Below are 57044 nucleotides of genomic sequence, written 5' to 3' on the forward strand. Positions count from 1 at the left end.
CGATGGTACTGCAGGGGGGACCCTGTGGGAGAGTAGGACGCCGCCGAACTTCTTTTACGGGAAAGCCCCGTGTCTCTTGTGGACACGGGGCTTTTTTGCGTTTACGCCTATTGCCGTCACCCCTGTGCAACCGGCGACGGTGGCTGAGGGTAAGGTCAGGGGGCATCATTGGCACTTTCTTCACAGGAGGCCCCCGGGTGGAGGTTCAGGAGACTCGGGTTCAGACGGACCGGGTACTCACCATCCCCAACATCCTCAGCATGGCTCGCCTCGTCGGCGTTCCGCTCTTCCTGTGGCTGATTCTTCGCCCCGTGTTCGGCGGACCCCACAGCGATGGCTGGGCTCTGCTCGTGCTGATGTTCAGCGGAATCAGCGATTACCTCGACGGCAAGCTCGCGCGTCGATGGAACCAGATCAGCAACCTCGGCCGGCTCCTGGATCCCGCTGCGGACCGCCTCTACATCCTTTCGACCCTTGTCGGCCTCACCTGGCGCGAGATCCTCCCGCTCTGGCTCACCGCAGTGCTGGTGGCCCGGGAACTGATGCTCCTCGTGATGGTCGGAATCCTGCGACGCCACGGCTATCCGCCGCCCCAGGTGAACTTCCTCGGCAAGGCGGCCACGTTCAACCTCATGTACGCGTTCCCCTTGTTGCTGCTCAGCGACGGAAGTGGTTGGCTGGCATCGGTGGCCGCTATTTTCGGATGGGCGTTCGCAGGTTGGGGTACAACGCTCTATTGGTGGGCAGGGATCCTCTACGTCGTTCAGGTCCGCCGACTCGTCAAGGCGGACGCAGAAGCCGATTGAGCTCGTTACCGCGGTGCCGCGCAGTGTGGCCGGCCCGCCACTGATGACCAGGATGGTGCCCTGACGGGCGAAGTCGGCTAAACCGTCGTCTCTTCAAGGAGGACGTTTCCGACATGAAGGCCGTCGTGATGGCTGGCGGCGAAGGCACACGCCTTCGCCCCATGACTTCGAGCATGCCCAAGCCTCTTCTGCCCGTCGCCAATCGGCCGATCATGGAGCATGTGCTTCGGCTGCTCAAGCGGCACGGGCTGAACGAGACCGTCGTAACGGTCCAGTTCCTCGCCTCGTTGGTCAAGAATTACTTCGGGGACGGCGAAGAGCTCGGAATGGAGCTCAGCTATGCCAATGAGGAGAAGCCGCTCGGTACCGCCGGGAGCGTGAAGAATGCCGAAGAGGCACTGAAGGACGACACCTTCCTGGTCATTTCCGGGGATGCGCTCACCGACTTCGACCTGACCGATCTCATCGCCTTCCACAAGGAAAAGGGCGGCCTGGTCACGGTGTGTCTGACCCGGGTGCCGAACCCGCTGGAATTCGGCATCACGATCGTGGACGAGGGGGGCCAGGTCGAGCGCTTCCTGGAGAAGCCCACCTGGGGCCAGGTCTTCTCGGACACCGTCAACACCGGCATCTACGTCATGGAGCCCGAGGTCTTCGACTATGTCGCAGCCGATGTCTCGGTGGACTGGTCGGGTGACGTCTTCCCCCAGCTCATGAAGGAGGGCAAGCCCATCTACGGCTATATCGCCGAGGGCTACTGGGAGGACGTCGGTACACACGAGAGCTACGTGAAGGCACAGGCCGACGTGCTGGAGCGCAAGGTCGACGTCGACATCGACGGATTCGAGATCTCGCCCGGTGTGTGGGTCGCGGAAGGCGCGGAAGTGCATCCCGACGCGGTGCTTCGAGGGCCGCTCTACATCGGTGACTACGCGAAGGTCGAAGCAGGCGCCGAAGTACGTGAACACACGGTCATCGGATCGAATGTGGTGGTCAAGAGCGGTGCTTTCCTGCACAAGGCCGTGATCCACGACAACGTCTACATCGGCCAGCACAGCAATCTGCGCGGATGCGTGATCGGCAAGAACACCGACGTCATGGGAGCGGCACGCATCGAGGACGGCGCCGTCATCGGCGACGAGTGCCTGATCGGCGAGGAATCGATCATTCAGGGCAATGTCCGGGTCTACCCGTTCAAGACCATCGAGGCCGGTGCCTTCGTCAACACCTCGGTGATCTGGGAATCGCGCGGGCAGGCGCACCTCTTCGGTGCCCGTGGTGTGTCCGGAATCCTCAACGTCGAGATCACTCCCGAGCTGGCGGTCCGGCTCGCCGGAGCCTATGCCACCACCCTCAAGAAGGGGGCGACGGTCACCACCGCGCGTGATCACTCCCGCGGCGCCCGCGCACTCAAACGCGCAGTGATCTCCGCTCTCCAGGCCAGCGCCATCGACGTCCGGGACCTGGAGAACGTACCGCTGCCCGTCGCCCGCCAGCAGACCGCGCGGGGGAGCGCCGGCGGAATCATGATCCGCACCTCTCCAGGGGTCCCCGACTCGGTCGACATCATGTTCATCGACGAACGGGGCGCCGACCTGTCGCAGGCGCGCCAGCGGAAGCTGGACCGGGTCTATGCACGTCAGGAGTACCGCCGGGCCTTCCCGGGCGAGATCGGGGACCTGCACTTCCCGTCCAGCGTCTTCGACTCGTACACCGGATCGCTGCTGCGGAACGTCGACACCACGGGCATCGCCGACGCCGGACTCAAGGTCGTCGTCGACGCGTCCAACGGCAGTGCCGGGCTCGTCCTGCCGAGCCTGCTCGGGCGGCTCGGTGTCGACGCGCTCACCATCAATCCCGGCCTCGACGAATCGCGGCCCACCGAGACCGCCGAGTCACGGCGCTCCGGCATGGTGCGGCTGGGGGAGATCGTCGCCTCGGCCGGGGCCTCGTTCGGCGTACGGTTCGACCCGGTGGGGGAACGGCTCTCCCTGGTCGACGAGCGGGGACGGATCATCGAGGACGACCGGGCGCTCCTGGTGATGCTCGATCTCGTGGCGGCCGAACGGCGCAGCGGGCGGGTGGCCCTGCCCGTCACCACGACACGCGTCGCCGAGCAGGTGGCGGCTTACCACGGAACACAGGTCGAATGGACGACCACGTCACCGGACGATCTGACGCGCGTGGGGCGCGAGGAAGGCACCATCTTCGGTGGAGACGGGCTCGGCGGCTTCATCGTTCCCGAATTCAGCAGTGTCTTCGACGGATCCGCCGCCTTCGTGCGGCTCCTCGGGCTGGTGGCCAGGACGCAGCTCACGCTCAGCCAGATCGATGCGCGCATCCCCCGTGCCCATGTCCTGCGCCGTGACCTGGCCACTCCTTGGGCCGTCAAGGGGCTTGTGATGCGCCGGGTCGTGGAGGCCGCCGGGGACCGTGACGTCGACACGACGGACGGTGTACGGGTGGTCGAGGCCGACGGACGCTGGGTGATGGTCCTCCCGGACCCGGCCGAGGCGGTCACCCATCTGTGGGCCGAGGGGCCCGACGACGCCTCCGCGCAGCTGCTGCTGGACGAGTGGGCGGCCGTCGTGGAGGGTGCGGGCCGGTGACGCCGCCACCGGTGTGTCCGGCGGCGGTCGGCGACGGCCTCGGGCACACCGGTGGGGCCATTCGGCGGTAGCCTCGGCAACGTGCGACGATGTGCGGCATGTCGCAGCAGCCCCCCGATCGGAGTACCGCCTCTCCTCCCGCGCGTCCCGACGCGTCCATGTCGCTGCTGACCAACGTGATGGACCACAGCCTCGACGACGGATACGCCGAGGCGTCGGCGCGCCGCGAGGCCGACGGGACGGCGGGCATGCCCCGCACGCTCAAGTCCAGGCTCGGCCTCGCCGCCTGCCTGGTGCTCGCCGCGCTCGTGGTGACGCTCGGGGCCGCGGAGGCGCGGGTCTCCGCACCGGTCCTCGCCAAGGAGCGGCAGGAGCTGATCGGGCGCATCGACGACGAGACCGCGGCCGCCGACAGCCTTGAGGCGGAGGTGGACGAACTCCGGGACGACGTGGGCAGGCGCCAGCGCAAGGCCCTGGAGAAGCACGGCGGGGACCAGGGGGAGCGGGTGGCGCTGCTCGCCGGGGCGACCCCGGTCGAGGGGCCCGGCGTGAAGCTCGTCGTCGACGACGCCAAGGACACCGACCAGGGCGGTGGCGGTCCCAGGGAGACCAACGGGTTCGCCGACACCGGGCGGGTCCGGGACCGGGACCTCCAACGGGTCGTCAACGGACTGTGGCAGTCCGGAGCGGAGGCCATCGCGATCAACGGCCAGCGGCTCACGGCCCTGTCGGCGATCCGTGCCGCTGGCGACGCCATACTGGTCGACAACAGGCCGCTGGTACCGCCCTACACGGTGCTGGCGGTGGGGAACGGGAAGCAGCTCGCCGCCGCCTTCCAGGACACTGCCGACGGGCAGTACCTGCAGGCCCTCAAGGACACCTTCGACATCCGGACGAGCCTGTCCGCACAGCAGAAGATCAGCCTCCCGGTCGCGCCGAGCCTGATCGTACGTACAGCAGAGCCTTATCGTGCCGCAGACACCGGCAGTGGTGCGGCAGACACAGGGAAGGGCACATCGTGATCGCCGTACTGGGCCTCGTCGTGGGAGTCGTGGTCGGGCTGTTGGTCCGGCCCGAGGTGCCGGCCGTGGTCGAGCCGTATCTCCCGATCGCCGTCGTGGCCGCCCTCGACGCCGTCTTCGGCGGCCTGCGGGCCATGCTCGACGGGATCTTCGTCGACAAGGTCTTCGTCGTGTCGTTCCTCTCGAACGTCGTGGTGGCTGCCCTCATCGTGTTCCTGGGCGACAAGCTGGGCGTGGGCGCGCAGCTGTCCACCGGTGTGGTGGTCGTGCTCGGGATCCGGATCTTCTCCAACGCCGCGGCCATCCGCCGGCACGTCTTCCGGGCCTGATGGCGATGAGCGACGAAGAACTTCCCGACGGCCCCGAGAGGGCCGAGAAGCCGGTACAGGGTCCCGCGCAGGAACTCACCGGCCGCCAGCGGCTGGCCGCCGGTCTCTGGCCGCCACGGGTGACACGGGCCCAACTGACCGTCGCGGTGCTGCTGTTCGTGCTCGGGCTCGGACTGGCCATCCAGGTGCGGTCCACCAGCGACAACAGCGCACTGCGCGGTGCCCGGCAGGAGGACCTGGTCCGGATCCTCGACGAGCTGGACGACCGGACGCAGCGGCTGGAGGACGAGAAGCAACGGCTGGCCGCCCAGCGCACGGAGCTGGAGAACAGCTCCGACCAGGCCGAGGAGGCGCGCAAGCAGACGGTCGAGAAGGAGCGGCAACTCGGTATCCTCGCGGGCACCGTGGCGGCCCACGGGCCCGGGATCACCCTCACCGTCCACGACCCCGGGGACGGGGTGAAGGCGGACATGCTGCTGGACGCGCTCCAGGAGCTGCGTGCGGCGGGCGCCGAGGCGATCGAGGTCAACGGGGTGCGGGTGGTCGCCAACACCTACTTCTCCGGTGAGGGCGGCCACGTCGCCGTCGACGGCCGTAAGATCACCGAGCCGTACGTCTTCAAGGTGATCGGCAAGCCCCAGGACCTGGAGCCGGCGCTCAACATCCCGGGCGGTGTGGTGCAGACCCTGGAGAAGGAGCAGGCCACCGTGCGGGTGGCCCAGGCCGACGACATCGTCGTGGATGCCTTGCGACGGGCGGAGCAGCCTGACTACGCTCGGTCGTCGTCACCGTGACATCGCGGCGCGGAGGGGTCGAAGGACACGGGCGCGAGGTTGCGGGGGGTCGCCGCACCGTATTGGTGGTGCGTGGTGGAAACTGTCGGGTGGATACGGACGTTGTGAAGATGTCCGGGTCGGCAGGTGTGTTCATTCAGGGTTCGTCCTGCCCCACGGGCGGGTCTATTTCGGTCAAGGGGAATCGCCCGTGAAGTTGTTTGGGAAGTTGTTCGGCAAGAGCGCTCGCGACGAGGCCGCCCGCCATCGCGCACCGCGCCATGGACAGGCGGAGGAGCAGGGTTCGGAACGCCCGCTCTTCCGTGATCAGGTATCGGGTACGGGGAGTGACAATTCGGGCGCAACCGGCGCGTCGTCTGTTGACCCTGCCGGTGCCGCCCGCATAGGTTTCGGGGAATCGTCGGCCTCGAGTTCGGGTGGAGGGTTCGCCTCCAGCCAGGAGGGTTCGCCCATGCCGGTCTGTCCGAGGTGCGGCCATCGCAACACCGAGGCCGGCCGGTTCTGCTCCAACTGCGGTACGCCGCTGCGGGGCGGGATTCCGGAGCGTGCCTCCGAGACGACCTCGACCATCTCCATCTCCGGTCTCGAGGCGTACGACCCGGAGGCCACCGGCCAGACCGCGCTTCCGTCCCTCTCGCCCGAGGCGCAGGCCGCCGTCGAGGCGCTGCCGCTCGGCTCGGCGCTCCTGGTGGTGCGCCGCGGTCCGAACTCCGGCAGTCGCTTCCTGCTGGACGGCGAGCTGACCACGGCGGGCCGTCACCCGCAGAGCGACATCTTCCTCGACGACGTGACGGTGTCGCGTCGCCACGTGGAGTTCCGCAGGGGTGTCGACGGCAGCTTCACGGTCGGGGACGTGGGCAGTCTGAACGGTACGTACGTCAACCGTGAGCCGGTCGACTCCGTCGCCCTGTCCAGCGGTGACGAAGTGCAGATCGGCAAGTACCGGCTGGTCTTCTACGCGAGCCAGCGCGGTATCTGACCCGCTCCCTGACGCCGTCGGGGGGAACCCCAGGAAGGGCCATGCTGAGAACACCGACGGGCGGTGCCGGGGTCGGCACCGCCACCGGCGACGACCGCCCCATGAGCATCGGGACGGTGCTGCTGCGGCTGCGGGAAGAGTTTCCCGAGGTCACGATCTCCAAGATTCGCTTCCTGGAGGCCGAGGGGCTCGTCGAGCCGCAGCGGACCCCCTCCGGCTACCGCAAGTTCCGCGGTGCCGATGTGGAGCGGCTGGCCCAGGTGCTGCGCATGCAGCGAGACCACTACCTGCCGCTGAAGGTCATCCGCGAGCATCTGGACGCCCTCGCCCGCGGTGAACAGGCCGCCCTGCCGTCCGGGGGCGGCCCCCGGGATCCCGGCGACGGGACCCTCCCGGAGCCCGGACGGCCCACCGCGGCCCGGATCGGCCGTGCGGAGCTGCTGGCCGCCGCCGAGGTCACCGAGAGCGAGCTCGACGAGTGGGAGTCGTACGGTCTGGTCACCCCGACCGCCGAGGGCGGCTACGACGCCGAGGCGGTCACCGTCGCCAAGCTTGTGGCGGATCTGGGCAGGTTCGGACTCGAACCGCGTCACCTGCGTGCCATGCGGGCGGCCGCGGACCGTGAGGTCGGGCTCATCGAGCAGGTGGTCGCACCCCTGCGCAGACACCGGAATCCGCAGACCAGAGCCCATGCGGAGGCCACGGCGAAGGAGCTCGCGGAGCTGTCCGTACGGCTTCACTCGGCCTTCGTCCAGAGCGCCCTGCACATCCGGCTCCACTGAGTCGCGCGGGCGCCCGACTACCCAAACCTGCCGGGCACGTCCTAGGGTTGCTGTGTGAACGAGCTCGACGTTGTGGGTGTCCGGGTGGAAATGCCCTCGAACCAACCGATCGTGCTCCTGCGTGAAGTGGGAGGCGACCGGTTCCTCCCCATTTGGATCGGTCCCGGGGAGGCGACCGCGATCGCCTTCGCTCAGCAGGGCATGGCTCCGGCCAGACCGCTGACCCATGATCTCTTCAAGAACGTGCTCGAGGCCGTGGGCCAGGAGCTCACCGAGGTCCGCATCACGGACCTCCGGGAAGGGGTCTTCTACGCGGAGCTGGTCTTTGCCAGCGGGGTGGAGGTGAGCGCACGGCCGTCCGACGCCATAGCGCTCGCCCTGCGCACCGGTACGAAGATCTACGGCAGCGACGGGGTGCTCGACGACGCGGGCATCGCGATCCCGGACGAGCAGGAGGACGAGGTGGAGAAGTTCCGCGAGTTCCTCGACCAGATCTCTCCGGAGGACTTCGGCACCAACAGCCAGTGACCGTCCTCGGGCCGCCGTCAGCACATCCGGCCAGCCTTTCCCGTTTGCGGGGCAGAGGAAACCACCCTCGGGGTGATTATCACTCGGCGTGCCGAGTGTGGCGATCGTTGACGCACCCCGAGTGACTGCCTACCTTCGATAAGGCAGGTCAAGGACGGAGGTCGGCGTGAGAAGCAGCGGCGACGGTACGGCAGCGGGCGGGTCGTATTCGCAGCAGGGAAGTACAGCCGACCGCACCGTCGTGCAACCGGTTCAACCGGCGGTGGCGGGGGGCGCAGTGGCATCGGCCGACGACATCGGATACCGCGGGCCGACCGCCTGCGCGGCGGCCGGGATCACCTACCGGCAGCTCGACTACTGGGCGCGTACGGGGCTGGTGGAGCCGAGTGTGCGCCCCGCGTACGGTTCCGGCACGCAGCGGCTCTACAGCTTCCGGGACGTCGTCCTGCTGAAGATCGTGAAGCGCTTCCTGGACACCGGCGTGGCGCTCCAGAACATCCGCACCACAGTGCAGCACCTGCGGGCCCGCGGCTTCCAGGATCTTGAGCGGATGACGCTGATGAGCGACGGGGCGACGGTGTACGAGTGCTCCTCGCCCGACGAGGTCGTCAGCCTGCTCCAGGGCGGCCAGGGGATCTTCGGCATCGCCGTGGGCGTGGTGTGGCAGGACGTAGACGCCGCGCTCTCGCAGCTGCACGGCGAGCGGGTGGACACCGGCGAGACCCTCGTCCGGAACAACCCCACCGACGAACTGGCGCGGCGGCGCAACCGGGCCGGCTGACCCGGCGGACGTCCTGGTCACGGCGATTGTCAGTGCCGTAGGGCAGCATCGGTGGGTGTGAGAGCCGCGCCCACCATCCTCCATCTCGACATGGACGCCTTCTACGCCTCGGCGGAGCAGGCGGCCAAGCCGAGCCTGCGCGGCAAACCGGTCGTGGTGGGTGGGCTGGGGCCGCGCGGGGTCGTCGCCACCGCCTCGTACGAGGCGCGGCGCTTCGGGGTGCACTCCGCCATGCCGATGGCCCAGGCGCGGCGCCTCGCGCCCAACGCGGCCTACCTGGTGCCCCGCTTCCAGCTGTACCGGACGGTGAGCGAGCAGGTGATGGAGCTGCTCGCACGGCTCTCCCCGCTGGTGGAGCCGCTCAGCCTGGACGAGGCCTTCGTGGACCTGGAGGCCGGGGGCACGGCCGACGACACGGCTTCGGCCCTGGAGATCGGCGCGCGGCTGCGGGAGGCCATCAGAGCGGTCACCGGGCTCACCGGCTCGGTCGGGCTCGCCGGATCCAAGATGCTGGCCAAGATCGCCTCCGAGGAGGCCAAGCCCGACGGGCTTCGGCTGATAGCGCCGGGCACGGAGCGGGAGCTGCTCGCCCCCAAGCCCGTGCGGATCCTTCCCGGGGTGGGGCCCGCGACGGCGGACCATCTGCGCCGCGCCGGGATGACCACCGTCGACGACCTGGCCGAGGCCGGTGAGGACGAGCTCGTACGGCTGCTCGGCAAGGCGCACGGCGGCGCGCTCCACCGAATGGCTCTCGGACACGACGACCGGCCGGTGGTCGCGGAGCGGGACGCGAAATCGGTGTCGGTGGAGGACACCTTCGACGCCGATCTCCACGACCGGGTCCGGATCCGGTCGGAGGTCGAGCGCCTGGCCGACCGGTGCGTACAGCGGCTGCGGGGCGCGGGCAGGTCCGGGCGGACGGTGGTGCTGAAGGTGCGCCGCTACGACTTCTCGACGCTCACCCGGTCCGAGACGCTCCGCGGGCCCACGGACGACCCCACGGTGGTCCGTGAGGCCTCCGCGCGGCTCCTGGAGGCCGTGGACACCACCGGGGGCGTCCGGCTCCTCGGTGTGGGCGTCACGGGGCTCGCCGACTACACGCAGGAGGACCTCTTCGCCCAGGCGGCGGCAGAGGAGCGGGCGGTGGCGGGAGAGCCGCTGGAGGAGCCACCGGCGGCGGACGAGGACAGTGCCGGGGAAAGGGGCGGGCCCGGGGCGAAGGCCCCGGAGACCGTCGAGGAGCGCGCGGACCGGCGCTGGTCCGCCGGACACGACGTGGAGCATGCCGAGTACGGCCACGGCTGGGTGCAGGGCAGCGGTGTCGGCCGGGTGACGGTGCGGTTCGAGGAGCCCGAGTCGCCGCCCGGCCGGGTGCGTACGTTCCGCACGGACGATCCGGAGCTCGGACCGGCCGAGCCGCTGCCGCTGGTGAGGAATCCGCCGGACTATTCGTCCTGGCCGGCCAGCCTGCCGAAGTCCCGGTCCGGGGGGACGTCGCCGGGCGGGGAGTCGAGCCCGTAGTGGCGGTAGAGCTGGAGCTCCTGCTCGGGGGAGAGGTGGCGGCCCACGCCGAAGTCGGGCGCGTCCTTGATCAGCGCCCGGTCGAAGGGGACCCGGAGGGTGTCCGCCACGAATTCACTGGGCTCCAGTGGTACGAACGCGTCCCGGCTGAAGAGCCCGGTGCGTACGGCCGCCCATTCCGGCACCCCGGTCGCGTCGTCGAGGTACACCTCGTCCACGGTCCCGATCTTGACGCCCTTGCGGTCGAACGCCTTGCGGCCGATCAGGCTCCGCGGATCGATGTCGGTCTGCACGGTCCCTCCCATTGGTCGCAACTACTCCACAAGCACTACAAAAGGCCAGATCCGGGTGGTTGGCCACTTGAGAAATCGGCCACGAACCCCGCTGGTAGGCTGGTCATGGCCGCTGACCCCGTGCGGGAGAGTCCTTCGGAGCTGATCCGGAGGGCGCCGAAGGAGCAAATCCTCCCCGGAATCTCTCAGGCCCCCGTACCGCACGGACGAGGTCACTCTGGAAAGCAGGACGGGCTTCGTACGGCCGGGTGCCGGTACGAATCCCGACCTCACCGACGGTGAAAGCCGGTACGCCGCAAAGCGCGCCGGTGAAGCTCTCAGGTCGAGATGACAGAGGGGGAGGCCGTTCGGGCACCCGCGCCGGGGTGCCCCTCGCAGGTCGTGACAGACCAGGAGGCCTCCACCATGACCCCCCGTCGCACTCCGCTCTCCCAGCTGGAGCAGGGTATTCCGTTCGAGCAGCGCCACATCGGACCCGATGCCGAGGCGCAGTCGAAGATGCTCGCCCAGGTCGGTTACGGCTCGCTGGACGAGCTCACCGCGGCCGCGGTGCCCGATGTCATCAAGAGCACGGAGGCCCTCGGGCTGCCGGCCGCGCGCACCGAGGCGGAGGTCCTCGCCGAGCTGCGCGACCTCGCGGACCGCAACCAGGTGCTGGCCCCGATGATCGGGCTCGGCTACTACGGCACCTTCACCCCGCCGGTGATCCTGCGCAACGTCATGGAGAACCCCGCCTGGTACACGGCCTACACGCCGTACCAGCCGGAGATCTCGCAGGGCCGCCTGGAGGCCCTGCTCAACTTCCAGACGATGGTCGCCGACTTGGCCGGGCTGCCCACCTCCGGCGCCTCCCTGCTGGACGAGGGCACCGCCGCCGCCGAGGCCATGGCGCTCTCCCGGCGCGTCGGCAAGGTGAAGAACGGCGTCTTCCTGGTCGACGCCGACGCCCTGCCGCAGACCGTCGCCGTCATCGAGACCCGCGCCGAGCCCACCGGCGTCGAGGTCGTCGTCGCCGACCTGTCCGAGGGCATCCCGGCCGAGATCGCCGAGCGCGGTGTCTTCGGCGTCCTGGTGCAGTACCCCGGCGCCTCCGGCGAGGTGCGGAACATCGCCCCCCTCGTCGAGCAGGCCCACGAGCTGGGCGCGATCGTCACGGTCGCCGCCGACCTGCTGGCCCTGACCCTGCTCACCTCGCCCGGCGAGCTGGGCGCGGACATCGCCATCGGTACCACCCAGCGCTTCGGCGTCCCGATGGGCTTCGGCGGCCCGCACGCCGGCTACATGGCCGTGCGCGAGAAGTTCGCCCGCAGCCTCCCGGGCCGACTCGTCGGCGTCTCCGTCGACGCCGACGGCAACAAGGCGTACCGGCTGGCCCTGCAGACCCGTGAGCAGCACATCCGCCGCGAGAAGGCCACCAGCAACATCTGCACCGCGCAGGTGCTGCTCGCCGTCATGGCCGGGATGTACGCCGTCTACCACGGTCCGGACGGGCTGCGGACGATCGCCCGGCGCACCCACCGCTACGCCGCGATCCTGGCCGCGGGGCTGCGCGCCGCCGGTGTCGACGTCGTGACCGGCGCCCACTTCGACACGCTCACCGTCCGTGTCCCGGGCAAGGCGGCCGAGGTCGTCGCCGAGGCCCGTGCGCGCGGGGTCAACCTGCGCCCGGTCGACGCCGACCTGGTCTCCGTCGCCTGCGACGAGACCACCACGCGGACGCAGATCGCCGCCGTCTGGGCCGCCTTCGGCGCCGAGGGCGACATCGAGGAGCTGGACGCCACCGTCGCCGACGCGCTGCCCGAGGGGCTGCTGCGTACCGACGCGGTCCTCACCCACCCGGTCTTCCACCAGCACCGTTCCGAGACCGCGATGCTGCGCTACCTGCGCCGGCTCTCCGACCGGGACTACGCGCTGGACCGCGGCATGATCCCGCTCGGCTCCTGCACCATGAAGCTGAACGCGACCACCGAGATGGAGCCGATCACCTGGCCCGAGTTCGGCGCGCTGCACCCCTTCGCCCCGGCCGAGCAGGCCGAGGGCTTCCTCACCCTCATCCGTGAGCTGGAGGAGCGCCTCGCCGAGGTCACCGGGTACGACGCGGTCTCGATCCAGCCGAACGCGGGCTCGCAGGGCGAGTTCGCCGGTCTCCTGGCGGTACGGGCGTACCACCGGGCCAACGGTGACGAGCAGCGCACCGTCTGCCTCATCCCCTCCTCGGCGCACGGCACCAACGCGGCCAGCGCCGTGATGGCCGGGATGAAGGTCGTCGTGGTGAAGACCGCCGACGACGGCGAGGTGGACATCGAGGACCTGCGGGCCAAGATCGAGAAGCACCGCGACGAGCTCGCCGTGCTCATGATCACGTACCCGTCGACGCACGGGGTGTTCGAGGAGCACGTCGCCGACATCTGCGCCGAGGTGCACGACGCCGGCGGCCAGGTCTACGTCGACGGAGCCAACCTCAACGCGCTGGTGGGCCTCGCCCGGCCGGGCCGGTTCGGCGGCGACGTCTCGCACCTGAACCTGCACAAGACCTTCTGCATCCCGCACGGCGGCGGCGGCCCCGGCGTCGGCCCGGTCGGCGTGCGCGCCCACCTCGCCCCGTATCTGCCGAACCACCCGCTCCAGCCCGCGGCGGGCCCCGAGACCGGGGTCGGGCCGATCTCGGCCGCTCCGTGGGGTTCGGCCGGCATCCTCCCGATCTCCTGGGCGTACGTGCGCCTGATGGGCGGGGAGGGGCTGAAGCGTGCGACGCAGGTCGCGGTGCTGGCGGCCAACTACATCGCCAAGCGGCTGGAGCCGCACTACCCGATCCTGTACACCGGCCCGGCCGGGCTGGTCGCGCACGAGTGCATCGTGGACCTGCGGCCGATCTCCAAGGCCACCGGCGTCAGCGTCGACGACATCGCCAAGCGGCTGATCGACTACGGCTTCCACGCGCCGACGATGTCGTTCCCGGTCGCGGGGACGCTGATGATCGAGCCGACGGAGAGCGAGAACCTCGCGGAGCTGGACCGTTTCTGCGACACGATGATCGCCATCCGCGACGAGATCGAGAAGGTGGCCTCCGGCGAGTGGAGCGCGGACGACAACCCGCTGCGCAACGCCCCGCACACCGCCGGGATGGTCGGCGGGGAGTGGGAGCACGGGTACAGCCGTGAGACGGCTGTCTTCCCGGCCGGTGTCGTGGCCGCCGACAAGTACTGGCCGCCGGTGCGCCGGATCGACGGTGCCTTCGGCGACCGCAACCTCGTCTGCTCCTGCCCGCCGCTGGACGAGTACGACCACTGAGGTGTGAGCACCGCCGTGTGACGCGGACGCGTGCCGGGGCCGGTTCGGAGGATTCTCCGGGCCGGCCCCCGTTCGTTGTCGGCCGCGGTCAGGCGGCCTTCACCACCCGGTCGGTCGCCAGTGGCCGGTGCGGGGCGATGATCTGACCGTCCGGGAGCAGTTCGCCGGTGTCCTCGAAGAGCAGGACGCCGTTGCACAGCAGGCTCCAGCCCTGTTCCGGATGGTGCGCCGTCAGGCGGGCGGCCTCCCGGTCGGCTGAGTCGGCGGTCGGGCACGATGGCTGATGTTGGCACATGGCTGGGTTCTCTCGCTGCGTTGTAGTGAATGTCCTGCGGCTGGATGAGCTGTTCATGGCCGTCCCCCGTATCGATCGGTCCGGTCCCAGTGTTGCCCCACGGGCGTCAATCCGCAGGGATTTCGAAGCAGCACTTCTCCTGACCCGGAGGACGTGTCACCCACGCGGACGGTTCACCGCAACTGCACTGTCAATTCGGATGGTTCGGGGTGGCCGGTACGGGCTAGTCCGGACGGGCGGGGAATGCGCCCCCACCTCGGAACCCTTCTGGCCCCGGCACCCGTTCGGCCCCGTCGGAGCACCGTGCCCCGCCACCGGGACGGCGGCGGGGCACGGAGCGAGAAGGCGGACGGGACCTCAGGCCGGGGAACCGAGCAGCGGCCCCGGGCCGGGCGGGATGCGCAGCGTCATCACGCGCAGCAGATCGGCGACCCGGTGCGGGCGGTGCGCGGCGATCCCCGGTGGGGCGGGGGCCAGGGGGACCAGGAGGTCGGCCGGGGCGAGCTCCCCGGCGGCGGCGTCCGCCTCGGCGTCGCCGTGCAGCCACAGCGTCAGCATGTACAGCTCCGGGATGGACAGCAGCCGCGGCTGGTAGCGCGGCGCCACAGTCTCCGCCTGGCGCAGGGCCAGCTCGGTCGAGGCGATGTAGGGGCCCTCGAAGAAGTGCGAGAAGGTCCAGCCGTCTGCGGTGATCATGGTGTCCGCCGCCGCGACGGCCCGCTCCGCGTCGCGGATCAGGAACCGCCATCCGGTGAGCCGGGTCGCCGGGGCCGGGCCGTTCGGACCGATCCGCTCCAGTACGTGGACCGGGAGCGGGAGTTCGGGGCTGAGCGGTCCCTGGGCGGACCGGAGGGCGGGGGTGCGGGCTTCGCGTACGGCGGTGGGTGAACCGAGGGCCGCGAGAACGCTGCGCAGAGCGGGCGCGGGAGCCGGGAAGAGATGCAGCGGCATGGTGGGTCGCCTCTCGCTTCGGAGACACGGTGGTGCGTGGGCGGGTGCAGACGGCGCTGTCGGCATGCGGGGCCAGAGGGGCCGGGACCGGGCCGGTGCGTCAACTCTCTGCCTCGTCCGCGAAGTTTATACGAAACGCGTTCACACAGTGATTCCACTAGTCGTCGCAGGCAATGGAAGCAAGGCGGTATCAAGACTCGAATATGCGGAGAACGTGCTGATTACCTGACGGTTGCACAGCCTTCGCCTGGCGTTTTTCATGGAACGCGGACGGCTGAAACACGTCCCTGTTTTTCCCTCCGCCGACCGGCAAACACACCCCGCATCATGCCTTTGGAATGTGCCCCGAGCGGCTGTTATGAGACTAGTGGGTCGGTGGCGTTCCCGGGGGCGTTATGGATCATCTGCTCTGGGCATTATCGATCGTGATACGAGCGGTCTGGGCCGTGGACCGTCCACCGAGGGAGGGACGCTTCGATGGGGGAGAAGGTCGTGGCGGGCGTCTTTGACCTGTCCGATCGGCAGAGGTACCGGAAGAAGCTCCACGAGTGCCTGGAGGGGCTGGAGCGACTTCTCTCGGAGCGGCGGTTCGACCGTCCGCGCAGCCTCATGGGTGTGGAGATCGAGCTGAATCTCGCGGGTGCCGACGGCATGCCGAAGATGATGAATGGGGAGGTCCTCCCGCGTATCGCGAGCCGCGATTTCCAGATGGAACTCGGGATGTTCAATCTGGAGGTGAACGTGGTGCCCCACCACTTGGGCGGCCGCGTTCTCGATCAGCTCACCGAAGAGCTGCGGGCCGGGCTCGGATATGCCCACCGGAAGGCGGGCGAGGTCGATGCCGGGCTCATGATGATCGGTATTCTTCCCACGCTGCGCCGCGAGGACCTCGTGCTCTCCAGTCTCTCGGACGCGGAGCGCTACACGCTGCTGAACGATCAGATGGTGGCTGCCCGGGGCGAGGTCTTCGCCCTCGACATCCAGGGTGTGGAGCGGCTGGTCTCCACCTCCGCATCGATCGCCCCCGAGGCCGCCTGCACCTCGGTCCAGTTCCATCTCCAGGTGACGCCCGCCCGGTTCGCCGACGTGTGGAACGCGTCCCAGGCGGTCGCCGGTGTCCAGATCGCGTTGGGCGCCAACTCGCCCTTCCTGTTCGGCCGGGAGCTCTGGCGGGAGTCGAGACCGCCGCTCTTCCAGCAGGCCACCGACACCCGCCCGCCCGAGCTCCGCAACCAGGGCGTACGGCCCCGGACCTGGTTCGGGGAGCGGTGGATCGGCTCGGCGTACGAGCTCTTCGAGGAGAACGTGCGCTACTTCCCGCCGCTCCTGCCGATCCACGACCAGGAGGAGCCGCTGCGGGTCCTCGACGAGGGCGGCGTACCCCGGCTGGCGGAAATGGTGCTCCACAACGGGACGATCTACCGCTGGAACCGCCCTGTGTACGGACTGGTCGACGGCGTCCCCCACCTGAGGGTGGAGAACCGGGTGCTGCCCGCCGGCCCCACCGTCATCGACATGATCGCCAACGCTGCCCTCTACTACGGCCTCGTGCGCTCGCTCGCCGAGGAGTCCCGCCCGGTATGGACCAGGCTGCCGTTCGCCGCCGCGGAGGAGAACTTCGACGCCGCCTGCCGGGCGGGCATCGACGCGGAGCTGGTCTGGCCGCGCCCCGGCCGCGCGGGCGGGCTGACCCGGGTGCCCGCGGTCAAGCTCGTACGCGACGAACTGCTGCCGCTCGCCGCGGCCGGGCTCGACGCGTGGAACATCGAGCCCGCGGACCGCGACCGCTTCCTCGGTGTCATCGAGGAACGGTGCCGGCGGCGGGTGAACGGTGCCTCCTGGCAGGCGGACACCTACCACCGGGCGCGGGAGGCCGGGCTCGACCGGCACGCGGCGCTGGCCGCGACCACCCGCCGCTACGCCGAACTGATGCACAGCGGGGAGCCCGTGCACACCTGGCCGACCGGGGCGCCCAAGCCGTGACCCGGGCGCGCCCCGGCAGGACCGCCGCTACTCCTGAGCGGCGTGCCCGTTCTGGCCGGCCGTCATGATGGCCTGCAGGATCACCATCTGGATCTCGGCGGGGTCGATGACCTGGTAGCCTCCGCCGCCGGTCACCTTCGCGACCTCGTCGAGCTCCTCGCGGTCGGCCTCGGGGCCGACCGCGATGGCCAGCAGCGGCACCGGACGCTCCGGATCGGCGATCCGCCGCAGCTCCGTGATCAGGGCACTGCGGGAGATCGAGAGGTCGTCCTGGTTCGATCCGTCGGTGAGGATGACGACCGCGTTGAACTTGCCCTTCACATAGGTCGCCTGGGCGTCCTTGTACGAGGCCAGGATCGTGTCGTACAGCCCCGTCGCACCGTTCGGCACCGGCTGGAGCGCGGCGAAGGCGGCGGAGAGCTTCTGGCGGTGGGTGCCGCCGCCCTTCATCGGATCTCCCAGCCGGGCGGTCGGGACCAGCCGGCGGTAGTCCTTGTTCCCGTCGAGCGAGGTGGTGAACTCCCAGAGCCCGATCTCGTCGTTCGGGGTGAACTGGTCCAGGGCCTGGATCAGGGACGCCTTGGTGACGTCCATCCGGGACTGGCCGCGCCCCGGCACGATCGTGGCCATGGACCCCGACGCGTCGACGACCGTGGTCAGCCGGGCGCTCTGCACCGTGATCGTCCACATGCCGAGCGTCTGCTGGAGCGCCTCGGCGTCCGGGGTCCGGGCGGCGGCCGCGTACGGCTGGGGTTTCCTGCCACCCGCGGCGGATACCACCTCCGGCGCGGCTTCGCCGTCGGCGTTCCTGAACCCGTGCTTCGCCAGGACGGCCCGCGGACCGGGCTCGTCGAGCAGAGTCATGAAACGCAGCGCCGCCCGGCTCTCGGACGTGCTCATCCCGTCCTCGTTCACCAGCGTGTACGGGTAGTTGAGGAGCGGGGCGCCGCCCTTCGGGTAGAAGAGGTCGAGCTTTCCGCCACCGGACGACTCGGCGTTGTGCGCGAACGCGGCCTGCTCGGAGAGGAGTACCGCCTGATTGCGCCGCGGATTGCCCTGCTCGGCACCCGAGTCGTTCTGCGCCAGGGTCTCCAGCACCTGCGCGTCGCTGTCCGACATGCGCTGCGCCAGCAGCTTGGCGGTCTCCGCGCCCCGGGTGTCGCTGTCGCCGCCCGCCTTCCCGGAGGAGGCGCCGATGCCGGCGAGCGCCATCAGCGCGGTGGCGCTGCGGGCCGGGTCGGCCGCGCCCAGGCGCACCTTGCCCGACTCCATGACCACGGCCGTCGACTCCGCCCAGGTGTACTGCTTCTTCGGCCAGCCGAGGCTTCTGGCCGCCGACGGCACCATGGCCAGGGTGACGGGGGAGGTGGCGACGGAGTCGCCGGGCGTGACCGGGACGCCGTCGCCGGTGCCCTTGGCCCGGTCGACCCAGAGGTCCGAATCGGGCAGCCAGACCTGGAAGTCCGGCGCGCGGGTGTCGCGGGAGAGGGACTCGGCGACCTTGTACGAGTCGCGCGCCCGGACCGACACGTACAGGCAGCGGCCGTCCGTCCGCACCTCGTCCTCGCGCGCCTTGTCGGCGACGGCACGCACGGCGGGAGCGAGGTCCGGCGAGACCGCGACGGACAGCCGTACGGCCGAGTCCGCGCAGCTCTTCGAGAACGACAGCAGGCCGCCCTGGGCCGCGACGGCCGTCCCCCCGGCGATCGCGAGTACCAGCATGGTCGCGATCACGACGGTACGCCGGCGCCGCGGCGACCCGCCCCCGCTCCCGTCGTCGGCGTAGTCGTCCGGCAAGCTGTGACGTCCCATGTCGGTGGTGCCCCTCCTTGAGGATGTACAAGGAAAAAGGGGGACCACACCATCGGCGAATGGTGCTCGTCCCCCGGCCTGTCGCGCATGATCTTCGTACCTGCATTCGAGACCCTAGCCGGACGGGGAGCGGGATGGGGCATGAATGCACAACTGAAGGCAGGTGTACAGGTGGAGGTGGGGCTTATGGCTGATTCTTACCCTCAACAGGCCGCTGGGCGAAGGATTCTGCGGTCCGAGACGGTCCTCGTGCTGGCTCTCTCGCTGGGGGCCAGCGGGGTGTCTGCCCTGATCAGTTTTGTCGGATCGCTGACGAAACCAGGAGGTTTGAAGGAGCAGGCCGCAACGCTCAACAGCTCCTACGCTCCGGGGCGCCCATGGCTGGATCTCGCCTGGCAACTCTTCGGTATCACGACGGCGCTGGTGCCTGTCGCACTGGTCGCGCACTTCCTGATCAGGGAGGGCACCGGACTGCGCGCCATCGGCTTCGACCGTACCCGGCCGTGGCCGGACCTCGGACGCGGCGCGCTGGTCGCGGCGGGCATCGGCAGCGCCGGACTCGCCTTCTACCTGGTGGCCCGCGCCGCCGGGTTCAACCTGACCGTGGTCCCGGAATCACTGCCCGACGTGTGGTGGAAGTTCCCGGTGCTGATCCTGTCCGCGATCCAGAACTCCGTCGTCGAGGAAGTGATCGTCGTCGGGTATCTGCTGCGCAGACTGGGGCAGTTGGGGTGGTCGCCCATGGCCGCGCTGGCCGCGAGTTCGGTGCTGCGCGGCTCGTACCACCTGTACCAGGGGATCGGCGGCTTCATCGGCAACATGGTGATGGGCGTCGTCTTCGTCCTGCTGTACCGGCGCTGGGGCCGGGTCGGCCCGCTCGTCGCGGCGCACACACTGCTGGACGTCGGCGCGTTCGTCGGCTACGCCCTGCTGGCCGGGAAGGTGGACTGGCTGCCCACGCCGTGACGGACCGCCCCTCCGTGACGGACCGCCCCCCCCGGGACGGCCCGTCCTCCGTACGGAAGTTCAGAGCTCCGGGAGCAGCTCGCCGTCGATCACCGTCACGGCGCGGCCGGTCAGCAGCGTGCGGTCACCCCGCAGCGCGGTGCGGACCAGGCCGGAGCGGGCGGACGCCTGGAGCCCGGTCAGTTCGTCGCGGCCGAACCGCGCCGACCAGAAGGGGGCCAGCGCGGTGTGCGCGCTGCCGGTCACCGGGTCCTCGTCGATCCCGACGCGCGGGAAGAAGCAGCGCGAGACGAAGTCGTGGCCGAGGGAGGGATCCGCGGCGGCGGTGACGACGACACCGCGCCGGGACACCTCGGTCAGCGCGGCGAGATCCGGGGCCAGCGCCCGTACGGTCGCCTCGTCGGACACCTCGACGAGCAGGTCTCCGATGTGCGGGCCGGTGTCGTGGACGGAGAGCGGCTCGGCGCCCAGCGCGGCGGCCAGCCCCGCCGGGACCGGTTCCGGGGTCAGCGGGGCGGTGGGGAAGTCGAGGGTGACGGTGCCGTCCGGGTGGACGGTCGCGGCGAGGATCCCGCACCGGGCCGAGAACCGCACCGTGCCGCTCGCCGCCCCGGTGGTGTGCAGCACGTGCGCGGTGGCGAGCGTGGCGTGCCCGCACATGTCGACCTCGGTGGCCGGGGTGAACCAGCGGAGCGCCCAGTCGGCCTCGCCGCCCGGAGGCAGCGGGTGGGCGAAGGCGGTCTCCGAGAGGTTCAGCTCCATGGCGATCCGCTGAAGCCGGTCGTCATCGGGGAAGCCGTCGGAATCCAGCACCAGGACCCCGGCGGGGTTGCCTGCGAAGGGGCGGTCGGTGAACGCGTCGACGATACGGATTCTCATGCCCCGACCCTAGGCATGGCGCGGGACGGCCCGCCAAGGCCAATCCGCCGTCAGTGGCCCCGGAACGCACCCGTACGGCCCGTGGTGCTTGTCCGCCTCCGAGGCCCCGGACTAGGTTGCCGGGGTGGACCTCTTCTCGCGTTCCTGGACGGCCCTGCGCACGGCGGTCGCGGGCCTTGCCGACGAGGACTTCGCCCGGCCGTCCGGCTGTTCCGGCTGGCTCGTCCGGGATCTGGTGTGCCACCTGGTCATCGACGCCCAGGACGTGCTGATCACCCTCGCCACCCCCACCGACGCGGAGCCGACCCGCGACGCGGTCACGTACTGGGAGGCCACCGCCGCCCCACCGACCGGCGACGACCCGCTGGACGCGCTGACCGTGCGGCTGGCCGCCGCGTACGAGGACCCCCGGCTGCTCCTCTTCCACCTCGACGACGTCGGCTCCGCCGCCGGACGGGCAGCCGCCCTCGCGGACCCGGTCCTCCGCGTCGGCACCCGCGACCAGGTGCTCACGGCGGGCGACTACCTCGGCGCGTACGTCCTGGAGTGGACGCTCCACCACCTCGACCTGGTCGCACACCTCCCCGATGTGCCCGGACCGCCCGCGGAGGGTCTGGCCCGCACCCGCGAGATCCTCGAGCGCATCGCCGGTGCGGCACTGCCCGCGTCGATGCCGGACCGGGACGCCCTGCCGGTCGGCACCGGGCGGCGCGCCCCGACCGGTGCGGAACGGGCCGCGCTGGGCGGCCCGGACGCGAGGTTCCCGCTCTATCTCGGCTGAACCGGGCGGACGTTCTTCCCTCCGCCCCTGCTCCCGCGTCCCGGTACCGGGCCCGGGCGGGCGGAGTGGTGGCCGGTGTCGGTGCGACGGCACCGGCCGGTCGCCGGAAGTCACATGCGGTGCGGTGCGGCCCCGTCCTGCCGGCGGTAGAGGTCGCGCAGCAGGGAGATCTCGGCACCGTGATGGATCAGCTCCCTGTTGACGTGCAGGATCCTGTTCTCCATGGGGAACCGCTCGGGACCCACCGCGGGCGGGTTCTCCAGGTCGGCGTCCGAGAGGCCGCGGACCCCCGCGTTCCATCTGCCGTACATCTCGTCGAGCTGTGCGAGCGCCTCGTCGGCGGTCCCCGCGTAGGCGAATGTCCGGGAGTCCATGTCCTGGCCGCCGAAGTACCATCCGACCCGATAGCCCAGGCACGAGACGATGATGTGCGCCAGCCGCCAGGCAATCGTGGTCACCGGCGCCGGCACCGGCTCGGGGGACGCGGAATCCATCACCCATCCCTCCGGACCGGCCGGGAGCGGCGCGGTCGACGTGCCGAGTGGACGAAGGCTCCAGCAGTCGCGCACCGGCTCCCAGAAGTACTCCTCATCGGTAAGGCCGTGCAGCCGCGGCCGCAGATTCTTGCGCCAGTACCAATCCAACTGCTCCGCGAGCTGCTCGCTTCGTGTCATTTCCGCACACTACAGAACGAGAACCGACCATGTCCCTGGCGCGGGCCGACGCCCGGCCTGCGACAGTGATGCCGGGCCAACGCGGGGCGGTGGCAAGGACGTCGGCCCTGTCGGGGTCGTGCCGGGTGAGGGATGCGGTCGGGAACTCCGTCCGGGGGAACGTCTTCGCGAGGATCCCTTAGGTTCTATCCGTGCCCGACCGAGATCCCTTCACCGTGTGCTATCCCGTCCTTCTGCCGTGGGCGCGGCCTTCCCGGCGGGACGGTCTTCACCGTGCCGTGCGGACCGCCGTGGAGCGCTCGCTCGTGGTGCTGTGGGGCGACAGGGACCTGGAGGGACCGGCTACCGACGCTGATGTGCACGCGATCGTCGCCGCCAGTAACGCGTACGTCCAGGGCTGGTTCGACGCCGTGGTCCGGCCCGCTGTCCGCTGCTCCCCGGCCGACCGGGCGTGGTCGTCCCCGCTGGGGACGTGGCTGGACGCCTCCCACTGCCACGGGCGGGGCAGGGCCTTCCGCCACACCATCGCCGAGAACCTCGACTTCTTCGCCGGGTTCCCTTTCCGGGGGACGCTGGAACAGGTCGGACATGCCGAACACGCTGCCCGGACGGCGACGGGAACTCCCCGGCAGCGGGCTGCCGATGCCACCGTTGAGGCCCTGCGGTGGGCATGGGCCCGTCACGCCGACCGGCTCGGCTGGGACGACGCCGAGTGGTACGAGTACGTGGAGGTGAACGAGCTGATCGGCTGGACGACGGCAGCACTACAACTCCCCGGGATGAAGCCGTCCAGGGCCGCCGACCGGGTGGAAGAGATCGCCGGACAGAAGTGGACCGACTGGTCGCCGTGGACCTCGGAGGAACTACCGGCGCTGTTCCTCGCCCAGGCGGCGCAAGCCGTGGCGGACTGTGTGACGACGGGCGCGGCCACGTCCTCCCCGGCCCGGGCGCCGCACCCGCCCCGGTCGTTCCACTGAGGGCCGGCGCGGCCGGACCGATCCCGGTGAGCCGGTGGATGCCGTCGCGACGTCCAGAGCACGTTGTACGAGCCGCGTCCGGGCCCGGTCGCGCGGCCGACCTAGCATTTCGTGCCATGAACGAATCCGAGCACGTCATGGACTGGCTGCAGAAGTGGTACTCCGCCCAGTGCAATGAGGACTGGGAGCACGAGTGGGGTGTCAGGATCGACACGCTCGACAACCCCGGCTGGTCCGTCCGTATCGATCTGGAGGAAACCGACCTCGAAGGACACGATTTCCCCCGGCAGGACCTCAAGCGCGGCAAGGACGACTGGATCATGGCCTGGACCTCCGGCATGACCTTCCATGCCGCATGCGGGCCGGTCAATCTCACCGAGGCGCTCACCCTCTTCCGGGCGTGGGCGGTGGAGAACACCCCGAAGTAGGGCAGCCCTGCCTTGACGACCCGGCCCCCGAACACCGCCCAACGCGATGAACCTGGTCCGGTTGGAGCACCTAGTACCAAGGACGGGCGTCATGCGTGGGCAGCGGACGCAGCTTCGGCCAGCGTTCGAGCAGGCGGCCGGCCAGGGCGGAACCGAGGCGGCCGACGGCGTGCAGGTGATCGTGGTCGCGGGTCATGTCGGCGACCACGTTCAGGCGATGGACGAGCCGCTCGCGGGCGGAGACGTAGCCCCACTCGAAGTCCTCGGCGGGCACCCGGGCGAGCTGGTCGGCGGTCCCGCGGTGGGCCCGCTCCACGAGCGCGTCGCCCTGGATCAGCCAGCCCGCGCACGCGTCGGCGAGGTCACCCGGCACATCCTTCCCGGTGAGGCCGCGCCAGGTGGCCCGGTAGACGTCCTCGACCTCCGTGAGCGGGGCCGCGGCGACCGACATGGCACACCAGCAGGTGGGGAAGCCGATGCGGAAGTAGGCGAGTTCGACCAGACCGTTGCCGAGCGCGGCCCGCTCGAAATCGACGAAGCGCACGCCGTCGGCGGTGCGCAGATCGTTGCCGGGGCAGGGGTCGCCGTGCAGCAGGGCATGGTGCGGGGTGGGGTCCAACCGCTCCAGGAGACCGGCGAGTTCATGGGGAACCGCGGACGGTACGGGCACGTCGAGCGCCCTGGCCAGGGCGAGGAAGGACTCCGCGTCGGCGGCCGTGGGCCCCGACCAGGCCGGTAGTGCGCCCGCGTCGGCGGGCCCGGTCAGGGCGTGCAGCCGGGCGAGCGACTCGGCGTACCCCGGCATCCAGTCGTCCGTCCTGCCGAGGTCGTCCAGGTGCTCAAGGACCATCACCCGCGAGGACGGGTCCGTGGCGAGCACCGCGGGGGCCACGGCGGGGGCGGAGGACCGCCCCGCCATCCGCAGCCCGGCGACCTCCCGCGCGAAGCGCGTGCTCGCGTCCGCGCCCGTGTCCCCTCCGTCGGTGATCTGCTTGACGATCACCAGCCGCCGGTCGGTCAGCCGCACCCGCCACACCCGTGACCGCGGGCTGCTGTCCAGGAGCCTGGCCAGCTTGGGGGTGCCCACGGTGGAGAGCAGTGCCTCGTCGAACGGAACACGGTTCAGCATGCCGACGAGCGTAGTCGTGGCTTCCCACGCGCGAGTGCCCGGGCGGCCGACCGCCGGACACGGCCCCGGACCGTCGGCATCGAGCCGGCCGGTCTCCACTGGGACACACCATCACGCATCGATCCTCGCCGGGCCGGTCACACCGGTGCGGTGGGCAGGCCTTGTCGAGCGATCGGTTCCGATATATCGTTGACGCATCGCGACAGATCAACGATGAAAGGGGCGCGGTCATGCGTTCACATGGGTACGAGCACGAATTCGGGCGGGGTCGTGGGCACTGCGGGCCCGGTCACGAGGGGCGCGGGGACTTCGAGGGGCGGCGGGCGGCTTTCGGGCCGTTCGGTCCGCCGTTCGGGGGCGGGCCTTTCGGCGGGCCCTTCGGTGGCGGGCGCGGCCGGGGCGGCGGGCGCGGGAGGGCGCGGCGCGGTGATGTGCGCGCGTCGATCCTGGCGCTGCTGAAGGACCGGCCGATGCACGGCTACGAGATGATCCAGGAGATCGGCGAGCGCAGCGGAGGGGCCTGGCGGCCGAGCCCCGGTTCGGTCTATCCGACCCTCCAGATGCTGGAGGACGAAGGGCTGATCGTCAGCGCGAGCGAGGGCGGCAAGAAGCTGTTCACGCTCACCGACAGCGGCCGCGCCGAGGCGGATTCGGGGGCCGAGGCGCCCTGGGAGGAGGCCGGGCGCGGTGTCGACTGGGAGAGTGTCAACGAGATCCGGCAGGCCGGTTCCGGTCTGATGGAGGCGTTCGGCCAGGTCTGGAGGACCGGCTCGGCCGAGCAGCGGGAGAAGGCCCTCGCGGTCGTCAACGAGGCGAGGAAGAAGATGTATCTGATCCTCGCCGACGAGGGCTGAGTCCGTGGGTACGGACGGGTCGGGGGCCTCGCGGCCGTGCCGCGAGGCCCCTTCCCGTGGGCGGGTTCCGGTCAGGCGGTGACGAGCCCGTCCAGTTTGCGCAGTGATTCGACGAGCGCGGCCGTCGCCGAGTCCTTGAGCTTGCCCGCCATCAGGGAGACCGCGGCTCCGGTGAACTCCCCGTCGATCCGAACGGTGGTCGCCTCCCCGTCGGGGGTCAGTGAATACCGCATCGCCAGGTTGACGCCCATCGGGCCCTTGCCCCGGGTGGCCAGCAGCCGGGCGGTCTCCAGCTCCGCCACCGTCCAGGTCACCTCGGCGGGGAAGCCCATCAGCTTCATGTTCTCCTCGTAGGTGGCCGCGAGCTCCAGCGTCGTCGGGCCGCCCTTGGGGAAGCTGGTGTGGGTGGCGTTCCACCGGCCGTAGGCGGTGAAGTCCGTCAGCTGGGCCCACACCTTCTCGGCCGGTGCTTCGATGCGTGCCTCCGCGCTGACCTCGGCCATGCGACCACCCCTTCTCGACGGGTTCCCGGTGTAGCGGAACGTAGCCGTAGCGGCCGGAACATTCAATACTGATGAATCGTCAGATCTGTGGGCCGGTGCCGCCCGTTCCCGCACGCCAGATCAGCGCGCCGTCGAACCGGTCGAAGGCGCGCGGGTGCGGGCCGTCGTCGTGGCAGTGGAAGGCGGCCCAGAAGAGATCGGCCCGCAGTGCGTCGGGCGGTGCGTGGACCCGGTACACGTACTCCCGCCCGTCGAGTGCGGGCAGGGCGACCAGCCAGGACAAGACCGCGCCTCTCCCTTCCGGCTTCGCGTGGGGGTATGGCCTGTGGGACGTAGGAGCGAGGATTCCGGTTGCCCGGGGAGCGTGTGGCAAGGCGGCGCGCGCCCTTTTCCCCGACGCGACCCGGAATCCGCAGGATCTCATCCGCAAGGAGGAGAAGCCGTTCGAGTGTGCCCAACTTGCGTGGGATGACGGGATGGACCCCTCCGGGGATGTATTGCCGTCGCGGGGCTGATGGGGTAGGAAGCGTGCGATATCGGATGCCGCGGATTCCCCAGCAGCCCGTTCCGGACCGTGCCGGGCTCGACGCCGGACTCACCGTGGAGCTGGCCGCCGTGGTGACGGGTGCCCGCAGGCGTGCGCTGCGCGACGGTGACCGCCAGATCGACACGGCACATCTGCTGCACTCCCTGATCGAATCGGACCCCGAGGTGCGGGCGGCCTTCGAGGGCGGCTCCCAGCTGGCCAGGGTGCTCGGCTACCTCGTCCAGCGCAGTATCGGGTACGGGCTGCGCTGGCAGGGCTCGGTGGAGGACTCCGGCGCACTCCCGGTCGTCCCGCGCCGGGACCTCGCGATGCGGGACGCCGGAGTGGAGGGCTGGTCGCCCTCGGCGGCCGCGGCGATGTCCGGGGCGCTCGGCCGGGCGGCGGCCCGCGGCGACCTGCGGGCCGGAGGGCTCGACCTGCTCGCGGCGCTGGCGGTGGACCACGAGTGCCGCGCCGTCGAAGTCCTGGCGCGGGCCGGGGTGGACACGGAGAAGCTGGCCGCCCGGATCGCGGATGTGCGCGATCAGGAAGTGTGGGGGGCGGAGTGCTGACAACCCGGCGGATCCGCCGCGCGACGGGGCGGAGTGGAGCCTTCCGGTCGGTGGCGTTCATGTCAGGCGTGACCGGGGTGACGCTGCTGACCGCAACTGTCATGATGGGCCGATGTACGCGTCTCAGGGGAGAAGCGCCAGCCTGGGACTAGCCCTGGCCTCGGCGTTCGCATTCGGCGGTTCAGGGGTGGCGGCCAAGCCGCTGATCGAGGCGGGGCTCGACCCGCTCCATGTGGTGTGGCTGCGGGTGGCCGGCGCGGCCCTGGTCATGCTGCCGGTGGCCTGGCGCCATCGTGAGCTGGTACGGAGCCGGCCGGTCCTGCTGCTCGGCTTCGGGCTGCTCGCCGTTGCGGGTGTGCAGGCCTTCTACTTCGCCGCGATCTCCCGTGTCCCCGTCGGTGTCGCCCTGCTCGTCGAGTACTTGGCGCCCGCGCTCGTGCTGGGCTGGGTCCGGTTCGTGCAGCGCAGGCCCGTGACCCGGCGCGCCGCGGTCGGTGTGGTGCTCGCGGCCGGCGGACTGGCGTGCGTGGTCGAGGTCTGGTCCGGGCTGAGCTTCGACGCCGTGGGGCTGTTGCTCGCGCTCGGTGCCGCCTGCTGCCAGGTCGGCTACTTCGTCCTGTCGGACCAGGGGAGCGCGGACCGGGCGGAGGGCGAGGAGCCGCCGAATCCGGTGGGCGTCATCGCTTACGGGCTCCTGGTCGGCGCGGTCGTACTCACCGCGGTCGCCCGTCCCTGGGGCATGGACTGGTCGGTGCTGGCCGGTACCGCGGGAATGGGCGGGCGTGACGTGCCGGCCTGGCTGCTGCTCGTCTGGATCGTGCTGCTGGCCACCGTGGTCGCGTACGTCACCGGCGTGATCTCGGTGCGGCTGCTGTCGCCCGCGGTGGCGGGCGTGGTCGCCTGCCTGGAGGCGGTCATCGCGACCGTGCTCGCCTGGGTGATGCTCGGTGAGCATCTTTCGGCGCCCCAGCTCCTCGGCGGTGCCATGGTCCTGTTCGGTGCCTTCATCGCCCAGTCGTCGACGCCCCGGGCGCCTGCGGGCCCGGTCGCGTCCGGTACCGGCGCCGGGGTCCGGGCCGAGGGGGAGCTGTCCGCGGGGAGCACCGTGACGTGACCCGGCTCCGCCGCCCCGCCGCCCGCCGACCGGCGTGTTCCGGTGGCGGGCGGTCGTCGTCGTGCGGTCAGAGCGCGGTGATGTAGTCCGGGACCGTGACAGCGGGGTCGAGGTCCTCGGCGGGGATCGGGGCCGCGTACCCGCGGGCCAGCGGGACGACCCCCGCCCAGTGGGGGAGGGCGAGGTCGCGGTCCTCGTCGTTGGGGCCGCCCGTGCGGATCTTGGCGGACACCTCCCGCAGGTCCAGCCGGATCACGGCCGTGGCGGCAAGCTCCTTCGCGTCGGCCGGGCGCGCGTCGGCGGAGCGGCCGGGCACCACCTGGTCGACGATGGCGTCGAGGGCGAGGCGCCGCTCCGCCGGGTCGGTCACCTCCCGCGCGACGCCGTGGACCACCACCGAGCGGTAGTTGATCGAGTGGTGGAAGGCGGAGCGGGCCAGCACGAGGCCGTCGACATGCGTCACCGTCAGGCAGACGGGGAGGCCGGGGTCGGTCCGGCCCGCCTCGCGCAGCGGCCGGGAGCCCGTCGAGCCGTGCACGTAGAGCCGGTCGCCGACCCGGCCGAAGAGCGTCGGCAGGACGACGGGCGCTCCGTCGCGGACGAAGCCGAGATGGCAGACGTACGCCTCGTCGAGTATCGCGTGGACCGTCTCCCGGTCGTACGCCGCGCGCTCCCGTGAGCGGGTCGGGACGGTGCGCCCGGTCGGCTCGTAGGTGGCTCCCGGGGCGGTGGTCTGTGGCGAAGTGGTGTCCGGCATTGCGCACTCCATTGCACTAGTGCATAATCTTGTTTGTGCTAGGAGAGTATCGGATTGCGGGGCGGCGTGCATCGGATATCGCCGCCAGTGTCGAGAGCGGGGTCGGGTCGGGCGAGCTCGAACCCGGCCAAGTGCTGCCGCCCATGCGGGAGTTGGCGGAAGAACTGGGGGTGAATCCCAATACGGTGGCGGCCGCCTACCGCATCCTCCGCGAGCGCGGGGTGATCGAGACGGCCGGGCGCCGGGGCAGCCGGGTGCGGCCGCGCCCGGCGAGTACGGCGCGCGACGCGCTCCGGGTCGAGGCACCCGAAGGGGTGCGGGACCTGGGGGCGGGCAACCCCGATCCCGCCCTGCTGCCCGCGCTGGGCCCGGTGTTCGCGGCGGTCGCGGCGGAGTACGACCGGGCCCCCGGGATGTACGGGCAGTCGCCGGTGGACGCGGAGTTCGCCGCGCTGGCCCGTGCCGCGCTGGACGCGGACGGTGTGGCGGTCGGCCCCGTGCTCGCGGCCTCCGGGTCGCTGGACGCGATCGAGCGCGTGCTGGCCGCCCACCTCAGACCCGGTGACGCGGTCGCGGTCGAGGACCCCGGGTGGGGCAGCGTGCTGGATCTCGTCCCGGCGCTGGGGCTGCGCCCCGTGCCAGTCGCGGTGGACGACGAAGGGCCGCTGCCCGACGCCGTCGACGGGGCGTTGAGGGCCGGGGCCCGGGCGCTGGTGGTCACCGACCGCGCGCAGAATCCGACCGGTGCGGCGATCGGTGCCGGGCGCGCCGTCGAGCTGCGGGCCGTCCTCGCCGGGCACCGGGGCGTTCTGCTCGTCGAGGACGACCACGGGCACGGCATCGTCGACCTGCCGCTCCACCCGCTGTCCGGTGCCACCGACCGCTGGGCCTTCGTGCGGTCGGTCGCCAAGGCGTACGGGCCCGACCTGCGGGTCGCCCTGCTGACCGGCGACGCGGTCACGCTGGACCGGGTCGCCGGTCGCCAGCGGCTCGGGCCGGGCTGGGTCAGCAGACTGCTGCAGCGGACGGTGGCGCACCTGTGGCGCTCGGGCGCCGTCGAACCGGCCGAGGTGGCGCGGGCGTACGCGGTCCGGCGGGACGGCCTGGTGCGGGCACTGGCGGAGCGGGGTGTGCGGGCCCACGGGCGCAGCGGGATGAACGTCTGGGTCCCGGTCCCCGACGAGACCGGTGCGGTGGCGCGGCTCCTGCACTCCGGCTGGGCGGTGGCCCCCGGCGCGCGGTTCCGGATGGCCACGCCCCAGGGGATCCGGCTCACCGTCTCCTCGCTCGCCGAGGCCGACCTCGGGCCGCTGGCGGACGCGGTGGCGGCGGCGGTGGGGCCGGTGGAGCCGTTGAGCTACGGCTGATTCCCGGGCCCGGCGGCCGGGCGGCGGGAGGGCCGGGGTCTGCTCTGGGTGAGGGCCGCCCCCGCCAGGACCACCAGGGCGCCCACCGGTGTGTTCCAGCTCAGCCGCTCGCCGAGCACGAGCACTCCGGCGGCGGTCGCGATGACCGGGATGAAGTAGGTGACCATCTGCGCGGTCGTCGGGCCGACCTCCGTCACCAGGCCGTACTGGACGAGGACCGCGAACCCGGTCCCGAGCGCCCCGAGGGCCACCACCGCGAGCGTCGGGAGCAGGGGGAAGCTCTCGGGCACCGAGGTGAACAGCGGAGTCACCAGGGCGAGCTGCGCCGTGCCGATCAGGAGCTGGCTGCCGGTCAGCGACAGCGTCGACGAACCGGTGCCCGCCAGCGTCCGGCGGACGTAGATCCAGCCGACCGGATAGCTGAGGGAGGCGAGCAGCGCCATCGCCGTACCGCCGAGGTCCAGACCGGCGAAGCCCTGCCAGGCGCCGAGCACGGTCAGCACGCCGATGAAGCCGAGCCCGAGTCCGGCGACCCGGCGCCGGGTCGGCCGGTCCTCGGAGAGCGCGACGAGCGACAGCGCCATGCCCCACAGCGGCGAGGTCGCGTTGCAGATCCCCGCGAGGGTCGAGGGAACGGTCAGCTCGGCGTAGGCGAAGAGCGAGAACGGCAGCGCGTTCAGGAAGAACGCCGCGACGGCCAGATGCGCCCAGGTCCGGGCACCCCGGGGCAGCCGCTCGCGCCGGACCGCCATCGCGACGGCCAGCACCGCCGTGCCGAACAGCAGACGGCCGAGGGTGACCTGGAAGGGGGCGTACCCCTCGGTGCCGACCTTGATCAGAAGGAAGCTGAAGCCCCAGATCAGCGAGAGCGCCCCGAACCGGATCCGCCAGTCCAGCGCGCGGGACGGGGCGGGCGGGGGCTGGACGGGCGGGGACGGGGCGGGGGTGGCGGACGGTCCGGCAGGGGGCGCGGCCTTCGGTCGGGCGACGTTCATGGGGTCAACGATGACGAGTCCGACCAGGTAGAACAAGCGAGATTTCATGCGCCTCTCTGCGTAGCATTGCTTACATGTTGAATCTGGAGCGGCTGCGCACCCTGGACGCGCTGGCCCGGCACGGATCGGTGAGCGGGGCTGCCGCGGGACTGCATGTGACCACGTCGGCGGTCTCCCAGCAAATGGCCAAACTGGAGCGGGAAGTGGGCCAGCGGCTGCTGGCCAGGAACGGCCGGGGGGTCCGGCTCACCGATGCCGGCCGGCTGCTCGCCGACCACGCGGCCCGGATCCTCTCGCAGGTCGAGATCGCCCAGTCGGACATCGAGGCGCAGCGCGGCGAGGTGGTGGGCGAGATCCGGCTTTCCGCCTTCCCGACCGCGGCGCGCGGGCTCTTTCCCTCGGTGCTCGGCGCGCTCCGCCGCGACCACCCCGAACTACGGGTGCGCACCAGGGAGTTGGAGCCCGAGGACGGTATTCGCGCGGTGATCCGGGGCGATGTCGATCTCGCGGTGGTGCTGGACTGGAGCAACAAGCGGCTGCCCGTGCCGGGCGGGCTCACCCGGGTCGAGCTGCTGGAGGACGCGCCGGACGTCGCGATGCCGGCCGGCCACCGGCTCGCCGGCCGGAGCGAGGTGGACCTGGAGGACTTCGCCGACGACGACTGGGTCTCCTGGCCCGAGGGCGAGTTCTGCTACGACTGGCTGGTCTTCACCCTCCGTTCCAAGGGCATCGAGCCGCGCATCGCGCACCTGGCCGGTGAGCACCACACCCAGCTCGCCCTGATCGCCGCCGGGACGGGGGTCTGCGTGGCGCCCCGGCTCGGGCGCGGGCCGGTGCCGGACGGGGTGCGGCTCGTGCCGGTTCGGCAGCGGATGCGGCGCCATGTGCACGCCGTATGGCGTACCGACGCGGACCGGCGGCCCTCGGTCAGGGCCGCGGTGGCTGCGCTGCGGACGGCCGGGCAGGAGGTGGAGGGCCGGTAGGGCCGCTGCCCGGTGGTCCGGCGGGTGGGCCCTCCGTCCGGAGGTTCGGGCGGGGCCGGGCCGGCGAAAGGCCCTTGTCCGTCCGGGACTCCTCGGCCGGGCCCGTGATCCGGCGGTCCCCTCCGGCCGCTCCTTCCGGGAGGGGGGCCGGTGGTCCGCGGGCCGGGGACCCGCCGGGGCGGCCTCGGCCCGGGTCACCGGATCTTGCGGAAGTCCCAGGAGGTGATGGCCCGCGGGGTCAGGCGCAGCCAGGCGTGACGGCCGTCGTGCGGCATGGTGTCCATGCCGAAGTACTTCGCGGCGAACAGCCTTTCCGGTACGTCGAGTTCCGGGCAGTGCTCGCCGGTGCGCGGCGCCTCGCCGACCGGGACGGCCTCCCCGGACAGCTCGATGCCGCGCAGCTCCCCGTACTCCGTCCCGTCGTCCACCACCACCGCGAGCCGGGGGTCGCGGCGCAGCTGGGACCAGCGCAGGCTGCGCGTGATCGAGTACAGCCAGAGCGCATCACCGTCCCAGGCGAACCAGAGCGCGCCGATGTGCGGCCGGCCGTCCTCGGCCACCGTGGCCACCCGGCAGGTGCGCTGCTCGGTGAGGTACCTGTCGCGCTCCGCGTCCGTCATCATGATCCGGCGGCCCCGTCGCTGGGTGGTGGCCATGGGCGTCTCCTCCCGTGAGCTGACTGTGCGTCAGATCATGCGGCCTCTTCCTTCGTCGCGCAATGGCGGATAGCCTCGCGCGCCCCGTCCGCCGTGGAGAAGGGGCCGCCGTGCCGTCGCAGAACCGACTCGCCGAACAACTCGATCCGGCCACCACCGTGCTGCTGACGGTCGAATGCCAGCAAGGGGTGGTGGGCCCCGGGAGCGCGTTGCCCGAACTGGCCGAGGAGGCCCGGTCGTCCGGCACCCTGGACCGGATCGCCGCGCTGGTCGGGGCCGCGCACCGGGCAGGCGTCCAGGTGCTGCACGCGGTGGCCGAACGGCGCCCCGACGGGCGGGGCGCCAACAGCAACGCCCGGCTGTTCCGGGCCGCCGGGCGCCTGCCGGTGCAGCAGCACAGCGGCACGGCGGCGGTACGGGTCGCGGCACCGATCGAGGTCGCCGCCGAGGACCTGGTCGTACGCAGGCTCCACGGCCTCTCGCCGCTCGCCGGCACGGACGTGGACGCGCTGCTGCGCAACCTCGGCTGCCGGACCCTGGTCGTCACCGGGGTCTCCGCCAACGTGGCCATCCCCAACGCCGTCTTCGACGCGGTGAATCTCGGCTACACCGCCGTGGTGCCGTCGGACGCCATCGCGGGCGTCCCCGCCGACTACACCCCGGCGGTGGTCCGCAACACGCTCGCACTCGTCGCCACGGTCACCCGCACCGACGACGTACTGGCCTGCTGGGCGGGTGGCGCGGTCAGGGAGTGAGTGTGATCGACCCGCCCGCGACCGTGATCCGTTTGGCGGGCAGCGGCCTGGTGGCGGGGCCGTGGACCACGGCACCCGTCGACGCGTCGAACTTGCTGCCGTGGCAGGGGCAGTCGATGGTGCCGTCCGCGACGCGCGAGACGGTGCACCCCTGGTGGGTGCAGGTGGACGAGAACGCCTTGAACTCGCCCGCCTTCGGCTGGGTCACCACGACATGCCGGTCGGGGAAGACCTTGCCGCCGCCCTTGGGGATGTCGGCCGTGTCCGCCAGCACGGAACCGGTGGCGGTGGCCGTGGCGGCGGCGGTGGGACCGGTGGTCCGCGCGGACGGCTCGGCCGTCGCCGAGGTGCCCGACTCCTTCGTGTTCCCGCAGGCGGCGAGCAGGGCGGCCATCGGGGCGGCCCCGGCCGCGACGACGACGGTCCGGCGCCCGGGGTGCTCCCCGCGGCTTCGTGCTGTGTTCATGCTGGCTCGTCCTTCCGTGGTGCTTCCGGTGTTCCGGCTTCCGCACCCGGTCATCGGCAGACGAGCGCACCGGCATGAGCGGGGCCCCGGACTGTCAGTGCCGTCTGCGAGGGTGAACGGCATGACACTGAGGAGCTTCGACGCACTCGAACGGGCCATCCGCGACAGCTGGGGCGCGGACACCACGACGCCGGTCCACCGCCCGCACTGGACGCCGGACAACCCCGCGCGCGACCAGTGCGGGGTCACCGCGCTCGTCGTGCACGACCTGCTCGGCGGCGACCTCGTCCGCGGCGAGGTGCACGTGGACGGCGAACGGGTGGACTACCACTGGTGGAACCGGCTGGGCATGGGCGTCGAAGTCGACCTCACCCGCGAGCAGTTCGCCCCGGGGGAGGTCGTCGTCGGAGGGGAGGTGGTCGTACGGCCCGCGGAGATCGTCCGGCTCCGCGAGGAGTACGAGCTGCTGCGCGGCAGAGTCGCGGCGGCCCTGCGTTCCCAGGACGCCGCGGCCGTCGCCCCCTCGGGCTGAGCGGCGGTCAGGACCCGAGTGCCCCGTCGGCCAGGCCGAGTTCCCGTTCCGCCGTGCGTACCGCCATGCTCGTGACCGCCTCGGGGCGTTCGGCGGCCGAGCTGTTGGCGTGCGCGCCGAGGCCGTCGATGACGACCAGGATCCGGATGGTCGCCAGATACGGGTCGTCGGTGCGGAACTCGCCGCTCCGGGCCCCGGCCCGGATCAGCTCCTCCAGGCGGCCGCGCCACAGGGCCTCCTGCCGGTCGACCCGGTCGCGCAGGACGGGGCGGTAGCGGCTCAGGTGCCGGGCGTTGATCCACAGCCGGCTGACGTCGTCGTACGCGGGCCCCGTCGCGTGCGCGAAGAAGCGGGTCAGCCGGTCCGTGGGCCGCTGTGCCGCCGGCTCCGCGGGCAGCAGCGAGTCCAGCTCCCCGCCGGCCGCCGTGCCGAAGGCCTCGGCGACGAGCTCCTCGACCGCGGGGAAGTAGTGGCCGATGAGACCGGGCCGGACCCCCAGCTGCTCGGCTATCCGCCGCAGCGTGATGCACTCCAGACCCTCGGTCAGGGCGATGGCCGCCGCCGCCTCGACGATCTCCGCACGCCGGTCCGAGGGGGATTTGCGGATCCGCTTCTGCTGCACGCTCGACGCCATGGCGGCAACAGTAATCGGTGCGTCGTGCCGCCGGAACCGCCGCCGCTCCTGCCGGTCGCCGCCGAACCCCGGTCCTACCGTCGGTTCCTGGAAGCAGTCACCGACGCCTTGGAGGACAGGTATGAACAGCAACATCCGTACGGCCGCCGCGGCCGCCGCTCTCGTCGCCGGTCTCGTCACGGTCACCGGAACCAGCGGTGCCGCGGCCGCCGAGCGGCCCGAGCGCATCACCAGCCAGGATCAGCTCGCCCGGTCCATCGCCCAGGCGGTCGCGGCCGAGCAGGAGCGCGGCGCCGTCACCAGCGGTGTCATCGGCGGCATGGTCGCCAGCATCCCGTCGGACGTCCGCGGCCTCTGCTGACGAGAAGGAGGTGAGCACCGTGGACAGCACTGCGGATCGCGCCCCGGACGGGCGGGAAGAACCCCTCAGGTGGTGCCCGAGCGGTGATGCGAGCCGCCCGGAGACCGTTGTCCTCGGCGTACGTTCCGGGGAACACGATCAGGTTGTCTACCTGGCAGAACCCGTACCCGCCGCCGATGTTCTCGGTAGCATTCCGGAGGGGATAGCTCCCAACCGGGTGCTCCGGTTCGCCTCGCACTGCGTGTCGGACTGCGCGAACCGGGTCGGCGAGGCCTGCGGGCTGATCGAACGGATCAGGACCGTACCGGCCGAGCCCGGTCCGGCCGCTGTACCACGGTGCCATCTCCGCCCGCACTGCAAGTGGTGGAACCAGGCCGGTGTCGAGGCCTGCCACCGCTGTCCCGCCCTCACGACACTGGAACCCCACGACAACGAACTCGCCGTTCTCGTCGCGGACCCGGCGACCACCCGGGACCAGTTGGAGAGCTGGATCGCCGCCGAAGGCCGGGCGGAGTAAGACCTACGCGGCCGGTCACGGACCGGCCGAGAGCACGAGAGAAGGGATGCCGTGGACAACTGGATACGGTGCTTCCACCCGGCCCCCGAGGCCGGAGCGCAGCTGGTGTGCTTCCCGCACGCGGGTGGTGCGGCCAGCGGCTACCACGCGCTGTCGGCCGCGCTCGCGGGGTCGGTGGAAGGACTGGTCGTGCAGTACCCCGGAAGGCACGACCGCCTCGCCGAGCCGTTCGCCGAACGGCTCGGCGATGTCGTGGACGCTGTCCTGCCCCTGATCCCGGTGGACGAGGGCAGGCCGCTGTTCCTGTTCGGGCACAGCATGGGCGCGCTGCTGGCGTACGAGACGGCGCGCCGGCTCACCGCCGAAGGGCGCGGGCCCGCCGTGCTGTTCGTCTCCGGCAGCGAGGCCCCGGCGCGGCCCCGGCACACCCGGCTGAACGGCTCGTGCACCGACCAGGAGCTGATCGACGAGATGCGGCTGCTGTCCGGTACGGACGGCGAACTGCTGACGCATCCGGAGATCCTCAAGCTGTCGCTGCCGCCGCTGCGCGCCGACTACGCCATGCTGTCGGCGCGCGTCCATGTGCCCGGGCCGCCGCTGAGCTGCCCGGTCTTCATGCTGACCGGTGACAACGACCCGCGGGTCGGCATGGAGGGCGCCCAGGAGTGGGAGCGGGAGACCGAGGGGGCCTTCGAGCGGCATGTGCTGTCCGGCGGCCACTTCTTCCTGAACGACCATCTGACTTACATCGCGGAGCTGATCACCGCACAGGTGCCCGGCCGGACGGTTCCCACCGGCGCCTGACATTCCGTACCGCGCGACGGGCTCGGCCCCGACCCCTTTCCGGGTCGGGGCCGAGCCCGTCGCGTCGGCCGCCCTCACTCCGCCTCGAACTCCGAGAGCAGGGCGTCGAGGGAGTCGTCGCCCTGCCCGGTCGCGATGATCTGCCGGGCCATCTCGTGCAGGGTCAGCTGCTCCAGGAACAGGGTGATGGGGACGTCGAGACCGAAGTCGTCCCGCAGGCAGCCGACCAGGTGGACGGCGGTCAGCGAATCGCCGCCCGCCGCGAAGTACGTCATCTCCGGGTCGTCGGTGTCCGGCAGCCCCAGGGCCTCGGCGAGCAGCGCGCGCACCCCCTGCTCCAGACCGCCGGAGGCGTCGCTCCGCTCCGGCTCCGGTCCGCCCGGCGCCGCCGTGCCGAGCCGGTACGCGCCGTGCCGCTCCCCGGCGAAGGGGTAGGTGGGCAGCGCGACCCGGCGGCCGCCGCCCTCCCGCACCACCGGTTCGCCGGCCAGCCACGCCTCGCCCAGCGGGTCGGGCCCGCCCTGGCCCAGCGGACCGCCCGCGGCCAGCCCGTTGAGCAGCTCCGCGGCTGCGGCCGCGTCCCCGGCCCGGACATAGCCGCGCACGGCCAGCGGGGCGCGGCCCCGGTGCAGGGTGTACGCGGTGTCCGCGAGGGACGGAGCGTCCGGCGCGCGCAGGGCCTTCGCGAGCCGGCCCGCCAGCGCGGAGAGGTCCTCCCTGGTCCGGGCGGACAGCAGCAGCACCTCCGGGCCGTTCTCCGCGTCCGGCTCCCCGGCACCGCGCGGCGGCGCCTCCTCCAGGACCACGTGCACATTGGTGCCGCCGATGCCCACCGAGCTCACCCCGGACCGCCGGGGACCGTGCTCCGGGCGCGGCCAGGCCGCCGTCCGCTCGACCAGGTGGAACGGCGAGTCGTCGAAGCCGAGTTCGGGGTGCGGGCGGCCCGGATCGGCGTTGGGCACCAGGATCGCGTTCTCCAGCATGAGCACCGACTTGATCAGCGCGGCGACGCCGGCCGCCGCGTCCAGGTGCCCGATGTTCGACTTCACCGAGCCGATCCCGATGCGCCCGGTGCCGAGCGCCCCCTTGAACGCCGCGGTGGCCGCCGCGGCCTCGATCCGGTCACCGAGCGCGGTGGCCGTGCCGTGCGCCTCCAGGTACTGGGCGTCGGCCGGGTCCAGCCCGGCGGCCGTCCACGCCTCCACGACGGCGGCGGTCTGCTGGTCCACGCCGGGTGCGGTGAACCCGACTTTGGTCGCCCCGTCGTTGGTGACGGCACTGCCCCGGACGACCGCCCGGATCGGGTCGCCGTCGGCGAGCGCGTCGGAGAGCCGGCGCAGGACGACGACGCCCACCCCGTTGCCGGGGACGGTGCCGTCGGCCCGCTCGTCGAAGGGGCGGCAGCGGCCGTGGCGCGAGTAGATCCCGCCCTGCTGGTGGACGTAGCCCCGCCGGTGGACCGCGTCCACGGCGACGCCCCCGGCCAGCGCCGTGTCGCACTCGCCGAGCAGCAGCGACTGCACCGCGAGGTGAACCGCCGTCAGCGAGGTGGAGCAGGCCGTCTGCACGGACATGCTCGGCCCTTCGAGCCCCAGCCGGTAGGAGAGCCACGGGCCGAGGAACTCCCGGTCGGTGAGGATACGGACCTGGAGCGCGCCGATCGACGCGGCGAGGCGCGGATCGGTCTGCGCGGCCAGCATGTGCTCGGTCGGGCCGCCGCCGACGTACACCCCGGTGCGGCCGCCGCCGAGCGGGTCCCGGCCGGCGTCCTCCAGCGCGGCCCAGGCCGTTTCCAGCAGGAGCCGGTGCTGCGGGTCGAGGGCCGCCGCCTCGGTGCGGTTGAAGCCGAACAGCTCCGCGTCGAACCGGTCTGCGTCCGCCAGATGGCCCTTGGCGGGTACGTAGTCGCGGCCGCGGACCTCCTGCGGGTCGGCGCCGTCGGCGAGCAGCTCCTCCTCGGTGAAATCGGTCACCGAGCAGTGCGCGTCGAGCAGGTTGGCCCAGTAGGCGTCCAGGTCGGGGGCGCCGGGGAACCGGCCGCTCATCCCGACGACCGCGATCGCGGAGTCGGCGGCGAGGGGCTCGTTGGCGCTGATGTTCTCGGTCATCGGGTGGAACCTTTCCGGGAGGTGAGACGGCGGGCCGCGGCGGTGCGTCGTGCGTGCCGGTCACCGCCGCGCGCGGCGGCCGTGTCGGCGGTGGGCGTGGGGGCGGGCGTCCCGGAGCCGGGCTCGGCGGCCGCGGCGGCCGAGTGGTCCAGGAACGCCGCGAGGGCGCTGACGGTGGGGTGGCGGAACAGGTCGACCAGGCTCAGCTCGCCGTACGTACCCCGCTGGCGCAGGGCGGACAGGACGTTCAGCAGGCGGATCGAGTTGCCGCCCAGGTCGAAGAAGTGGTCGGTGACGGCGACGAGTTCGACGTTCAGCACCCGGGCCCACAGACCGGCCACCAGCTGCTCGGTCGGGGTGCCCGCGACGCTGGTCGAGCCGTCCGGGAGGCACCGCACGGTGGCGGGCTCCGGGAGCCGGGCCCGGTCGATCTTGCCGTTGCTGCTGAGCGGCATCTCGTCCAGGCGCACGAACACCTCGGGCACCATCGATCCGGGCAGCCGCCGGGCGAGATGGGCGCGCAGCTCCGCGTCCGGCGGGGCCTGGCCGTCCCGGCCCACGACGTACGCCACCAGCCGCTGGGCGGTGCCCGTGCCGCGGACGGTGGCGGCCGCCAGGGCGACGCCGGGGGCGCCCGCCAGCAGGGTCTCGATCTCGCCGAGCTCCACGCGGACGCCGCGCAGCTTGACCTGGAGGTCGGAGCGCCCGAGGTAGTGGATGAGGCCGTGCGCGTCGATCCGGCCCAGGTCCCCGGTGCGGTACATCCGGCTGCCCGGTGCGCCGTGCGGGTCGGCGACGAAGCGTTCGGCGGTCAGGGCCGGCCGGCCGATGTACCCCCGCCCCAGCGAGGCGCCGCCCACGTAGATCTCCCCGGCGACCCCGGCGGGGACCGGCCGCAGCCGTTCGTCGAGCACGGCGACCCGGGAACCGGGCACCGCCCGGCCGAGCACCACGGGCCCGCCGGGGGAGAGGTCGCCGGTGGTCGCGTAGACGGTCACCTCGCTGGGCCCGTACGCGTTCACGATCCGGCGGCCGGGCGCGGCGAGCCGCTCCACCAGTTCGGCCGGGCAGGCCTCGCCGCCGACCGCGACGGTCCGCAGCTCGGGCAGCTGGCCGGTCAGGTCGGGCAGCAGCATCGCGGCGGACGGCGGCAGGAACACATAGGTGATCCGGGAGTCCCGCAACCGTTGCAGCAGGGCCTCGCCGATCCGCTCGTCCTCGCTCGGGACGTGCAGCTCGGCACCGGCCACCCAGGGGAAGAACAGGTCGGACACGGCGACGTCGAAGCCGAACGACACGAACTGGAGCACCCGGTCGTCGGCGTTGACCGGGAAGGAGTGCCGGACCGCCCGGGTGAGGTTGAGCAGTGCCCGGTGCTCGATCGCGACGCCCTTGGGGACACCGGTGGAGCCCGAGGTGAACAGCACATAGGCGAGGTCCTCCGGGCCCGGCGCGGTGCGGCCGGCGGGGAGGCCGGACGGGGGCGGCGGGTCGGTGACGGCCGGGCGGTCGATCCGGACGCACGGCACCCCCAGGTCCTCGCCGCGCCCGGCGGTCTCCTCGGCGGTGATCAGCAGGCCGGTGCCGGAGACCGTCACCATGTGACGGAGCCGGGCCTCGGGGTGGGCCTGGTCCAGCGGGACGTACGCGCCGCCCGCCCGCAGCACGGCGAGGGCGGCGATGCCCTGGTGGGCCGAGCGGGGCAGGAGCAGCCCGACCCGGAACCCCGGCCGTACCCCGGCGGTGCGCAGCCGGGCGGCCAGCGCGTCGGCCTGTTCGATCAACTCGGCGTAGCTGAGCCGGAGTTCACCGAAGACCAGGGCCGTGGCATCGGGGTGTTCGGCGGCCCGGTCGGCGATCAGGTCGGGCACCAGGCGGTCCAGCGGCGCGGCCTCGGCCAGGCGGTCGGCGCCCGCGATCGTCCGGCGGCTCTCCTCCTCGGGCACCAGCTCCACGGTGGACAGCGGGGCCGACGGGTCGGCGAGCAGACCGTCCAGCAGCGTACGGAAGTTGACCGTCCAGCGGCGGACCGTGGCGGCGTCGAACAGGTCGCTGCGGTAGATGAACTGGGCGGCGAGCCCCTCGTCCCACCGCTCCATGAACAGGTGGAAGTCGAACTTGGCGGTGTCCAGGGTCAGCGGGAGCCGTTCGGTGCCCGCCCCGGCCAGCGACAGTCCCGGCGCGGCGTCGTCCTCGTAGCTGAGCGCCACCTGCACCACCGGGTCGTGGCTGGTCTCCCGGACCGGGGCGAGCGTGTCGACGACCGCCTCGAACGGCGCGTCCAGATACGGCCGTGCCGCCTGCGTCGAGGCCCGGATCCGACGGACCAGCTCGTCCAGCGAGGGGTCGCCGGACAGGTCCACCCGCATCGCCAGGGTGTTGGTCAGCATCCCGACCATCTCCTGGAGCTCGGGCCGGTCGCGGCCGGCCGCCGGGTAGCCGATCACCAGGTCCTCGCCGCCCGAGAGCCGGGAGAGGAACGCGGCGTACGCGGCGAGCATCGTCATGAACGGGGTGGCGCCCCGTGCCGCCGCCACCTCGGCCAGGCGCTCCCTGACCCCGGCGCCGAGCAGGAACCGCTCGGTGCCCCCGGCGGCCGTGCGGACCGGCGGGCGCGGGTGGTCCAGCGGCAGTTCCACGAGGGCGGGGGCGCCGCGCAGCAGCTCCACCCAGTGCTCCACGGACGTCTCGAACGCCCCTGCGGCGGCGCACTCCCGCTGCCAGGACGCGTAGTCGGGGAACTGGAGCGGAAGCACGGCCGGGCGGTACGGCCGACCCCCGGACTCCTCCCGGTACCCCTCGGACAGCCCCTCCAGCATCAGGTTCAACGACCAGCCGTCGCAGACCAGATGATGGGCGACGAGCAGCACCCGGTGGCTGCCGTCGTCGACGGCGTACACGGTGCAGCGCAGCAGCGGCCCCCTGCCGGTGTCGAAGGGGAGGGCGGCCTCGGCCCGGACCAGGTCGTCCGCCCGGCCGGCCGGAACACCCCGGCGGACGGTGAGCGGCACCCGGCCCCCGGCGGAGACACGCTGCACCGGGGTGCCGTCCTCGGCGGTGCGGAAGACGGTGCGCAGCGCCTCGTGCCGGGCCACCAGCGCGTCCAGGGCCCGGCCGAACGCGATCGTGTCGAACGGCCCGCGCACCGCGAAGGCCACCGGCACGTTGTACTGCGGGGAGCCCGGGTTCAGCTGGTCGAGGACGAGCAGGCGGCTCTGGGCGTCGGAGGCGGGGAACTCGTACTCCTCGTCCCCGCCGGCCTCCGTGGCGGTTGCGTACGGGTCGATGAGATCGACGGCGTCGACGGTCATGGTGTTCAGTCCCCTCGGAGGGCGGATTCGAGGACCGAGGCGACCACGGCCGCCGGGCCCGGAGTGAGTACGTCGCTGTGACCGCAGTCCAGTTCGTGCACGTCGAGCGCGGCGGTCACGCGCTGCCATGCCCCGGTCTTCTCGGCCGTGGTCGGCCATGCGTCATGGGTCGCGGAGAAGAGCGTCACCGTGCCGTCGTAGCCGGACGGCCGCCACGCGCGGAGCAGCCGGGTGTGGTGCGCCCCGATCTCGACCAGGGTGTGCAACTGCTCGGTGGTCAGCCCGTCGAAGGCGCCCGGACCGGACGCGGCGAACAGGGCGTCCCGGGTCAGCGGCCCGTCCGGCAGCGGCAGTCGCGGTGCGTGCGAGTGGTGCAGGATGCGCAGCATCTCTTCCTCGACGGCGGCCGGGTCCGGTACGGTGCCCCGGCTCTCCTCGGGCATCGGCATCGAGTCCACCACGGCGAGCATCGCGACCTCCTCGCCCGCCCGGCGCAGCCGCACCGCCAGTTCGTAGGCGAGGGGGCCGCCGAAGGACCGGCCGGCCAGCAGGTACGGGCCCTTCGGCCGGAGCGCCCGCACGCTGTGCAGGTACTGGTCGGCCATCTCGTGCAGCGTGGCCGGGAGCCGGTCCGTGCCCGAGAGGAGGGCCGGGCTCTGCAGGGTGTGCACCGGACGCTCCGGGTCCAGGTGCGGCAGCAGGTTCATGTACGACCAGCTCAGGCCGAGGCCCGGGTGCACGCAGATCAGCGGGGTGCGGCGGCCACCGGTCCGCAGGGTCAGGACCGGGTCCAGGCTGTTGTGGTGCGGCCGGGCGGCGTCCGGGGCGCGCGACGCACGGCCCGCGGCCCGCCGCAGCGGTGTCCGGGGCGCGGGGCGCGCGGTGGCGGAGCCCGCTTCGAGGAGGGCGGCGAGCGCGGCCGGGGTCGGCGCGTCGAACAGGGCGGAGACCGGCAGCCGTACCCCGAGCACCGTCTCGATCTTCGACTTCAGCCGCAGGGCGGTCAGCGAATGGCCGCCCGCCCGGAAGAAGTCGGTGTCGGGGCCGACCGAGGGGACGCCGAGCACCGTGCCGAAGACGGCGCACAGCTCCCGTTCCCGCTCCGTGGCCGGCTCCCGCCGGGCCGTCGGCTCCCCGTGGGGGACGGGATCGGGCAGCGCGGCCCGGTCGGCCTTGCCGTGCCGGGTGAGCGGCACCTCGTCGATCCGGGTCCACAGCGAGGGCACCAGATGGGCGGGCAGCCGCTGCGCGGCGTGGGCCCGCGCCCGGTCGCGCATCCGCTCCCAGGGCTCCGCCCGGTCCGCGGGCCCGGCAGGCACCAGCCAGGCGGCCAGCAGCTTGCCGCCCGCCGCGTCCCGCCGGGCACCGACCACCGCCCGGGCCACCCCGGGGCAGCCCGCCAGCACGGCCTCGACCTCGGCGGGCTCCACCCGGAAGCCGCGCACTTTGACCTGGTCGTCGGCGCGGCCCGCGAACTCCAGGAGCCCGTCCGCCGTCCAGCGCGCCAGGTCGCCCGTGCGGTACATCCGGCTGCCCGGCGGCCCGTACGGGTCGGCGACGAACCGTTCCGCGGTGGCGGCCGGCCGGCCCAGGTAGCCCAGGGCCAGGCCGCTGCCGCCCAGGTACAGTTCGCCGGTTCCGCCCTCGGGAACCGGGCGCAGCCGCCCGTCGAGCACCCGGGCGCGGGTGTTGTCCAGGGGCCGCCCGACCGGGACGGGGCCCGGCCGGTCCGCCGACGCCGGCGCGGCGGCGGTGTGCGCGGCGGCGAACACGGTCGTCTCGGTGGGGCCGTAGCCGTTGACGACGACGGTGTCCGGGCAGTGCTCGCGGATCCGGCGCACGGTGTCCGGGGCGAGGACGTCGCCGCCGGACCACACCTCGCGCAGCCCGGACAGCGCCCCGGGCGCGATCTCCGCGACGGTGCGCAGCAGTTCGGGGGTGAGCATCAGCGCGGTGACGCCCCGTTCCCGGACCATCCGCTCCACCAGCTCGGCGGTCACCGCCTCGGCCGGGGCGACGACCACCGTCCCGCCGGTCAGCAGCGGCACCCACACCTCGTACGTCGAGGCGTCGAAGGTGTACGGGTTGTGCAGCAGCACCCGGGCGTGGGCGCCGCCCGCGAAGCGGCCGTCCGCGGCGAGTTCGGCGACGGCCCGCTGCGGGACCACCACCCCCTTGGGCTCCCCGGTGGAACCCGAGGTGTACAGCACGCACGCGGCGGCGTCGGGCGGGACGGGGACGGCGGTGAAGGGCGCGTCCCCGCCCTCCTCGGCGACGTCCAGTACCGGGGTGCCGGCGGGCAGCCGGCCGGCGGCCGGGTCCGGCCCGGCGACGAGGACCAGGGCGGGCGCGGCGGCGGCCATCAGCCGGGCCAGCCGCGCCGGCGGCTGCGCCGGGTCGAGCGGGAGCCAGCAGGCCCCCGCCTTGAGGACCGCGAGCTGCGCCACGACCAGCCGGGCGGAGCGGGGCAGCAGCAGGGCCACGGTCCGCCCCGGGGCCACGCCCGCCCGGACGAGCCGGGCGGCCAGCCGGTCCGAGGCCGCGTCGGCCTCCGCGTAGCTCAGCACCTCGCCGTCCTCGTCCACGGCCGGGGCGTCGGGGGTACGGGCCGCCCGGGCGGCGAACGCCCCGGCGAGGGAGGCCGGTGCGGCGGGCTCCCGGACCGGGCCGCCGGCCAGCGCCAGCAGCCGGTCCAGCTCCGCCGGGGGCAGTACGGCGATGTCGTCCACCGCCGTCCGGTCCGCACCGGCGAGCTGCTCCAGCACCCACGCCAGGCGGGCACCGATGCCGGAGGCCCCGAGCCCCCCGCGGCAGCTCACCGACAGCAGCAGCCGCTCCTCGGCGACCGCCGCGACCGTGACCGGGTAGTGCGTGGCGTCCGCCGCCTTCACCAGGCGGAGGGCGGGGGCCGCACCGTCGGCGGGCTCGTTGCGCGGGAAGTTCTCGAAGGCGACGACCGAGTCGAAGAGTTCACCGGCGCCGACCGCGCGCTGCACCTCGGCGGTGCGCGCGTGGTGGTGCTCCAGCAGCCGGGACTGCTCGTCCTGGACGCGGCGGAGGAGCTCCCCGACCTCCTCGCCGTCCCGCAGCCGTACGCGTACCGGCAGGGTGTTGATGAACAGGCCCACCATGGACTCGACACCGGGCAGATCGTGCGGGCGTCCGGAGACGACCGCGCCGAAGACCAGGTCGCGCGAGCCGGTCAGCCGGGACAGCACCAGCGCCCAGGCGACCTGCACCAGGGTGTTGAGGGTGACGCCGGTGTCGGCGGCCCGCCGCACCAGCGCCGCGGTGAGCGCGGCGGGGAGCCACCGCCGGTCCTGGTCGCAATCCGTCCCCGGTCCGGACGGGGCCAGCAGCGCGGGGTGCTCCAGGCCGGCCAGCGACTCGCTCCACGCGGCCTCGGCCTTCCGCCGGTCCTGACCGCCCAGCCACACCAGGTAGTCCCGGTAGGGAGCGGCCGGCGGCAGCGGGGCGCCCGCCACCAGCGCGGCCAGATCGCGTTCGACGACCCCCAGCGACCAGCCGTCCAGCAGGATGTGGTGGAAGGAGACGACCAGCTCGGCGCCGTCCGCCCGGTGCAGGAACGTGGCCCGGACCAGCGGGGGGCGGGCCAGGTCGAAGCGGAGCGCCGCGTCCTCGCGCAGCACCTCCTCGGTACGCGCCCGCACCGCGTCCGGCCCCAGCTCAGTCAGGTCGACCTCGGTCCACGGCACCCGGGCCGCCTTCGGCACGACCTGGACCGGCCGGTCCAGACGCTCGTGGCGGAAGCAGGCCCGCAGATTGGGGTGCCGGTCCAGGAGCGCGGTGAGCGCCCTCCGGGCCGCCGCCGCCGTGACCGAGGGACCGGCCCGGAACCGGGCCTGCACCAGATAGGGGTCGGGGCCCTCGCTCTCCCGGGCCGACTGGAAGAGCAGCCCCTCCTGGAGCGGGGAGAGCGGCAGCACGTCCGCGATGCGCGCGTTCATCGCCGTCCCTCCCCGTCGTCGGAGTCGTCGAAGGCATCGAGGTCGTCCAGGCCGTCGAAGTCCATTTCCTGGCCGAGCAGTTCGAGCTGGTCGCCGGTGAGGTCGACGAGCGGGAAGTCGGACGGGCTGTGCACGGCCCCGCCGTCCGGCGCGCAGTGGTCCGCGAGCACCCCGAGCGCCTCCGTCCACGCCCCGGCCAGCTCCCGGATCCCGGCCTCGGTGAACACGCCCTCCGGGCAGGAGAAGCTCGCCTCCACCACCGGCTCGCCGTTCTCCTCGCGGGCCAGTACGTCCACCTCCAGGGCGTGCGCCAGTGGTACGGCGCCCGGGCCGGATTCGAGCAGCCGCCCGCCCGCAGTGCCCTCCGCGTCGAACCGCCCCAGGTAGTTGAAGCGGACGTCCGGCGCAGGAAGCGCGGCGAGTGTCGGGCCGTACTCGGGGGAGAGGTAGCGCAGCAGACCCCAGCCGAGCCCGCCGCCGGGCACCGCCCGCAGCTGCTCCTTGACGTTCTTCAGCGCCTCGCCGGGCTGTCCGTCCGGGGTCACCGACGCGGCGCCGAGGTCCAGCCGCACGGGGTACTGGGTGGTGAACCAGCCCAGGGTGCCGGAGATGTCCACCCGGGCGGAGACGGCCTCCCGGCCGTGGCCCTCCAGATGGACGGCGAGCGCCGATCCGGTGCCCCGGCGCCGGACGGCCGCCGAGGCCAGCGCGGTCAGCATCACCGCGTCGGGGCGGCAGTTGAAGGCGGCCGGGAGGGTGGAGAGCACCTGGTGGCTGAGGGCCGGATCGAGGGTGAAGGTGAGGGTCCGCCGCTGTCCGCCGACCGTCCCGCCCTCGGCCAGCCGGTCCGATCCGTCCGCCAACTGCCGTGTCCACCAAGGCAGTTCGCTTGTCCGCAGCGCCGCCTCGCGGGACAGCAGCCGGGACCACCGGGTGAACGAGGTGCTCCTCGCCGGTACGGTGTCGTCGCCGCTGCCCGCGAGCGAGGCGGCCAGCTCCTCCCCGATCACCCGCCAGGAGAAGCCGTCCACGGCCAGGTGGTGGACGACCAGCAGCAGGGCGCCGGGGCGGCCGGGGCCCGGGTCGAGCCACACCGCCCGTACCATCTCGCCCCGCTCGGGCCGCAGCGTCGTCGTCCGGGCCAGCTCCGTGGCCCGCGCGTGGAGGTCCGTGTCCGCGTCCACGGGCAGCCGGACGGCCGGCGGCTCACCGGGTGCGTCCTCCTCGGGAACCTCCAGCTCCCGGCCGCCGTCCTCGCCGCGCACCAGGCGTATCCGCAGCGCGGCGTGCCGCCCGATCAGCGCGGCCAGCGCCTCCCGGATCGCCGCGAGGCCGGTGCCGGACGGCAGCGGGAAGAGCATGGACTGGGTGAACGCCGAGGTGTCCCGGGTCTGTTCGAGCCACCAGTGCATGATCGGGGTCAGCGGCAGCCGCCCGGTCCCGGTGTCCACCGGTTCCCCGTCCCCGTCCCCGCTGTCGGGCGTACGGGCCAGCACGGCCAGCCGGGCCGGGGTGCGTACGGTGAACACGTCGTGCGGGGAGATCACCAGACCGGCGCTCCGGGCCCGCGCGGCGAGCTGGATCGCCATGATGCTGTCCCCGCCGAGCCGGAAGAAGTCGTCGTCCGCACCGGCCTGTCCGAGCCCCAGCAGCTCCGCGAAGAGCCCGCACAGGACCTCCTCGCGCGCCGATCCGGGGAGCCGGACCGTGCCGGCGGCCCGGACGGCGGGCGCGGGCAGGGCCGCCCGGTCGATCTTGCCGTGCGGGGACAGCGGCAGCGCGTCCAGCAGCACCACGACGGCCGGCACCATCGCCGCGGGCAGCCGTTCCGAGGCGTGCAGCAGCAGCGCGTCCTCGTCGACGCGGGCTCCCCGCGCGGGCACCACGTACGCGACCAGCCGCGCGCTCTCGCCCCGGTCCTGCCGGACCACGGCCACCGCCCGCTCCACGTCGGGGTGTTCCACGAGCGCGGCGGCGATCTCGCCCGGCTCGATCCGCAGACCGCGCAGCTTCACCTGCTCGTCGCCGCGCCCCAGGTAGTACGCCGTCCCGGTGGCGTCGCGGTGGGCGAGGTCACCGGTGCGGTACATGCGGCTGCCGGGCGGGCCGTACGGGTCGGCGACGAACCGCTCGGCGGTCAGCGCCGGGCGCCCCAGATACCCCCGGGCCAGCCCGGGGCCCGCCAGGTACAGCTCGCCGCCCGCCCCGGCCGGGACCGGGCGGAGCGAGTCGTCCAGGAGGTAGGCGGTGGTGCCCGCGACCGGGGTGCCGATGGGCGGCGCCGTGCCGTCGGCGGCCAGCGGACCGGAGACGGTGGTCACGACGGTCGTCTCGGTCGGCCCGTAGGCGTTGTGGAACCGCCGCCCGTCCGCGGCCCAGCGGGCCACCAGCTCGGGCGGGCAGGCCTCCGCACCGACCAGGACCGCGCGCAGCTCCGGATACGGTCCGGCCGGTACGGTCGCCAGCACGGACGGCGGGACGAACGCGCAGGAGATCCGCCGCCCCGTCAGGACCGCGCCGAGCTCCTCGCCCACCAGCGGGCCCGGCTCCGGCAGCACCAGCGTGCCGCCCGAGCCGAAGGCCAGGCACAGTTCGCCGACGGAGATGTCGAAGGAGGGCGGACCGAGCTGGAGCACCCGGCTGTCACCGGCCGGTCCGACCCGGTCCAGCAGGCTCCGGGTGAGCCCGGCCACCCCGGCATGCGTGACCACCACGCCCTTCGGGACACCGGTGGAGCCCGAGGTGTGGATCACGTACGCGGCGTCGTGCGGGGCCGGCCCGCCGGGCGCCGCCGGCTCGCCGGACCAGGCGTCCGCGTCGAGCGCGAGGACCGGCAGCCCGGCCACGGGGGAGACGGCGCCCGCCCCGGTGACCACCAGGACCGGCGCGGCCTCGGCCAGCACCCGGCGGATCCGCTCGGCCGGGTGGGCCGGGTCGACGGGCAGACAGGCGGCCCCGGCACGCTGCACCGCCAGCGCCGCGACCGGCCAGTCGCTGCCCCGGGGCAGGGCCAGGGCCACGATCCGCCCCGGGCCCGCGCCGAGCCCGGCCAGCCGGCCCGCCAGCCGGGCCACCCGGTCGTCGAGTTCCGCGTAGCTCAGGGTGTGCTCCGGTCCCTCCAGGGCCGGGGCGTCCGGGGTACGGGCCGCCTGCGCGGCCACCAGGCCGGGCAGCGTGAGCGGGGCGGGCGCGGCGGGCCCGGCGGAGTCGGCGAGCAGCCGCTCGCGCATCGCCGCGGGCACCAGGTCGAGATCGCCGATGAGCACGTCCGGGTCGGCGGTGATCCGGCGCAGCAGCTCGACGTAGCACTCCGTCCAGCGGGCCACCGTCTCCGGGGTGAACACGTCGGTCCGCAGCCCGAAGCTGCCCTCCATGCCGTCGTCGCTGTCCTTCACCACCCCGACCAGGTCGTGCTCGCCACCGGTGTGGATGCGCTCCGGCTCCGCGAACTCCTTCAGCACCGAGACGCTCGGCTGCTGCGTCAGGTGCATGAACACCCACTGGTAGAGCGGGGCCCGGCCCGCGCTGCGCTCGGGCGCGGCGGCCGACACGATCCGGCCCACCGGGATGTCCGCGTTGGCCATCAGGTCCGGGAAGTCGACGGCGAACCCGGCGAGCAGATCGGCGAAGGACCGGTCCCCGGCCACCTTCCAGCGGGTCGGCACCGCGTTCATGACGTATCCGATGACCCGGTCCAGCCCCTTGGCCGCCCGGTTGGCGATGGGGGTGCCGATCACCAGGTCGTCGGCGCCGCTCACCCGGTGCGCCAGCACCGCGAACGCGGCCATCAGCACGACGTAGACGGAGGCGCCGCGCTCACGGGCCAGCGCCCGCACCGCCGCGGTGGTCTCCGCGTCGACGTGGAAGGGGATCTGCGCGATGCCGTCGCCGGACGGGCCGGCGGAGCCGGTGCCGGGCACGGTGAGCGGGCCGGGCGGGTCGGCGAGGTAGCGCCGCCAGAAGTCGAGCCGGCTCGCGAACACCCCGGACTCCGCCAGCTCGCTCTGCCAGGACGAGAAGTCGGCGTACTGCACTGCGGGCCGGGTCAGCGGCGGCTCCTGGCCGTCGCGCAGCGCCCGGTAGGCCAGCGCGAACTCGTTCTGCAGCACATCGAAGGACCACCAGTCGCTGATGGTGTGGTGCAGGCTCAGCATCAGGGTGGAGCGCCGCTCGTCGACCCGGACGAACCGGGCCCGGACCAGCTTGTCCCGGCCCAGGTCGAAGGGGCGGTTGCGGAAGGTCTCGAAGGCCTCGTCGATGGAGCGGCCGGTGCCCCGCAGATCCTCCCGCTCCAGGTCGAAGTCCGCGTCGTCGTGGAACTCGATGTGCAGTTCGCCCGAGGCGTCGGTCACGATCCGGGTCCGCAGGATGTCGTGGTGGCTCTGGACCAGGCCCAGCGCCGCCGCCAGGTGCGCGGGGTCGACGGGCCGGTCGAAGTGGTAGGCGGCGCACAGGTTGAGGGCGGGGGTGCCGGGATAGAGCGAGTCGTACACCCACAGGTCGTGCTGGGCGGGACTGAGCGGCACCCGGCGCGCCGGGTCGCGCGGCGGTATCACGGCGGGTATCTCACGGGCCCGGCCCGCGTCCAGCATGCGGCGCATCAGACGGATCCGCTGCTCCCTGCCGAGCGCGGTGAACCGCTCGGCCAGGGACGGGGGCGTCGCGACCGGAACGGTGCGCGAAACGGTGGGGGCGCTCATCACAGGTTCTCTTTCAGCTCGGCCAACCGGTGCAGCCCGGCCAGTACGTCGTCACGTCCGATCCCGAAGTCGATGAAGCAGGCGACCTCGTCGACGCCCAGCTCGGCCAGATCGGCGAGCATCTTGGCGCAGTGCCCGGGGGAGCCGAGCAGGCTTCCCCAGTTCAGATAGCGTTCGAAGGCGAAGTCGGTGAGCATCGCGGTCTGCGCCTCGCTGAGCTCCGCGGTGGTGCTGTCCGCCGCCTTGTTGGCCGCGGTCTGGCGGACGTACGAGGCGAGGTAGCTCTTCAGCGGGGCGCCCGCCAGCCGGCGGACCTCGGCGTCGTCGGTGCCGACGTACGTATGGGCCATCAGCGTGACCCGTCCGTGCGCGTCGGTGCCCCGCTGGTCGGGGGCGGCGGCGCAGGCGGCCCGGTACCGGGCGATCCGGTCGGCCAGCTCCTCCCGGCTCTGCCCGACGGTCGCGCCGAGGACCCCGGTGCGCAGCCGCCCGGCCGCCTCCCAGGTCGCCGGGCTGCCGGACGTGGTCAGCCAGAGCGGCAGGGTCTCCTGGACGGGCCGGGGCTGGGGCGCGAGGGAGACCGGGGCGCCCGTGCCGTCGGGGTACTCGGCGGACTCGCCCGCCCACAGCGCGCGCAGCAGGGGGATCGTCTCCAGGGCGGTGCGGCGGCGGTCCGCGTACCGCTCCGGGGCGATCGCGAAGTCCCTGGAGTGCCAGCCGGTGGCGACGGAGAGCCCCACCCGGCCGTGCGACAGGTTGTCCACGACGGCCCAGTCCTCCGCCACCCGCAGCGGGTGGTGGAGCGGCAGGACCACGCTGCCGGCCCGGATGCCGATCCGCTCGGTGGCGACGGCCAGCGCCGCGCTGAGCACCGGAGGGCTGGGGAAGACCTGCCCCACCTGCTGGAAGTGGCGCTCGGGGGTCCACAGCGCGTGGAACCCGAGCCGGTCGGCGGTCCTGGCCACGGCGAGGATGTCCTCGTACGCCTCGGTGTGCCGGGCCGCGCCGGTGGTGCTGTCGGCACCGAAGAACATCACGCTGAGGTCCACTGCCACTCCTCCTGCTGCTTCCTGCTCGTCTGGGTCCGGTCCTGGGCCGGTGCGCGGCGCGGCACCCGGGGGCGGCGCGGGATGGGGGACACCGTGCTGATCTCGGGTTGGGCGGTGGCCCGTTCCAGCTCCGCGGCGAAGGCGGCGACCGTGGGCGCGGCGAACAGCTGAGCCGTGGTCACCGGCCGTCCGGCGGCCAGCCGGGCCACGGCCCGCACCGCGCGCAGGGAGTTGCCGCCGAGGGCGAAGAAGTCGTCGTCCGGGCCCACGCCCCGCACCCCGAGCACCTCGCACCAGACGGCGGCGACCTCCTGCTCCAGCGCGGTCATCGGCCGTCCGGCGGCGAGGGGGGTGCGGCGCCGGTCCGGCACCGCGATCCGGTCGGCGTCACCGGCCCGCCGGGGCGGACCGGTGAGGGGCAGCCGGGACAGCGGGGTGTCGGGGGAAGCCGCCTGGGCCTCCAGGGCCTCGGGCAGGGCCCGGGCGAGCCAGGGGACGAACGCCGCCTCCAGGGACTCGTCGCGGTACTCGAACGTCAGGGTCAGCCCGTCCGGTTCGCCGCTCGCCGACGTGGAGTCCGTGACGTCCACCAGGAGTTCGAACCGGGCGGCGCCCGTGCGCACGATCTCCACACCGTGCTCGGCGCCGGGCAGGGCGACCTCGGCCCGCGCGTTGTTCTGGAGCGCCAGCACCACGTCGGTGAACGGCTGACGCCCGGGGGTGCGCGGCGGGTTGAGCTCCCCGACCACGTCCTCGAACGGCACGTCCTGGTGGCCGAAGGCGGCGAGGTCCGTCTCCCGCACCCGGGCGAGCAGCTCGGCGGGGGTGGGGTCGCCGGACAGATCGGTGCGCAGCACCAGCATGTTGACGAAGAACCCGACCGCGTCCTCGACGGTGCCGTCCCCGGCGCGTGAGGCCACCGGGGCGCCGATCGCCAGGTCCTCGTCCGCGCCCGCCCGCAGCAGTGCCGTGGCCAGTGCGGCGTGCAGCGCCATGAAGAGCGTGGCGCCCCGGGCCCGCGCCGACTCCACCACCCGGGCGTGCGCCGCCGCGTCGAGCCGGTGCACCACGACCCGCGCCCGGGGACCGGGCACGGCGGGGCGTCCGGATCGGCGCGGCAGCAGCGGCCCGCCGGCCGGCAGCCCGTCCAGCTCCTTGCGCCAGTAGGTGAGCTCGCGGGCGGCGAGGGTGTGCGGGTCGGACGCCGGGCCGAGCCGCGCCAGCTGGCGGCGGGCGTGTTCCGCGTACGGCACGTCGAGCGGTTCGAGCCCGGTGGAGGTCCCGCCCCCGGCACGTGCCCGGTAGGCGCGGGACAGATCGCGGAACAGCGGCCGCAGTGACCAGCCGTCCCCGGCGATGTGGTGCACCAGGACCAGCAGCGCGTGCGTTTCGGGGTGCTCGTCGACGGTGAACAGCGTCGCCCGTACCGGGAGTTCGGTACGGAGGTCGAAGTGGTGGCGGGCCTCCCGTTCGATCTCCCGGTCCATCGAATCCCCGGGGACCCGCATCCGCCGCAGCGGGGGCCGGGCGGCGTCCCCGTCCAGCACCCGGCGTACGGGGGCGCCGCCGCACTCCTCGAAGAGGGTGCGCAGCACGTCGTGGCGGCCGGCGACATCGGCCAGCGCGCCGGCCAGGGCGTCCGCGTCGACCGGCCCCCGCAGCCGCACCAGCATCGGCAGGTTGTACGCGGCGCCCGCCCCGATCCGGTCCAGGAACCAGAGCCGGTGCTGCGCGGGCGACACCGGCAGTGCCCCCGGTACCGCACCGGCCGCGGCCGGGTCCTCGGGGGACACCGGGGGAGCGGTGTCGACGAGCGGGGCCAGCAGCGCCGGGGTGGGCGCCTCGAAGAGGGTCCGGATGTCGAGCTCCGCGCCGAGCGCGCCACGGACCCGGCCCAGCAGCCGGGCGGCCAGCAGCGAGTGGCCGCCGAGCGCGAAGAAGTCGTCGTCCGGGCCGACCGCCCCGGCGCCCAGCACCTCGGAGAAGAGCGTGCACAGTGCGTCCGCGGTGGAGCCGCGGCGGACGACGGGACCGGCCGGACCGGGGGCCTTCGGGGACCAGGGTTCCGGCAGGGCGGCCCGGTCCAGTTTGCCGCTCGGTGTCAGCGGCAGCGCGTCCAGCGGCACGAAGGCGGCCGGGACCAGGTACTCGGCCAGCACCTCGCGGGCGTGGGCGCGCAGAACGTCCTCCCGGAAGTGCTCCCGGTCGCCGCCGCGCGGTACCACGTACGCGGTCAACTGGCGGTCGCCCGAGGGGTGTTCGTGGGCGACGACGGCCGCCCGGTCGACGTCGGGGTGGCGGGCCAGCACGTTCTCGACCTCGCCCGGCTCCACCCGGAAGCCCCGGATCTTGACCTGGCCGTCGGCCCGGCCCAGGTATTCGAGGACGCCGTCGGCGCGGAGCCGCCCGAGGTCGCCGGTGCGGTAGAGCCGCTCACCGGACGGGGCGGCGACGAAGCGCTCGGCGGTCAGCGCGGGCCGCCCCCGGTACGCGAGGGCGAGGCCCTCCCCGGCGGCGTAGATCTCACCGGCCCGGCCGTCGGGGGCCGGCCGCAGCTCCTCGTCGAGGACGTACAGCCGCTTCCCGGCCAGCGGGCGGCCGATCGGCACCGGGCCCTCGCCCAGTTCGGCGGGGGTCACCGGGTGGACGGTCAGGAAAACCATGCACTCGACGGGCCCGTAGCCGTTGCTCAGCCGCAGCTCAGGGTCGCGCTCCAGGGCGCGGGCCGCGTGCGGCGCGGAGAGCGCCTCGCCGCCCACCACCAGTTCCCGCAGCCCGTCCAGCACCTGCGGGTACTCGTCGACGACGACGTTGAACAGGGAGGAGGACAGGTACAGGGAGGTGATGCCGTGCTCGGCGACGAGCCGTGCCATCGTGAAGGGCTCGGGCCGCGCCCCGGGGTGCAGGACGCAGGTACCGCCGCTCATCAGCGGCCCCCACAGCTCCAGCGCGAAGGCGTCCCAGGACAGCGGCGCGCACTGGAGCCAGACCGCACCGGGGCCGAAGGAGGCGAAGGTCTGCCCGGTGAGGGTGGCGGTGACCGCCCGGTGCGGGGAGGCGATGCCCTTGGGCCGCCCGGTCGAGCCGGAGGTGAACATCACGCAGGCGGGGTCGTCGGGCCGGACGGTGACGGCGCCGCGCGGCAGTGGCCGCGCCCCGTCCGCGTCCTCGACGTGCACCAGGTCCGTCCCCGGCGCCCCGGACGCGGCGGCGCGGGTCGTCACGACGGCGACGGCCGCCGCGTCCTCGGCCATCGCGGCCAGCCGGGCGGCGGGGAAGGCCGGGTCCAGCATCACGTAGCAGGCACCGGCCTTGAGGATGCCGAGCACCGTCACGACGAGGGCGACGGAGCGCTCCAGGTGGACGCCGACGGTGTCCCCGGGGCGGATGCCCCGCTCGGCCAGCAGGCCCGCCAGCCGGGCGGCCCGCTCGTCGAGCCCGGCGTAGTCGATCCGTTCGCCGTCGTGGATCAGTGCGGTCGCGCCGGGCGTCCGGGCCGCCTGCTCCTCGAACCGTTCATGCACGCACCTCATCACGCTCACCTCCCAGGTTCTCGCTGTCCTTGGCCGGCTCCCGCGGGGTGTCGAGGTCGGGCAGCAGGGTGTCGATGTCTCTGATCGAGCGGCTGGCCAGCCCCCACAGGGCAACCGCGGTCCCGCCGATCCCGGCGAGCAGCAGCATGGCCGCCATCCCGCTGCCCCGGCCGTGGCCGACGAGCGGCCCGATCAGGGCGAACAGTCCGGAGTCCCGGGCGGCCAGCGGTTCGAAGACGTGGTCGGCGAGCGGCCCGGAGACGGCCATGGCCACCGGTACCGAGATCTGCGACAGGAACATCACCGCGCCGAAGACCCGGCCCTGCCAGTCATGGGGGACCTTGGTCTGCACGATGGTCTGCATCGAGGCGTTGACCACCGTCATCAGCAGGGCGCCGACCAGGATGGCCGCGCACCAGCCGGGCACGCCGCGCACCATGCTCATCACCACCAGCGCGGACAGGCACATGCCGACGATGCCGAGCATCATGCCCCGGCCCCGGTTGGCGGGCCCGCCCCAGGCGGCCATGAGCAGCGCACCGGCCACCCCGCCGACACCGACCGAGGTGTTGACCGCGGCCAGCGCGCCGTTCCCGGCACGGAGGAGCACCATCGGCGAGATGATCGCGAAGCCGAAGACCATCACCAGGTTGACCACACAGAAGTTGATGATGAGTTCGCGCAGGCCGGGCACCCGGAACAGGTAGCGCAGCCCCTCGGCGGCGTCGGCGGTGATCCGGCGGCGCGGCGCGGCGGCGTCCTTCTCGGGGACCCGGTCGCCGTTGAACCGCACGATCCGGATGCCGACGAGGGCGAAGGCGTAACTCGCCACGTCGACCAGAAGGGTGGGGCCGATCCCGAAGAGCGCGACGAGCAGTCCGCCGAGTGCCGGACCGCCGATGCCGGCGGCGCTCTTCGCCCCGGCCAGCAGGCCGTTGGTGCGGTCCAGCTGGTCCTTGCGGACGAGGAGCGGAACGGCCGAGGAGAGCGCCGGGAACTGGAAGGCGGCGCAGACGCCCAGCAGGACCGTGGCCGGGTAGACCTGCCAGGCGTGGAAGGCGTCGAGGTAGTGGAGCGCGGCCAGTGTGCCGACGACGAGCAGTCCGCCGATGTCGGCGACCTGGAGCGCGCCGCGTTTGGTCATACGGTCGACGATTGCGCCCGCGAACGGGCTGAACACGGCCTGGGGCAGCATGGCGCACAGGGAGAGCAGGGTGACGGAGGTCGCGCTCCCGCCGGAGGTCCACACCTCGACGATGAAGGCGAACCGGACCGCGGCGCTGCCGGCCAGCGACACCGCCTGCCCGGACCAGACCAGCAGAAAGGGGCCCATCCCCGAGAAACGACCGGGAATGTCCTTCGATGCCCG

At 72.8% G+C, this 57044-nt stretch carries 47 protein-coding genes and 1 riboswitch; of the genes, 26 read left to right on the forward strand and 21 right to left on the reverse strand.

The window, feature by feature from the left end:
* Window positions 1-197: 197 nt before the first annotated feature.
* The 10 genes from pgsA (at window position 198) to ACIQGQ_RS33680 (ending at window position 10151) form a co-directional block, all read left to right on the forward strand.
* On the forward strand, window positions 198-806 hold the full coding sequence (pgsA, locus tag ACIQGQ_RS33635; RefSeq protein ID WP_402403341.1) for a CDP-diacylglycerol--glycerol-3-phosphate 3-phosphatidyltransferase: 609 nt from the start codon (window positions 198-200) through the stop codon (window positions 804-806).
* A 113-nt stretch (window positions 807-919) separates the two neighbouring features.
* Window positions 920-3415 (forward strand): sugar phosphate nucleotidyltransferase, encoded by a 2496-nt coding sequence (locus ACIQGQ_RS33640; protein ID WP_402403344.1) that lies wholly within the window; start codon window positions 920-922, stop codon window positions 3413-3415.
* A gap of 98 nt (window positions 3416-3513) precedes the next feature.
* On the forward strand, window positions 3514-4437 hold the full coding sequence (locus tag ACIQGQ_RS33645; RefSeq protein WP_402403347.1) for a DUF881 domain-containing protein: 924 nt from the start codon (window positions 3514-3516) through the stop codon (window positions 4435-4437).
* A complete protein-coding gene (locus ACIQGQ_RS33650) occupies window positions 4434-4766 on the forward strand; it encodes a small basic family protein (RefSeq protein ID WP_003970459.1) in 333 nt (110 codons plus the stop codon). Before ACIQGQ_RS33645 ends, ACIQGQ_RS33650 begins: the two co-directional genes overlap by 4 nt.
* A gap of 5 nt (window positions 4767-4771) precedes the next feature.
* Complete coding sequence (locus ACIQGQ_RS33655; protein WP_402403350.1) at window positions 4772-5560, forward strand: DUF881 domain-containing protein; 789 nt, start codon at window positions 4772-4774, stop codon at window positions 5558-5560.
* Window positions 5561-5750: 190 nt separating this feature from the next.
* Complete coding sequence (locus tag ACIQGQ_RS33660; protein ID WP_402403353.1) at window positions 5751-6539, forward strand: FHA domain-containing protein; 789 nt, start codon at window positions 5751-5753, stop codon at window positions 6537-6539.
* Between the two features lie 41 nt (window positions 6540-6580).
* Window positions 6581-7321, forward strand: a complete 741-nt coding sequence (locus ACIQGQ_RS33665; RefSeq protein WP_402403356.1) for a MerR family transcriptional regulator — start codon at window positions 6581-6583, stop codon at window positions 7319-7321.
* 54 nt (window positions 7322-7375) lie between these two features.
* On the forward strand, window positions 7376-7849 hold the full coding sequence (locus tag ACIQGQ_RS33670; protein WP_352280513.1) for a bifunctional nuclease family protein: 474 nt from the start codon (window positions 7376-7378) through the stop codon (window positions 7847-7849).
* A 241-nt stretch (window positions 7850-8090) separates the two neighbouring features.
* Window positions 8091-8630, forward strand: a complete 540-nt coding sequence (locus tag ACIQGQ_RS33675) for a MerR family transcriptional regulator (protein ID WP_352280514.1) — start codon at window positions 8091-8093, stop codon at window positions 8628-8630.
* A gap of 57 nt (window positions 8631-8687) precedes the next feature.
* Window positions 8688-10151, forward strand: a complete 1464-nt coding sequence (locus ACIQGQ_RS33680) for a DNA polymerase IV (protein WP_402403359.1) — start codon at window positions 8688-8690, stop codon at window positions 10149-10151.
* On the opposite strand, the gene ACIQGQ_RS33685 is transcribed toward ACIQGQ_RS33680, so the two are convergent.
* A complete protein-coding gene (locus ACIQGQ_RS33685; RefSeq protein WP_352280516.1) occupies window positions 10076-10456 on the reverse strand; it encodes a PRC-barrel domain-containing protein in 381 nt (126 codons plus the stop codon). The genes ACIQGQ_RS33680 and ACIQGQ_RS33685 overlap by 76 nt on opposite strands.
* Before the next feature lie 101 nt (window positions 10457-10557).
* Window positions 10558-10655: riboswitch (glycine riboswitch) on the forward strand.
* A 194-nt stretch (window positions 10656-10849) separates the two neighbouring features.
* On the opposite strand from ACIQGQ_RS33685, the gene gcvP reads away from it, so the two are divergent.
* On the forward strand, window positions 10850-13735 hold the full coding sequence (gcvP, locus tag ACIQGQ_RS33690; protein ID WP_402403363.1) for an aminomethyl-transferring glycine dehydrogenase: 2886 nt from the start codon (window positions 10850-10852) through the stop codon (window positions 13733-13735).
* Between the two features lie 88 nt (window positions 13736-13823).
* Here gcvP and ACIQGQ_RS33695 read toward each other — a convergent pair whose 3' ends face one another.
* Together ACIQGQ_RS33695 and ACIQGQ_RS33700 are read right to left on the reverse strand one after the other, a co-directional pair.
* Entirely contained in the window at window positions 13824-14030 is a 207-nt protein-coding gene (locus ACIQGQ_RS33695) for a DUF5999 family protein (RefSeq protein WP_402403366.1), read from the reverse strand.
* 357 nt (window positions 14031-14387) lie between these two features.
* Window positions 14388-14981, reverse strand: coding sequence for a hypothetical protein (locus tag ACIQGQ_RS33700; protein WP_402403369.1), 594 nt, complete (start codon window positions 14979-14981; stop codon window positions 14388-14390).
* Between the two features lie 477 nt (window positions 14982-15458).
* Between ACIQGQ_RS33700 and ACIQGQ_RS33705 the strand changes: the two genes are divergently transcribed.
* The gene (locus ACIQGQ_RS33705) at window positions 15459-16964 is read left to right on the forward strand and encodes a glutamate-cysteine ligase family protein (protein ID WP_402403371.1); all 1506 of its coding nucleotides are present in this window, start codon (window positions 15459-15461) and stop codon (window positions 16962-16964) included.
* A gap of 27 nt (window positions 16965-16991) precedes the next feature.
* Here ACIQGQ_RS33705 and ACIQGQ_RS33710 read toward each other — a convergent pair whose 3' ends face one another.
* Complete coding sequence (locus ACIQGQ_RS33710) at window positions 16992-18776, reverse strand: substrate-binding domain-containing protein (protein WP_402403374.1); 1785 nt, start codon at window positions 18774-18776, stop codon at window positions 16992-16994.
* Window positions 18777-18962: 186 nt separating this feature from the next.
* Between ACIQGQ_RS33710 and ACIQGQ_RS33715 the strand changes: the two genes are divergently transcribed.
* Window positions 18963-19742: a CPBP family intramembrane glutamic endopeptidase gene (locus ACIQGQ_RS33715; RefSeq protein ID WP_402403376.1), complete on the forward strand. Its 780-nt coding sequence runs from the start codon at window positions 18963-18965 to the stop codon at window positions 19740-19742.
* A 60-nt stretch (window positions 19743-19802) separates the two neighbouring features.
* Here the strand turns inward: ACIQGQ_RS33715 and ACIQGQ_RS33720 are convergent, their stop codons facing one another.
* Window positions 19803-20621 carry a PhzF family phenazine biosynthesis protein gene (locus ACIQGQ_RS33720; protein ID WP_402403379.1) on the reverse strand — a complete coding sequence of 273 codons (819 nt, stop codon included), beginning with the start codon at window positions 20619-20621 and terminating at the stop codon, window positions 19803-19805.
* 124 nt (window positions 20622-20745) lie between these two features.
* On the opposite strand from ACIQGQ_RS33720, the gene ACIQGQ_RS33725 reads away from it, so the two are divergent.
* A complete protein-coding gene (locus ACIQGQ_RS33725) occupies window positions 20746-21402 on the forward strand; it encodes a maleylpyruvate isomerase N-terminal domain-containing protein (RefSeq protein WP_402403380.1) in 657 nt (218 codons plus the stop codon).
* Between the two features lie 110 nt (window positions 21403-21512).
* Here the strand turns inward: ACIQGQ_RS33725 and ACIQGQ_RS33730 are convergent, their stop codons facing one another.
* Window positions 21513-22076, reverse strand: a complete 564-nt coding sequence (locus tag ACIQGQ_RS33730) for a DinB family protein (RefSeq protein WP_402403383.1) — start codon at window positions 22074-22076, stop codon at window positions 21513-21515.
* 278 nt (window positions 22077-22354) lie between these two features.
* Between ACIQGQ_RS33730 and ACIQGQ_RS33735 the strand changes: the two genes are divergently transcribed.
* Together ACIQGQ_RS33735 and ACIQGQ_RS33740 are read left to right on the forward strand one after the other, a co-directional pair.
* Window positions 22355-23053 (forward strand): hypothetical protein, encoded by a 699-nt coding sequence (locus ACIQGQ_RS33735; protein ID WP_402403385.1) that lies wholly within the window; start codon window positions 22355-22357, stop codon window positions 23051-23053.
* 116 nt (window positions 23054-23169) lie between these two features.
* Window positions 23170-23481: an immunity 53 family protein gene (locus ACIQGQ_RS33740; RefSeq protein ID WP_402403388.1), complete on the forward strand. Its 312-nt coding sequence runs from the start codon at window positions 23170-23172 to the stop codon at window positions 23479-23481.
* A gap of 70 nt (window positions 23482-23551) precedes the next feature.
* On the opposite strand, the gene ACIQGQ_RS33745 is transcribed toward ACIQGQ_RS33740, so the two are convergent.
* The gene (locus tag ACIQGQ_RS33745; RefSeq protein ID WP_402403390.1) at window positions 23552-24610 is read right to left on the reverse strand and encodes a phosphotransferase family protein; all 1059 of its coding nucleotides are present in this window, start codon (window positions 24608-24610) and stop codon (window positions 23552-23554) included.
* A gap of 230 nt (window positions 24611-24840) precedes the next feature.
* Here ACIQGQ_RS33745 and ACIQGQ_RS33750 point away from each other — a divergent pair, with 230 nt between their 5' ends.
* On the forward strand, window positions 24841-25464 hold the full coding sequence (locus ACIQGQ_RS33750; RefSeq protein ID WP_402403393.1) for a PadR family transcriptional regulator: 624 nt from the start codon (window positions 24841-24843) through the stop codon (window positions 25462-25464).
* Between the two features lie 71 nt (window positions 25465-25535).
* On the opposite strand, the gene ACIQGQ_RS33755 is transcribed toward ACIQGQ_RS33750, so the two are convergent.
* Together ACIQGQ_RS33755 and ACIQGQ_RS33760 are read right to left on the reverse strand one after the other, a co-directional pair.
* Window positions 25536-25967 carry an SRPBCC family protein gene (locus ACIQGQ_RS33755; RefSeq protein ID WP_402403396.1) on the reverse strand — a complete coding sequence of 144 codons (432 nt, stop codon included), beginning with the start codon at window positions 25965-25967 and terminating at the stop codon, window positions 25536-25538.
* A 79-nt stretch (window positions 25968-26046) separates the two neighbouring features.
* On the reverse strand, window positions 26047-26250 hold the full coding sequence (locus tag ACIQGQ_RS33760; RefSeq protein WP_402403398.1) for a hypothetical protein: 204 nt from the start codon (window positions 26248-26250) through the stop codon (window positions 26047-26049).
* Window positions 26251-26495: 245 nt separating this feature from the next.
* Here ACIQGQ_RS33760 and ACIQGQ_RS33765 point away from each other — a divergent pair, with 245 nt between their 5' ends.
* Both ACIQGQ_RS33765 and ACIQGQ_RS33770 read left to right on the forward strand, forming a co-directional pair.
* On the forward strand, window positions 26496-27065 hold the full coding sequence (locus ACIQGQ_RS33765; protein WP_402403401.1) for a Clp protease N-terminal domain-containing protein: 570 nt from the start codon (window positions 26496-26498) through the stop codon (window positions 27063-27065).
* A 112-nt stretch (window positions 27066-27177) separates the two neighbouring features.
* Window positions 27178-28179: an EamA family transporter gene (locus ACIQGQ_RS33770; RefSeq protein WP_402403403.1), complete on the forward strand. Its 1002-nt coding sequence runs from the start codon at window positions 27178-27180 to the stop codon at window positions 28177-28179.
* Between the two features lie 67 nt (window positions 28180-28246).
* Here the strand turns inward: ACIQGQ_RS33770 and ACIQGQ_RS33775 are convergent, their stop codons facing one another.
* Entirely contained in the window at window positions 28247-28936 is a 690-nt protein-coding gene (locus ACIQGQ_RS33775) for a pyridoxamine 5'-phosphate oxidase family protein (protein WP_402403406.1), read from the reverse strand.
* A 35-nt stretch (window positions 28937-28971) separates the two neighbouring features.
* On the opposite strand from ACIQGQ_RS33775, the gene ACIQGQ_RS33780 reads away from it, so the two are divergent.
* Window positions 28972-30303: an aminotransferase class I/II-fold pyridoxal phosphate-dependent enzyme gene (locus ACIQGQ_RS33780; protein WP_402403409.1), complete on the forward strand. Its 1332-nt coding sequence runs from the start codon at window positions 28972-28974 to the stop codon at window positions 30301-30303.
* Here the strand turns inward: ACIQGQ_RS33780 and ACIQGQ_RS33785 are convergent.
* Complete coding sequence (locus tag ACIQGQ_RS33785) at window positions 30294-31334, reverse strand: DMT family transporter (RefSeq protein ID WP_402403476.1); 1041 nt, start codon at window positions 31332-31334, stop codon at window positions 30294-30296. The two genes, ACIQGQ_RS33780 and ACIQGQ_RS33785, sit on opposite strands and share 10 nt — an antisense overlap.
* Before the next feature lie 38 nt (window positions 31335-31372).
* On the opposite strand from ACIQGQ_RS33785, the gene ACIQGQ_RS33790 reads away from it, so the two are divergent.
* Window positions 31373-32281, forward strand: a complete 909-nt coding sequence (locus ACIQGQ_RS33790; protein WP_402403412.1) for a LysR family transcriptional regulator — start codon at window positions 31373-31375, stop codon at window positions 32279-32281.
* A 194-nt stretch (window positions 32282-32475) separates the two neighbouring features.
* Here the strand turns inward: ACIQGQ_RS33790 and ACIQGQ_RS33795 are convergent, their stop codons facing one another.
* Window positions 32476-32937, reverse strand: coding sequence for a pyridoxamine 5'-phosphate oxidase family protein (locus tag ACIQGQ_RS33795; RefSeq protein ID WP_352280540.1), 462 nt, complete (start codon window positions 32935-32937; stop codon window positions 32476-32478).
* 62 nt (window positions 32938-32999) lie between these two features.
* Between ACIQGQ_RS33795 and ACIQGQ_RS33800 the strand changes: the two genes are divergently transcribed.
* Window positions 33000-33692: a cysteine hydrolase gene (locus ACIQGQ_RS33800; protein ID WP_402403416.1), complete on the forward strand. Its 693-nt coding sequence runs from the start codon at window positions 33000-33002 to the stop codon at window positions 33690-33692.
* On the opposite strand, the gene ACIQGQ_RS33805 is transcribed toward ACIQGQ_RS33800, so the two are convergent.
* Complete coding sequence (locus ACIQGQ_RS33805; protein WP_402403419.1) at window positions 33682-34158, reverse strand: Rieske (2Fe-2S) protein; 477 nt, start codon at window positions 34156-34158, stop codon at window positions 33682-33684. The two genes, ACIQGQ_RS33800 and ACIQGQ_RS33805, sit on opposite strands and share 11 nt — an antisense overlap.
* Before the next feature lie 121 nt (window positions 34159-34279).
* On the opposite strand from ACIQGQ_RS33805, the gene ACIQGQ_RS33810 reads away from it, so the two are divergent.
* Window positions 34280-34690 carry a hypothetical protein gene (locus ACIQGQ_RS33810; RefSeq protein WP_402403421.1) on the forward strand — a complete coding sequence of 137 codons (411 nt, stop codon included), beginning with the start codon at window positions 34280-34282 and terminating at the stop codon, window positions 34688-34690.
* 7 nt (window positions 34691-34697) lie between these two features.
* Here the strand turns inward: ACIQGQ_RS33810 and ACIQGQ_RS33815 are convergent, their stop codons facing one another.
* A complete protein-coding gene (locus tag ACIQGQ_RS33815; protein ID WP_402403423.1) occupies window positions 34698-35324 on the reverse strand; it encodes a TetR/AcrR family transcriptional regulator in 627 nt (208 codons plus the stop codon).
* 121 nt (window positions 35325-35445) lie between these two features.
* Here ACIQGQ_RS33815 and ACIQGQ_RS33820 point away from each other — a divergent pair, with 121 nt between their 5' ends.
* The 3 genes from ACIQGQ_RS33820 to ACIQGQ_RS33830 all read left to right on the forward strand — a co-directional run bounded on the left by ACIQGQ_RS33820 (window position 35446) and on the right by ACIQGQ_RS33830 (window position 37006).
* Window positions 35446-35685, forward strand: a complete 240-nt coding sequence (locus ACIQGQ_RS33820) for a hypothetical protein (RefSeq protein ID WP_402403425.1) — start codon at window positions 35446-35448, stop codon at window positions 35683-35685.
* A gap of 241 nt (window positions 35686-35926) precedes the next feature.
* Window positions 35927-36202 (forward strand): hypothetical protein, encoded by a 276-nt coding sequence (locus tag ACIQGQ_RS33825; RefSeq protein WP_352280546.1) that lies wholly within the window; start codon window positions 35927-35929, stop codon window positions 36200-36202.
* Between the two features lie 51 nt (window positions 36203-36253).
* Window positions 36254-37006, forward strand: coding sequence for a thioesterase II family protein (locus ACIQGQ_RS33830; RefSeq protein ID WP_402403429.1), 753 nt, complete (start codon window positions 36254-36256; stop codon window positions 37004-37006).
* A gap of 74 nt (window positions 37007-37080) precedes the next feature.
* On the opposite strand, the gene ACIQGQ_RS33835 is transcribed toward ACIQGQ_RS33830, so the two are convergent.
* The 7 genes from ACIQGQ_RS33835 to ACIQGQ_RS33865 are packed head-to-tail and all read right to left on the reverse strand — an operon-like array spanning window position 37081 to window position 57008.
* Complete coding sequence (locus ACIQGQ_RS33835; RefSeq protein WP_402403432.1) at window positions 37081-39114, reverse strand: beta-ketoacyl synthase N-terminal-like domain-containing protein; 2034 nt, start codon at window positions 39112-39114, stop codon at window positions 37081-37083.
* Complete coding sequence (locus ACIQGQ_RS33840; protein WP_402403435.1) at window positions 39111-42425, reverse strand: amino acid adenylation domain-containing protein; 3315 nt, start codon at window positions 42423-42425, stop codon at window positions 39111-39113. Before ACIQGQ_RS33840 ends, ACIQGQ_RS33835 begins: the two co-directional genes overlap by 4 nt.
* A gap of 5 nt (window positions 42426-42430) precedes the next feature.
* Window positions 42431-46393, reverse strand: coding sequence for an amino acid adenylation domain-containing protein (locus ACIQGQ_RS33845; RefSeq protein WP_402403437.1), 3963 nt, complete (start codon window positions 46391-46393; stop codon window positions 42431-42433).
* Complete coding sequence (locus tag ACIQGQ_RS33850; RefSeq protein ID WP_402403440.1) at window positions 46390-51093, reverse strand: amino acid adenylation domain-containing protein; 4704 nt, start codon at window positions 51091-51093, stop codon at window positions 46390-46392. The genes ACIQGQ_RS33845 and ACIQGQ_RS33850 overlap by 4 nt, the downstream gene beginning before the upstream one ends.
* On the reverse strand, window positions 51093-52142 hold the full coding sequence (locus ACIQGQ_RS33855) for a MupA/Atu3671 family FMN-dependent luciferase-like monooxygenase (protein WP_402403443.1): 1050 nt from the start codon (window positions 52140-52142) through the stop codon (window positions 51093-51095). Before ACIQGQ_RS33855 ends, ACIQGQ_RS33850 begins: the two co-directional genes overlap by 1 nt.
* Window positions 52127-55675: an amino acid adenylation domain-containing protein gene (locus tag ACIQGQ_RS33860; RefSeq protein ID WP_402403446.1), complete on the reverse strand. Its 3549-nt coding sequence runs from the start codon at window positions 55673-55675 to the stop codon at window positions 52127-52129. The genes ACIQGQ_RS33855 and ACIQGQ_RS33860 overlap by 16 nt, the downstream gene beginning before the upstream one ends.
* Window positions 55659-57008 carry an MFS transporter gene (locus ACIQGQ_RS33865; protein WP_402403449.1) on the reverse strand — a complete coding sequence of 450 codons (1350 nt, stop codon included), beginning with the start codon at window positions 57006-57008 and terminating at the stop codon, window positions 55659-55661. The genes ACIQGQ_RS33860 and ACIQGQ_RS33865 overlap by 17 nt, the downstream gene beginning before the upstream one ends.
* Window positions 57009-57044: the final 36 nt, after the last annotated feature.

Source organism: Streptomyces sp. NPDC092952 (genome assembly GCF_044754785.1).
Classification (GTDB): Bacteria; Actinomycetota; Actinomycetes; order Streptomycetales; family Streptomycetaceae; genus Streptomyces.

Coding starts and splice junctions, on each gene's coding strand:
- ACIQGQ_RS33640 (WP_402403344.1), top strand. CDS start 920: ATGAAGGCCGTCGTGATGGCTGGCGGCGAAGGCACACGCCTTCGCCCC.
- ACIQGQ_RS33645 (WP_402403347.1), top strand. CDS start 3,514: ATGTCGCAGCAGCCCCCCGATCGGAGTACCGCCTCTCCTCCCGCGCGT.
- ACIQGQ_RS33655 (WP_402403350.1), top strand. CDS start 4,772: ATGAGCGACGAAGAACTTCCCGACGGCCCCGAGAGGGCCGAGAAGCCG.
- ACIQGQ_RS33665 (WP_402403356.1), top strand. CDS start 6,581: ATGCTGAGAACACCGACGGGCGGTGCCGGGGTCGGCACCGCCACCGGC.
- ACIQGQ_RS33685 (WP_352280516.1), bottom strand. CDS start 10,456: ATGGGAGGGACCGTGCAGACCGACATCGATCCGCGGAGCCTGATCGGC.
- gcvP (WP_402403363.1), top strand. CDS start 10,850: ATGACCCCCCGTCGCACTCCGCTCTCCCAGCTGGAGCAGGGTATTCCG.
- ACIQGQ_RS33695 (WP_402403366.1), bottom strand. CDS start 14,030: ATGTGCCAACATCAGCCATCGTGCCCGACCGCCGACTCAGCCGACCGG.
- ACIQGQ_RS33700 (WP_402403369.1), bottom strand. CDS start 14,981: ATGCCGCTGCATCTCTTCCCGGCTCCCGCGCCCGCTCTGCGCAGCGTT.
- ACIQGQ_RS33705 (WP_402403371.1), top strand. CDS start 15,459: ATGGGGGAGAAGGTCGTGGCGGGCGTCTTTGACCTGTCCGATCGGCAG.
- ACIQGQ_RS33710 (WP_402403374.1), bottom strand. CDS start 18,776: ATGGGACGTCACAGCTTGCCGGACGACTACGCCGACGACGGGAGCGGG.
- ACIQGQ_RS33715 (WP_402403376.1), top strand. CDS start 18,963: ATGGCTGATTCTTACCCTCAACAGGCCGCTGGGCGAAGGATTCTGCGG.
- ACIQGQ_RS33720 (WP_402403379.1), bottom strand. CDS start 20,621: ATGAGAATCCGTATCGTCGACGCGTTCACCGACCGCCCCTTCGCAGGC.
- ACIQGQ_RS33730 (WP_402403383.1), bottom strand. CDS start 22,076: ATGACACGAAGCGAGCAGCTCGCGGAGCAGTTGGATTGGTACTGGCGC.
- ACIQGQ_RS33740 (WP_402403388.1), top strand. CDS start 23,170: ATGAACGAATCCGAGCACGTCATGGACTGGCTGCAGAAGTGGTACTCC.
- ACIQGQ_RS33745 (WP_402403390.1), bottom strand. CDS start 24,610: ATGCTGAACCGTGTTCCGTTCGACGAGGCACTGCTCTCCACCGTGGGC.
- ACIQGQ_RS33750 (WP_402403393.1), top strand. CDS start 24,841: ATGCGTTCACATGGGTACGAGCACGAATTCGGGCGGGGTCGTGGGCAC.
- ACIQGQ_RS33755 (WP_402403396.1), bottom strand. CDS start 25,967: ATGGCCGAGGTCAGCGCGGAGGCACGCATCGAAGCACCGGCCGAGAAG.
- ACIQGQ_RS33770 (WP_402403403.1), top strand. CDS start 27,178: ATGTACGCGTCTCAGGGGAGAAGCGCCAGCCTGGGACTAGCCCTGGCC.
- ACIQGQ_RS33775 (WP_402403406.1), bottom strand. CDS start 28,936: ATGCCGGACACCACTTCGCCACAGACCACCGCCCCGGGAGCCACCTAC.
- ACIQGQ_RS33790 (WP_402403412.1), top strand. CDS start 31,373: ATGTTGAATCTGGAGCGGCTGCGCACCCTGGACGCGCTGGCCCGGCAC.
- ACIQGQ_RS33795 (WP_352280540.1), bottom strand. CDS start 32,937: ATGGCCACCACCCAGCGACGGGGCCGCCGGATCATGATGACGGACGCG.
- ACIQGQ_RS33800 (WP_402403416.1), top strand. CDS start 33,000: ATGGCGGATAGCCTCGCGCGCCCCGTCCGCCGTGGAGAAGGGGCCGCC.
- ACIQGQ_RS33805 (WP_402403419.1), bottom strand. CDS start 34,158: ATGAACACAGCACGAAGCCGCGGGGAGCACCCCGGGCGCCGGACCGTC.
- ACIQGQ_RS33810 (WP_402403421.1), top strand. CDS start 34,280: ATGACACTGAGGAGCTTCGACGCACTCGAACGGGCCATCCGCGACAGC.
- ACIQGQ_RS33815 (WP_402403423.1), bottom strand. CDS start 35,324: ATGGCGTCGAGCGTGCAGCAGAAGCGGATCCGCAAATCCCCCTCGGAC.
- ACIQGQ_RS33820 (WP_402403425.1), top strand. CDS start 35,446: ATGAACAGCAACATCCGTACGGCCGCCGCGGCCGCCGCTCTCGTCGCC.
- ACIQGQ_RS33835 (WP_402403432.1), bottom strand. CDS start 39,114: ATGACCGAGAACATCAGCGCCAACGAGCCCCTCGCCGCCGACTCCGCG.
- ACIQGQ_RS33840 (WP_402403435.1), bottom strand. CDS start 42,425: ATGACCGTCGACGCCGTCGATCTCATCGACCCGTACGCAACCGCCACG.
- ACIQGQ_RS33845 (WP_402403437.1), bottom strand. CDS start 46,393: ATGAACGCGCGCATCGCGGACGTGCTGCCGCTCTCCCCGCTCCAGGAG.
- ACIQGQ_RS33850 (WP_402403440.1), bottom strand. CDS start 51,093: ATGAGCGCCCCCACCGTTTCGCGCACCGTTCCGGTCGCGACGCCCCCG.
- ACIQGQ_RS33860 (WP_402403446.1), bottom strand. CDS start 55,675: ATGAGGTGCGTGCATGAACGGTTCGAGGAGCAGGCGGCCCGGACGCCC.
- ACIQGQ_RS33865 (WP_402403449.1), bottom strand. CDS start 57,008: ATGGGCCCCTTTCTGCTGGTCTGGTCCGGGCAGGCGGTGTCGCTGGCC.